General features: G+C 65.4%; 44 protein-coding genes and 2 pseudogenes (2 of these 46 only partly in view). 11 read left to right on the top strand and 35 right to left on the bottom strand.

All coding sequences use genetic code 11. The annotated features are described in order from the left end of the window. On the bottom strand, positions 1 to 1959 hold the 5' portion of the coding sequence (locus ABIC51_RS13990; RefSeq protein WP_404842211.1) for a type VI secretion system Vgr family protein. The gene continues 732 nt to the left of window position 1, outside the view; only the first 1959 of its 2691 coding nucleotides appear in the window; its start codon is at positions 1957 to 1959; the stop codon falls past the left edge of the window. Between the two features lie 1108 nt (positions 1960 to 3067). On the opposite strand from ABIC51_RS13990, the gene ABIC51_RS13985 reads away from it, so the two are divergent. The 3 genes from ABIC51_RS13985 to ABIC51_RS13975 all read left to right on the top strand — a co-directional run bounded on the left by ABIC51_RS13985 (position 3068) and on the right by ABIC51_RS13975 (position 4194). Then, entirely contained in the window at positions 3068 to 3277 is a 210-nt protein-coding gene (locus tag ABIC51_RS13985; RefSeq protein ID WP_175899581.1) for a sigma factor-like helix-turn-helix DNA-binding protein, read from the top strand. Between the two features lie 70 nt (positions 3278 to 3347). Further along, positions 3348 to 3542 (top strand): hypothetical protein, encoded by a 195-nt coding sequence (locus ABIC51_RS13980; RefSeq protein ID WP_226128542.1) that lies wholly within the window; start codon positions 3348 to 3350, stop codon positions 3540 to 3542. A 379-nt stretch (positions 3543 to 3921) separates the two neighbouring features. After that, a complete protein-coding gene (locus ABIC51_RS13975; RefSeq protein ID WP_175899478.1) occupies positions 3922 to 4194 on the top strand; it encodes a hypothetical protein in 273 nt (90 codons plus the stop codon). Here ABIC51_RS13975 and ABIC51_RS13970 read toward each other — a convergent pair. Further along, positions 4087 to 4377: pseudogene (locus tag ABIC51_RS13970) on the bottom strand (transposase); the annotation flags it as partial. The gene ABIC51_RS13975 and the pseudogene ABIC51_RS13970 sit on opposite strands and share 108 nt — an antisense overlap. A gap of 130 nt (positions 4378 to 4507) precedes the next feature. On the opposite strand from ABIC51_RS13970, the gene ABIC51_RS13965 reads away from it, so the two are divergent. After that, complete coding sequence (locus ABIC51_RS13965; RefSeq protein ID WP_027792779.1) at positions 4508 to 5242, top strand: ABC transporter substrate-binding protein; 735 nt, start codon at positions 4508 to 4510, stop codon at positions 5240 to 5242. Between the two features lie 79 nt (positions 5243 to 5321). Here the strand turns inward: ABIC51_RS13965 and ABIC51_RS13960 are convergent, their stop codons facing one another. The 11 genes from ABIC51_RS13960 to uvrA all read right to left on the bottom strand — a co-directional run bounded on the left by ABIC51_RS13960 (position 5322) and on the right by uvrA (position 24946). Continuing rightward, a complete protein-coding gene (locus ABIC51_RS13960; RefSeq protein ID WP_175899583.1) occupies positions 5322 to 8039 on the bottom strand; it encodes a TonB-dependent receptor domain-containing protein in 2718 nt (905 codons plus the stop codon). 362 nt (positions 8040 to 8401) lie between these two features. Continuing rightward, a complete protein-coding gene (locus ABIC51_RS13955; protein WP_175899585.1) occupies positions 8402 to 9760 on the bottom strand; it encodes an MFS transporter in 1359 nt (452 codons plus the stop codon). After that, on the bottom strand, positions 9753 to 10463 hold the full coding sequence (locus tag ABIC51_RS13950; RefSeq protein ID WP_048027334.1) for a hypothetical protein: 711 nt from the start codon (positions 10461 to 10463) through the stop codon (positions 9753 to 9755). Before ABIC51_RS13950 ends, ABIC51_RS13955 begins: the two co-directional genes overlap by 8 nt. A 2-nt stretch (positions 10464 to 10465) precedes the next feature. After that, a complete protein-coding gene (locus tag ABIC51_RS13945; protein WP_049097019.1) occupies positions 10466 to 11269 on the bottom strand; it encodes a 2OG-Fe(II)-dependent halogenase WelO5 family protein in 804 nt (267 codons plus the stop codon). A 46-nt stretch (positions 11270 to 11315) separates the two neighbouring features. After that, on the bottom strand, positions 11316 to 13700 hold the full coding sequence (locus ABIC51_RS13940; protein ID WP_226128536.1) for a TonB-dependent receptor plug domain-containing protein: 2385 nt from the start codon (positions 13698 to 13700) through the stop codon (positions 11316 to 11318). A gap of 752 nt (positions 13701 to 14452) precedes the next feature. Continuing rightward, a complete protein-coding gene (locus tag ABIC51_RS13935) occupies positions 14453 to 14884 on the bottom strand; it encodes an ExbD/TolR family protein (protein ID WP_027792785.1) in 432 nt (143 codons plus the stop codon). A gap of 12 nt (positions 14885 to 14896) precedes the next feature. Continuing rightward, the gene (locus tag ABIC51_RS13930; protein WP_021156566.1) at positions 14897 to 15319 is read right to left on the bottom strand and encodes an ExbD/TolR family protein; all 423 of its coding nucleotides are present in this window, start codon (positions 15317 to 15319) and stop codon (positions 14897 to 14899) included. 12 nt (positions 15320 to 15331) lie between these two features. Then, positions 15332 to 16267 carry a MotA/TolQ/ExbB proton channel family protein gene (locus ABIC51_RS13925; RefSeq protein WP_175899588.1) on the bottom strand — a complete coding sequence of 312 codons (936 nt, stop codon included), beginning with the start codon at positions 16265 to 16267 and terminating at the stop codon, positions 15332 to 15334. A gap of 66 nt (positions 16268 to 16333) precedes the next feature. Next, the gene (locus ABIC51_RS13920; protein WP_060174434.1) at positions 16334 to 17029 is read right to left on the bottom strand and encodes an energy transducer TonB; all 696 of its coding nucleotides are present in this window, start codon (positions 17027 to 17029) and stop codon (positions 16334 to 16336) included. A gap of 108 nt (positions 17030 to 17137) precedes the next feature. After that, a complete protein-coding gene (locus tag ABIC51_RS13915) occupies positions 17138 to 18178 on the bottom strand; it encodes an LLM class flavin-dependent oxidoreductase (protein ID WP_146253086.1) in 1041 nt (346 codons plus the stop codon). A gap of 873 nt (positions 18179 to 19051) precedes the next feature. After that, positions 19052 to 24946: an excinuclease ABC subunit UvrA gene (gene uvrA, locus ABIC51_RS13910; RefSeq protein ID WP_175899590.1), complete on the bottom strand. Its 5895-nt coding sequence runs from the start codon at positions 24944 to 24946 to the stop codon at positions 19052 to 19054. Between the two features lie 255 nt (positions 24947 to 25201). Here uvrA and ABIC51_RS13905 point away from each other — a divergent pair, with 255 nt between their 5' ends. Both ABIC51_RS13905 and ABIC51_RS13900 read left to right on the top strand, forming a co-directional pair. Continuing rightward, positions 25202 to 25585 (top strand): c-type cytochrome, encoded by a 384-nt coding sequence (locus ABIC51_RS13905; RefSeq protein ID WP_175899592.1) that lies wholly within the window; start codon positions 25202 to 25204, stop codon positions 25583 to 25585. Positions 25586 to 25797: 212 nt separating this feature from the next. Further along, a complete protein-coding gene (locus ABIC51_RS13900; protein ID WP_060174437.1) occupies positions 25798 to 26181 on the top strand; it encodes a hypothetical protein in 384 nt (127 codons plus the stop codon). Positions 26182 to 26293: 112 nt separating this feature from the next. Here the strand turns inward: ABIC51_RS13900 and ABIC51_RS13895 are convergent, their stop codons facing one another. The 9 genes from ABIC51_RS13895 to ABIC51_RS13855 form a co-directional block, all read right to left on the bottom strand. Then, positions 26294 to 26614, bottom strand: coding sequence for a high-potential iron-sulfur protein (locus ABIC51_RS13895; RefSeq protein ID WP_027792793.1), 321 nt, complete (start codon positions 26612 to 26614; stop codon positions 26294 to 26296). 128 nt (positions 26615 to 26742) lie between these two features. Continuing rightward, positions 26743 to 27084, bottom strand: coding sequence for a cytochrome C oxidase subunit IV family protein (locus tag ABIC51_RS13890; protein WP_027792794.1), 342 nt, complete (start codon positions 27082 to 27084; stop codon positions 26743 to 26745). Positions 27085 to 27092: 8 nt separating this feature from the next. After that, the gene (locus tag ABIC51_RS13885; RefSeq protein WP_059524071.1) at positions 27093 to 27827 is read right to left on the bottom strand and encodes a heme-copper oxidase subunit III family protein; all 735 of its coding nucleotides are present in this window, start codon (positions 27825 to 27827) and stop codon (positions 27093 to 27095) included. Continuing rightward, positions 27824 to 28435, bottom strand: coding sequence for a cytochrome c oxidase subunit 3 (locus ABIC51_RS13880; protein ID WP_175899594.1), 612 nt, complete (start codon positions 28433 to 28435; stop codon positions 27824 to 27826). The genes ABIC51_RS13885 and ABIC51_RS13880 overlap by 4 nt, the downstream gene beginning before the upstream one ends. Further along, on the bottom strand, positions 28432 to 30186 hold the full coding sequence (ctaD, locus tag ABIC51_RS13875) for a cytochrome c oxidase subunit I (RefSeq protein WP_124544498.1): 1755 nt from the start codon (positions 30184 to 30186) through the stop codon (positions 28432 to 28434). Before ctaD ends, ABIC51_RS13880 begins: the two co-directional genes overlap by 4 nt. A 13-nt stretch (positions 30187 to 30199) precedes the next feature. Further along, positions 30200 to 31351 carry a c-type cytochrome gene (locus ABIC51_RS13870; protein WP_175899596.1) on the bottom strand — a complete coding sequence of 384 codons (1152 nt, stop codon included), beginning with the start codon at positions 31349 to 31351 and terminating at the stop codon, positions 30200 to 30202. Between the two features lie 104 nt (positions 31352 to 31455). Continuing rightward, positions 31456 to 31971: a hypothetical protein gene (locus tag ABIC51_RS13865; protein ID WP_059699485.1), complete on the bottom strand. Its 516-nt coding sequence runs from the start codon at positions 31969 to 31971 to the stop codon at positions 31456 to 31458. A 197-nt stretch (positions 31972 to 32168) separates the two neighbouring features. Continuing rightward, complete coding sequence (locus ABIC51_RS13860; protein ID WP_027792800.1) at positions 32169 to 32678, bottom strand: hypothetical protein; 510 nt, start codon at positions 32676 to 32678, stop codon at positions 32169 to 32171. A 119-nt stretch (positions 32679 to 32797) separates the two neighbouring features. After that, entirely contained in the window at positions 32798 to 33013 is a 216-nt protein-coding gene (locus tag ABIC51_RS13855) for a DUF3820 family protein (RefSeq protein WP_027792801.1), read from the bottom strand. A gap of 165 nt (positions 33014 to 33178) precedes the next feature. On the opposite strand from ABIC51_RS13855, the gene ABIC51_RS13850 reads away from it, so the two are divergent. Beyond that, positions 33179 to 33367, top strand: coding sequence for a hypothetical protein (locus ABIC51_RS13850; RefSeq protein WP_027792802.1), 189 nt, complete (start codon positions 33179 to 33181; stop codon positions 33365 to 33367). Positions 33368 to 33571: 204 nt separating this feature from the next. Here the strand turns inward: ABIC51_RS13850 and cuyB are convergent, their stop codons facing one another. From cuyB to ABIC51_RS13825, 5 genes are all read right to left on the bottom strand, one after another. Then, positions 33572 to 35032, bottom strand: a complete 1461-nt coding sequence (gene cuyB / locus ABIC51_RS13845) for a cysteate racemase (RefSeq protein ID WP_175899598.1) — start codon at positions 35030 to 35032, stop codon at positions 33572 to 33574. Further along, complete coding sequence (locus ABIC51_RS13840; RefSeq protein WP_175899601.1) at positions 35029 to 36303, bottom strand: dicarboxylate/amino acid:cation symporter; 1275 nt, start codon at positions 36301 to 36303, stop codon at positions 35029 to 35031. Before ABIC51_RS13840 ends, cuyB begins: the two co-directional genes overlap by 4 nt. 164 nt (positions 36304 to 36467) lie before the next feature. Beyond that, entirely contained in the window at positions 36468 to 37382 is a 915-nt protein-coding gene (locus tag ABIC51_RS13835) for a LysR substrate-binding domain-containing protein (RefSeq protein WP_060063623.1), read from the bottom strand. A 301-nt stretch (positions 37383 to 37683) separates the two neighbouring features. Then, the gene (locus tag ABIC51_RS13830; RefSeq protein ID WP_175899706.1) at positions 37684 to 38346 is read right to left on the bottom strand and encodes an OmpA family protein; all 663 of its coding nucleotides are present in this window, start codon (positions 38344 to 38346) and stop codon (positions 37684 to 37686) included. Between the two features lie 127 nt (positions 38347 to 38473). Then, a complete protein-coding gene (locus tag ABIC51_RS13825) occupies positions 38474 to 43126 on the bottom strand; it encodes a YadA-like family protein (protein WP_175899603.1) in 4653 nt (1550 codons plus the stop codon). A gap of 1444 nt (positions 43127 to 44570) precedes the next feature. Here ABIC51_RS13825 and ABIC51_RS13820 point away from each other — a divergent pair. The 4 genes from ABIC51_RS13820 to ABIC51_RS13805 all read left to right on the top strand — a co-directional run bounded on the left by ABIC51_RS13820 (position 44571) and on the right by ABIC51_RS13805 (position 51837). Then, a complete protein-coding gene (locus ABIC51_RS13820) occupies positions 44571 to 45404 on the top strand; it encodes a response regulator transcription factor (protein ID WP_027792808.1) in 834 nt (277 codons plus the stop codon). After that, the gene (locus ABIC51_RS13815; RefSeq protein WP_175899605.1) at positions 45397 to 47745 is read left to right on the top strand and encodes a sensor histidine kinase; all 2349 of its coding nucleotides are present in this window, start codon (positions 45397 to 45399) and stop codon (positions 47743 to 47745) included. Before ABIC51_RS13820 ends, ABIC51_RS13815 begins: the two co-directional genes overlap by 8 nt. 276 nt (positions 47746 to 48021) lie before the next feature. Continuing rightward, on the top strand, positions 48022 to 49542 hold the full coding sequence (locus tag ABIC51_RS13810; protein ID WP_175853898.1) for a sensor domain-containing diguanylate cyclase: 1521 nt from the start codon (positions 48022 to 48024) through the stop codon (positions 49540 to 49542). A 336-nt stretch (positions 49543 to 49878) separates the two neighbouring features. Then, complete coding sequence (locus tag ABIC51_RS13805; protein ID WP_354006519.1) at positions 49879 to 51837, top strand: phosphatase PAP2 family protein; 1959 nt, start codon at positions 49879 to 49881, stop codon at positions 51835 to 51837. Positions 51838 to 52064: 227 nt separating this feature from the next. On the opposite strand, the gene ABIC51_RS13800 is transcribed toward ABIC51_RS13805, so the two are convergent. The 8 genes and pseudogenes from ABIC51_RS13800 to ABIC51_RS13765 form a co-directional block, all read right to left on the bottom strand. After that, a complete protein-coding gene (locus ABIC51_RS13800) occupies positions 52065 to 52430 on the bottom strand; it encodes a DUF1493 family protein (protein WP_027792812.1) in 366 nt (121 codons plus the stop codon). Between the two features lie 3 nt (positions 52431 to 52433). Beyond that, positions 52434 to 52865: an STM2901 family protein gene (locus ABIC51_RS13795; protein WP_354006529.1), complete on the bottom strand. Its 432-nt coding sequence runs from the start codon at positions 52863 to 52865 to the stop codon at positions 52434 to 52436. Next, positions 52862 to 53149 carry a DNA methyltransferase gene (locus ABIC51_RS13790; protein ID WP_138143349.1) on the bottom strand — a complete coding sequence of 96 codons (288 nt, stop codon included), beginning with the start codon at positions 53147 to 53149 and terminating at the stop codon, positions 52862 to 52864. The genes ABIC51_RS13795 and ABIC51_RS13790 overlap by 4 nt, the downstream gene beginning before the upstream one ends. Before the next feature lie 218 nt (positions 53150 to 53367). Beyond that, positions 53368 to 55011, bottom strand: coding sequence for a DUF2334 domain-containing protein (locus ABIC51_RS13785; RefSeq protein ID WP_027792814.1), 1644 nt, complete (start codon positions 55009 to 55011; stop codon positions 53368 to 53370). 17 nt (positions 55012 to 55028) lie between these two features. After that, positions 55029 to 55295, bottom strand: a complete 267-nt coding sequence (locus ABIC51_RS13780) for a hypothetical protein (RefSeq protein WP_138143348.1) — start codon at positions 55293 to 55295, stop codon at positions 55029 to 55031. Between the two features lie 809 nt (positions 55296 to 56104). Beyond that, positions 56105 to 56297 (bottom strand): annotated as a pseudogene (locus ABIC51_RS13775) (LysR family transcriptional regulator); the annotation flags it as partial. An 11-nt stretch (positions 56298 to 56308) separates the two neighbouring features. Further along, positions 56309 to 57496, bottom strand: a complete 1188-nt coding sequence (locus tag ABIC51_RS13770; protein ID WP_119336412.1) for a M20 aminoacylase family protein — start codon at positions 57494 to 57496, stop codon at positions 56309 to 56311. A gap of 69 nt (positions 57497 to 57565) precedes the next feature. Continuing rightward, positions 57566 to 57671: the end of an aldehyde dehydrogenase family protein gene (locus ABIC51_RS13765; RefSeq protein WP_354006528.1), read on the bottom strand. Its footprint extends 1364 nt past the window's final position; the window shows 106 of its 1470 coding nt (coding positions 1365–1470); its start codon lies beyond the right edge, outside the window; the stop codon is at positions 57566 to 57568.

Here is a 57671-nt window from a genome sequence, read left to right as displayed (position 1 = left end):
GTCCTTGGCCAGCGCCTTGAGCGCGTCCTGACCGGCTTGCAACGATTCGGCTTGTGCTGTCGTGCTGGCGCTCGACAGCGATTCCGCCAGCATCCCGGCTTTCTGCAATTGCGTACGGGCTTCTCCGACACTCATCTGTTCGTCGTCGTAGGCTTTCCGATGCGTGCTGATCGACAGTCCCTTGCTCGCACGAACCGCGCCGTATTCGTCGGCGTGCAGCACGAACCCCTGCCCCAGATAGCGGCCACGCGTATTGCCGTCCTGCTGGATCAGGTAACCCTGGGTCAGCGCTGCATAGCTCTGCCCCGTGTAGCTGATCAGTCGCGTGCCGCCCTGGTTCGTGGCGTCGTCGTGGATGAATGCGTTATACGCTCCGGTTTTGCCGAAGCCCTGCGACTGAAACCCCGACAGCAGCACATTGGTGTGCCAGGGCGCTGGTGTCGTGCCACCGCTGGCGCGGCCCAAGATGAAGGGCTTGTCACAGTCGTTTCCCCAGTAACCGATGAGCACCCATTCGCCCGCGCGGGGAACATGCACCCCGCCGTAGCCGTTCCCGGTATCCGCCTGCATCGACGAAAGCAGGGGCGAGGCATTGAACGCACCTGGCGGATTCTTCCTGTCCCATGCGAAATGGACACGGACCTGATTGCGTTCGTTTGACCACGCTTCGAATCCTTCCTGCGTGACCACCAGCGCATGCTCGATCGGCATCGCGGGCTTCGGATGCTCGAAGGGGCTGCGATACTCCAGGCGCGCGTCCTGCGCTTCGACCTCAATCACGTAAAAGCCGGTTGTGCCGTCCTCGCCATGACCCGGAGTCGAGAAGCGTGCGCCGTGGGCTGCCTGTTGTTCATCCAGTGTCGCGCGCAGACTCAGCGGAAATTCCGCCAACGGCTGGCCGATCGGCACATTGTTCTCGATGAACCAGCGCGCTTCGACCACCAGAAAGGTCCGGGCATCGCTGTCGTGTTCCGAATGGCGTGGATGGTCGTTCAGGACGAAGCGCGATCCCGCATCGAGCCAACGCAACCCTCCGACCCCGAAGTATCGGCGCGCTCGCGCATCCCAGCCCTGTACACGCCTGCGTGCACGCGCTTCGCCACTGCTCTCATCGGGATAGCCGTAAGCGGTCGGCTCATAGACCGTCATCGGTGCAGCCGGTATCGATTGTTGCTCCGCCTGATGGCGACCGTCGTCGGCCGCGTAGCTGACCGATTGGAGCGCACTGGCCACTTCAAAGCGAGCGGTCGGGCGCTTGTAGTCGAACGAGCTCGATTCGTATCGCAAGCTCTGCATCGTCTGCATGGCCGCCCAATGCGCAAACCCGCTCACTACTTCACCGTCCCCGGCATCGCGAACAAAATCGGCTGCCTTCGGATCCGGTACCGCGGCAACCCGGTCGACGATCACCAGTGTGGTCTTGGGCGTCTCGCCGTTACGGACCGGATCGTGGACCCAGTAGCAATACCAGCCCTCGTCTTCGAGCAGCCGATGGAAAAAGTGCAGATCCGTCTCACTCTGGCGGCACCACGAGCGCACTGCCGGTTCGCGATTCAGGTCGAAGCGGAAGTTGCCATGCAGCTGCGGATAGCGATTCAGGATCTCGGAAACGATTTCCTGCGCACTTTGTTCGATCCAGCCTTCGTCGTTGTGGGTGCCGCCCAGGAATACCAGCGCCGAGGAAAACTCGAGCTGGTACGTCGACAGCCCACCGTCCCCGCCGAGGTAGCCGACTTTGTGTACAAAGCCGTGGATCGGCCGATAGACCGCGTCGGCGAAAGGCGCACCGGGCTGTTGCAACCAAAGCGTCACTGGCTGATGCATCAGCGAGAGCAGCGCCGTATCGTCGCGCAGGGACGCGACATCGATCGTCCAATGGTAGTCGCGGCCAATCCGCGCCGAACCACGCGCGCGCAGCGGGATCAGCGCGTTTTGGCCGAGCGGCGTGTCCAGTCGCAACAGCCGGTTGTTCTGCAATAAGCCCCGATGGATCGCGTTATAAAGCTCGCGATATTTAAACTCCCCCCGGCGCGGATGGTCTAAGTACCATTGTTCTCTCAGGTTCGTTTTAGAGTTTTTCTTCGAAAGTGCGACAACGCTTGCTCGCGCGTGTCTAGTCGCGGCGCATCATCATCGCTCCGTTCTCACGACCGGATAGTGAATTTTTCGTGTCTCGATGTGGCGCGTCGTAATGATCGCCCGTACTACGATTGGTCACACCGCACTCACATACAGCTGCATAAACAAACGTCTGGGAACTGCAGCGCCATAACCCTAACGCTTCGCCATCATAATTGCAAACGATCGCTCTATTGTGATTTTACGATTTTTCACATTTCAATTCATTATCGATACCCTTTGCTTTGCAGGTTGATAATATTAATCTCGTCGACAAGGATAATTTTCCAAATCAGTTAACAAATTCACGGTTCCGATTCGATCTTGTTTCTTCCTGTTTGCCCCGCTTAGTATCGTGACGTCAGCTATTGCCAAGGGTCATCGCTGAGGTTCGGCGAGTCGTTGTCTACCCCCGGCCCGCGACTCGATTCAGCCATCGGCTCCTTGCGCCGACGGTTCTTTCTCGCGAGTTTGCAAACACGATGGCGCACTTCGACCATCACAGGGATGCAACGCCGTGCACCCGGAACACTGTTCGTCAAACCAGGTGAATCGATGCACGATCACCTCGACCTCGTTCCGCATGCGCTTCTCGATGTCATTGGATCGCGAATTTCAGGACGGACGGTTTACGATCGGACAATGTGCCGCTCACCTGCATCATCCAGCAGAGTTGAATCGCATGCACGCGCGGATCCTGAGGGCCGTTCGATTAGGTTTAATCGTCCGGGACGGCCACGGCTTCCGGCTCGCGCCACACGCATGGGAGCTGGTGCGTCGCCGGCTAGAAGAATGTTGAGAATCGTTATCGTGACTTTCGTTTTTTCCCGACGAAGGGATAAGATGCGTGTGACGCGCTTCTTTGCGTTTGGCTCCCTGAACCGGATAGCTTACTTGCGGCAGCAATAGCAAATGGTTCTGGATCGCCCGTCCTGCCCGGCCCCAGTCGATGCGTCCCGACGCCCACCGCCGTCGTCAATTGGCCCAGCTGGCACAAACGCTGGATGGCCTTCCGGCCGTTTGCCGCGAGGCATACTTTCTGTGTCGCGTGCGCGGGTTCAGCATCGAACAGGCGGCACGCTCGCTCGGGCTCGATCCGGCCGTCGTGCGCACCTATCTCGTACAGGCGCAACGCGCCTGCCACGCCGCACTGTCCTGAACTGTGAGCCGCTGCGAAGAAAAGAATCGCAGACCATGCCAAGAGCCCTCGAAAAACCCCGGAGAAAACGATGTCGCTTGCAGAGATTGATCGGGACGGGTGGGAACTGGATGATGCCGAGCCGATCGCTTTGGCGCACCCCGCCACCTTCTGGTTACCCGAGCGTCAGCGACGCGAGTCCCTCGTTCCAGGCGACATCATGAAGCTCATCTTTCGTATCCGGACAGTGGATCGGGAGCGAAACGAAAAGAACGCATGCGGGTAATTACAGAAGGAATCGTGGGAGGGGTGTATGTTGGTCGGTTCGATAACGACCCATTGTGTACTCGCGACATGGTTGCCGGCTTTGAAGTCAAGTTCGAGGCTCGTCACGTGATCGATATATGTGACTCGGACGGGTAGGCAAATAGGAGAGTTGGGACGCCGCGCAGCCTTGGGCCTTTCGCACAAGTCGTTGGGTTGAACTGCTTTCTTTACGCCGCCGCTCGTACAACCATCCTGCAACTCGAAATCCTGCCGTATCAAAAGACGCCGTCCCATCGAACGGCCACGATACAAGCGATAGATAATCGAGAGCACGAAACAGCGCATTGCCGGCCAGAGACGACCGGTCATTGTTCAATCTTTGATCGCGAAATCCGATTATGCGCGCCCTGTTTATCTGCACACAAAATCGACTGCGAAGCCCAACAGTCGGCATGCCCGTTATGCTCGATTTACTGAATGAAACTGCGGGACCAACATGGTTCGCTTATCCGCGCCACTTTGCCAGGGCAGTTGAATTGAATATTCTCAACGTGGAGGCCAGTTCAAAAAGGCTGCTCGATACGCCTGACGATATTCCAACAGACAAGCGAGCAACCGAGTTTCAGGAATGCTTCGTGAATGTCAGTCCGTCGCTCGAAGCAAGTGCGTAGGCGACAAAAACTGTGGAGCCAGGAGTGAGTGCGTTCGACCATCCAACGATACTTGCCGAGTCCGCTGCCGCGTCCGGTCCGGCGCTTCGCGATCACTGGCTGGATACCGCAATTGCGCAGGGCTCGCCGATGCCGCTCGGAGTCGTGGCCGCGATCGGCGTAGACCACGCGAGGCCGTTGAATCGCTCGATGCGGCCCCGTCACGAAAGCAGGGTGATAAGCTCGATGCCGGCGCACTGTCGCGCTTCGACTCGCATCGACACGCCCATCGACACGCCCGGAACCCTGACCCCACGACCGCAACGAGCCACCCATGCCTCTCGCCCCCTCCGTCCTCTCCGCGTTCACGCCAACCGGCAAGCTGCGCGCGTCGATCAATCTCGGCAACCCGATCCTCGCGAACCGCGACCCGGAAACCGGCGAACCGTTCGGCGTGTCGATCGACCTCGCGCGCGCGTTCGCCGAACGCCTGTCGGCCGAACTGGAACTCGTGGTGTTCGACACCGCGGCCAAATCGGTGCAGGCGCTGACCGACGAGCGTGCCGATTTCGGTTTCTTCGCGGTCGACCCGCTGCGCGGCGAAACGGTCGCGTTCACGGCGCCGTACGTGCTGATCGAGGGGTTCTATCTCGTGCGCGATGCGTCGCCGATCCGCACGAACGCGGACGTCGACCAGCCGCACAACCGCGTGACCGTCGGCAAGGGCAGCGCGTACGACCTGTTCCTCACACGCGAGCTGAAGGCCGCGCAGATCGTGCGTGCACCGTCGTCGCAAGCCGTCGTGCAGACCTTCGTCGACCAGCAGCTGGAAGTCGCGGCGGGCGTGAAGCAGCAGCTCGAGGCCGACGCGGCGAAAACGCCCGGCCTGCGCCTGCTCGACGAGCGGTTCATGGTGATCCGGCAGGCAATGGGCGTGCCGAAGAGTCGCGGCGAAGCCGCCGCCGCGGCGCTCAATGCGTTCGTCGAGGAAATGAAGGCGTCGGGCTTCGTCGCGGATGCGCTGCGACGGCATGGCATCACCGGCGCATCCGTCGCGCCGCCGGGTTGATCGAAAGCGGCTCGGCAGCAAGCCGCCGCGCGGCGCGTGACCATCAGCGGTTGCCATTCAACGGCGAAGGCGACGGCCCTCAGAACCGGTGCGTCGCCCCCACCTGCGCAAATCGCCCGACATACGTATAGAGCGACGAATCGTAGCCGGTCGGCCCCGCCATCCATACCGGATCGAACGGCGGCTTGCGATTGAAGAGGTTGTCGATCCCCGCGTACAGCGTCCAGTGCTTGAATCCCGTATAGCCGATCATCAGGTTGAACTGGCTGTACGACGCAACGCCATCCGCCATGCCGGGGTACGTGCCCGGCGCGAGAATGGCCTGCGCGTAAGGGCCGACATAGAGCCAGCTCAGGGTCGCGTTCCACTGGTGATGGTTCCAGCTCAGGTCGGTGTTCCCTTTCCAGCGCGGCGAGCTGCCGCCGAACGGCTGGTGAAGTGCGCCGTTGTTGCCGGCGTAATCCCTTTCCACGCCGCCAACCGGCATCTTGAAGTGCCATATGTACGCCCAATCGCCGGACAACGTGAAGGTACCGATTTTCGTCGCGACCGTCTGGCGGAACGTGGCCTCGAAACCGTCGGTGTCCAGCGACGACAGATTGCGATACGGCAGCGTGACATAGGCGATGCTGCCGTTGGCATTGCGAACCACCTGAGACGGATCGTTCTGATTGACCACGACCTGCACGTCGTCCGTGCCGATCACGTTATCGATGTGAATCTTGTACCAGTCGAAACCGATATCGGTCGTACGTGTCGGCGAAAACTGGAAGCCGACGTTATAGTTCTTCGTGCGCTCGGGCTGCAGGCCGCGATTGCCCGCGCGAATTTCCTCGACGATGTTGTACGAACCCGGATTGTTCGGATCTCGCGTGTCCACCACGCCCTGCGAGCCGAACGTCCGCGACGACGTGTTCTCGATCAGCGTCGGCGCACGGAAGCCGCGGTTGTACGAACCGTACAACGTGAGTTCCCGCACCGGCTGAAAACGCAGCGCGAACCGCGGCGAAAACGCGCCGCCGAAGTCGCTGTAGTGATCGTAGCGGCCCGACTGGCTGAACGTCAGTGTCTTCAGCAGCGGAATGTCGAGCTGATAGTAGACGGCCGCGACGTTGCGCTCGCCGTCGACGGACTGGATCGACGGCGACGTCAGCTGGCCGCTTGCCCAGCCCGCTCCCGTGCCGATGTACTGGCTCTGATGCATGAACTGCGCGCCGAGCCCGAGGCCCACGTTGCCCGTCGGCAGCCTGAACAGGTTCGGGCTCGACAGCGTCGCATCCAGCACGTCGAGCTTCGTGATCGCCTGGTTCGACGTGCTCTGGTAAAGGCCGTTCAGTCCGTTCGGCGTCGCGGACGGATTGGAGAAATCGAACGTGCCGTTCCGGATGATGTTCGTCAGCGCGCTGGCGCTCATCTGGTTCGAATAGTTCTGCGAGACCGTGTCCTGCGAATGCGCATACGACGCGCTCCAGTCCCAGTCGCCCGCGGACGGCACCGCGAACGTTCCCTTCACGCCCGTCGCGGCACGCCAGTAGTTCGAACTGACATGCACCGACTGCGACGCCGGAAACGCATAGCGCAACTGCGTCGGCACGCCGAACGGATTGTAGGGATTACCGGCCGGCACGACGTTCGATACCAGCGCAACGCTGCCCGTCGCCGGATCGTAGGTCTGCGTGCTGGTCGTCAGGCGGCCGACGCCCCGGTTCGCGACCGTCGTGTTGTTGCTCTCCCACAGATCGGCGAACGCCTGCATCGCGTCGTCGATCCTGAACTCGCCGTGCAGCTTCGCGCTCAGGCGCTCGGTCCACGGCGAGAGCGACGACGCGCCTGCCGTGTTGCGCTGGCAGATCGTGCCGCCTGCGCCGAACGATTGAGAATTCGTGTTGCCGGGTGCGACCTTGCCGCCATACGCACAGGGGTCGAGCGGCACGTTGCCGTTCGCCCTCGCCCAGTACGACGTCGACTGGTTGGACAGGCCGCCGGGATAGTTCGAGAAATTCTGGTTCTCCGTCATGTTCCGGTCGGAAGCAAGCACGCCGTTGTTCTTGTAGTAGCTGAGCGCCGCCGTCACGTTGAAGCGATCCGCGTTGATGTCGCCGAAGCCGCCCAGCAAGCCGAACCGGGTCGTGCCCGCGCCGCCGCCTCCGTTCGTCGCACCGCCGTAGCTGCCGGTGAGCTCCAGGCCCCGATAGTTCTTCTTCGTGATGATGTTCACGACACCGGCGACGGCATCGGAGCCGTACTGCGACACCGCGCCCGTCTTGACGATCTCGATCCGGTCGATGATGTTGAGCGGCAGCGTGTTCAGGTCGAAGAACTGATCGGTGCCGTTGGCCGCGTACGCATACGGGGCGGCGCGCTGGCCATCGATGAGTACCAGCGTGTATTTTTCGCTCAGCCCGCGCAACGCGATCCCCGATCCGCCGACCGCGAAGTTGGCCGTCGCGGTCGAGCCGTCCCCCCAGCTGCTCGATGAATTGGCCGTCACGCTGCGCAGATAGTCCGCGACCGTCGTATGGCCGCTGTTCACGATGTCCTTCGCCGTGATCGTCTGGACCTGGTTGAAGCCGACCTTGTCCGCGCTGCGGATCAACGACCCCGTCACTTCGAAACGCTTGACCGTCAGCGCGTCGTGCGCGCCCGATGCCGGCAACGCCGGCGCCGCGGGCACGGCCACTGTCGACGTCGTCGAGCCGGGTGCCGGCTGCGACTGCGCCCATGCGGACGCTCCCGGTACCGCCGTGGACGCGCAGAACAACGCTGCGGCAATCCCCCTCACCACGCTTTGCTTCATCTTTTTTCCCGCCCACAATCGCCGGCCTGGCCGCGCGTATTCTTGAAACGGCATCTGTTTAGAGATCCGAATTCATGTTCGAAATGCAGATCGTTCCGGCTCGACGAGGTGTCTGCGACGTTTCGGGCACCGTGCCCGATTTCACGTCAGCCCGGATCGCATGGACGCCGCACGGGAATCGCCCGCGGCGTCGGGTCGACGCTGCCTGGAAAGCACGCATGCGCGAGCGCGCCCCGCGCGATCGAGGCCGAGCGCCTGTCGGGCAAGACGACGGATGCCCGGCAACCGCCCGGACATCCGCCTGCTATTGATGGGAACCCGTCTGCTCGACGATCCGCGAGCGATGCGTATCCGGCGGCCGGTCAGTCGATGGCCACCGCTACCGACTCACGCGACAGCACGTGATACAGCGCGCCGGCGGCGAGGATGATGGCCGCGAGCGCCAGCATCAGTGTCTGGTAGCCATGCCGGAAATCGTCGACCTGCCGCATCAGGAAGATGGCGAACGCAATGCCGCTCGCGCCGCCCACGTTGTGCACGGTCCACGACGTGCCCATCGCCACGGCCGCCTTTTCGCGCGGCAGCGCACCCAGCGCCACCAGCGTCGAGGGCCCGAGTATCGCGCCCCAGCCGATGCCGAACAGCAGCAGCGGCACGACGAACCAGGCTGCGTCGGGCTGCCCCGCGACGATCGACAGCAGAATCGACGCGACGACGAACAGCGACAGGCCGGTCATGATCACCCGCGACGGGCCGAGCCGTTCGCTGCGGCCGCCGATCCAGGACGACGCGATGGAGAACGTGATGGTCGCCGGCAGCAGATACAGCCCGATGGTGATGTCGCTCTTGTGGAGCTGGGTCGAAAAGAAGATCGGCAGGGTGAGCAGCACGATGCAGTAGAAGAACGCGAGAAAGAACGTCGCGAGCAGCGCGGACAGGAACCTCGGTTCGCGGAAGAAATGAAACTCGACGATCGGGTCGCGCGTGCGCAACTCATGCCAGACGAACAGTGCCAGCGCGACGAGCGACACCGGCAGCAACCAGAGATTGAGCCGGCCGCCGTCGACGGACAGATAGCTGACGAGCGTGGTCAGGCCGACGACCAGCAGCAGGCACCCCGTCACGTCGATGCGCTTGCGCGCCTGCGCCTTGAACTCCGGTATCGCCCAGGCGCAGAGCGCCAGGCTGATCGCGATGAACGGAATGTTGATCAGGAACGCGTCGTGCCAGTCGAGCGCGCCGGCGAACAGGCCGCCGATGATCGGGCCGAGCGCCAGCCCGACGCCGTTGGCGCCGAACAGGATCCCCAGCGCCTTGCCCTGTTCGTTCTCGTCGAACGTGTAGCTGACGATCGCGCCCGATACCGTATACAGGATCGCGCAGCCGATGCCCTGCAGGAAGCGGAACCCGACCAGCAGCCAGAACTGATGCGCGATACCCGCCAGCAACGAAGCCGCGCCGAAGGTCACGAGGCCGACGATCAGCAGCTTCTTGCGGCCCAGGTTGTCGGCCAGCGTCGCAACCGGCACCATGAACGCGGACAGTGCGACCATGAAGATGGACGTGATCCACTGCGTCGTCTGGATCGGGATCGAAAAGTCGCGGCCGATCGCCGGAAGAATCGTGTTGACGACCGTGAGATCGATACATCCCAGGAAGCTCGCGATACAGATGCCGGTCAGCCCGACGTATTTCCGAACCTTGCTCGATGAATTAGTCATGCGCCAGTGCCTCGGTTTCCTCGTCTGCGTGCGACTGCGATTTTTTCTTGAACTTGACCGCCAGCCAGTTGGCGCGGGCATCGCTCCCGTTCTGCACGAAAATCTCTCGGGTCTTGCTCATCGCGGCGGTCATCTGCTTCGGGTAGATGATGAAATCGATGCCGTCCCGCGCCCACATCGGCATGATGATCGGGCATTCCTCGAGAATGTAGAAGAGCGAGCGATAGAACGCGTCCTCGTGTTCGCGGGTTCCCTGCACGAGCCCGTTGCGCTCCGCGAACACGCCGATGGTGTCGTTGATCGCGTAACGGTATTCGGGATTCGAGTAGTACTCGTTCGTGATCAGATGGTAGTACTGCGAATAGTCGTCGCGGCGCAGCAGGTCGTCCCATCGCAGGATCTCGCGCCGCATCGACAGCTTCGCGAGAGTTCCCTCGTGGTCCCGCAGCCACGCGTCGCCACGGTCGCGGCTTTTCTGATAGTTGCTGCGCGCGGAGCCGGTCGCATAGTTGTGGCGCTGCAGCGTATCGGCCACGCCGATCACGCATTGCCCGAACCCCGCCACGTTGATCTTGTCGACGGTCGCCGCCAGCTTTTCGCCTTCGTGATATTCCTTGCCGACGCTGATCAGCAGCAGTGCCGTCTTGCCGACGTACTCATGTGCCTGAAATTTTCCTTGTGCCTGCAGTGAAACCTTGTACATGGTCAGCTCCAGTAAACTAAGGGTTCGGTAACGGATTTGATGCCGACGAAGGCACTCAACGTGACCCGGTCGGTGCCCCGGACGGGGCGAACCGCGTGGATGAAACGCGGATTCAGGAAGATCAGGTCGCCCACCTCCGGCTTGATCACCAGGTCGGGCGCACCCACCTGCTCGCGGCCGATCCCGTAGTGGCGATCGCCCTTGAGCGCTTCGTATTCGCGCGCATCGGGTGCGACGCGCCAGAGTTCCAGCTCGCCGCCGTGCGGCGGCACCTGCAGATAGATGTTGGCCGACAGCTGATACTCCAGCGACCATCCGGTGCCCGCCGGCAGCGTCCATTCCAGGTTGTCGATGTGCGGCTCGAGATCCACGCCGGGCGTCAGGTAGCGGCACACGCCGACGAAGCACTTGCTCCCGTCCACACTCAGCAGCCGTGCCCCTTCGGGCCACGCGTCGTCGAGCAGCGTGCGGAACCGGTCGACCGGCGACGCCAGCTCGCCGAACAACGTCCGAACGCGCTCGATATTGGCACGCGCATGCCGGTGATACGCCTGCCGCACCTCTTCGGATCGCACCTCCGCGTACGCGATGCCGAGCCGCGTAAATTCGGCTGCGTGACCCAGCGCGCCCCGGTCGGGATGAGCGAACAGCTGCTCCTCCGCTCGCCGGACGACCGCCGGCGGCGTGAACGCACGAATGCGTATCGCGAGCGCATGGCCTCTGCACAAATCGAGAATGTGATCGGCGCACAGCGACGTTTCGTCGACGTCGATCACTGCATGGTCAACCTCTGCCGGTCGGTTCATGGCGTGATGGAATGAAGGAGTGAAAGAAGTAAGGGAGCCACGCGCATCAGAGCAGGTAGCGGGCGCGCAGGTAATAGAAGCCGCCGTTGATGCCGATCGGCGACGACACGATGTCGTACTGCGTGCCCAGGAACTGGTTCTCGGACGGCAGCTTGCTCGGGTACACGTTGAACAGGTTGTTCGCGCCCACCGCGATTTCGAACTTGCGTGTCATCGCATAGCGCAGCTCGACGTCGGTGACGTAGCGCGCCGCGTTCGTGAAATGCGCGAAGCGCGTCGTCGAAAATGCATTCGGGCCGCTCCAGTAGCTCTCTTCGCCGGAGGTCGTGCCGTAACGCGTTTCGTGCAGGCTGAGCGCCCATTTGTCACGGTGCCAGGTGCCGCCGACGATGATCTTGTTCTTCGGCGTCGACGACGTGATGTAGCCGACCTGCTGCGCGTTCAACAGCGTGTTGCCGTTGGTGTCGCGGCCCACGCTCGTCACGCTCGTCGTGTTGAAGTTGATGCCGAGATCCCAGTCGACGCTCCCCCACCTCGCGAAGTTGCTGTGATACGTGGCCAGGATGTCGAGGCCGCGCGTGCGCGTATTCACGCCGTTCGTGAAATAGTTCGCCGTCACCGACGGCAAGCCCGCCGGCAACGTGATGCCGGCCTGCGTCAGCGCATCGATCGCGGTCTGTCCGCTATAGGTGCCGCCCTGCACGATCCGGTCGCGGATGTTGATCTGGTACGCGTCGATCGTCACGTTCAGGTTCGGCAGCGGGTTGAGCACGAGCCCGATATCGAAGTTGGTCGACTTCTCGGGCTTGAGCGGCGTCGCGCCGAGGTTGCGTGCAGCCTGCGAGTTCGGGGCCAGTTGCCCGTAGGCGGAAAGCGGCGAGATGTTCAGGTTCGTGAAGTACTGCTGCGCGAGCGACGGCGCGCGAAAGCCGGTGCCGACGCTTCCGCGGACCGCGATGCGCGGCGTGATGTCGTAGCGCGTCGAGACCTTGCCGTTGGTCGTGCTGCCGACGTCGTTGTAATGCTCGAAGCGCCCCGCGAGATCCACCTGCCAGTTCGGCGCGAGCCGGGTGGCGAGATCGATGTAGGTGCCGAGCACCTCGCGCGATTTCGACAGCGCACTGAGCGGCGACAGGCCCGGCAACGCCTGGCTGCCCGCACCGTAGGTCGACGCGGGATCGCCCGCGCCGACCGTGTAGCTTTCGTGGCGATGCTCGGCGCCGACCGACACGTTGAGCGGCGCGGGCAGCAGCGGCAGGTGGAATGCACGCGACAGGTCCAGGTTGTTGGTCCACTGCGTGTTCGTGAAGGTCGACAGGCGGAAGCCGGTCGGCGTCGATCCGGTCGCGGCGAACAGGCTCGTATTCGCCGAATTGACCATGCCGATGCCGATGTTGTCACGGCCGTAGGTCGAACTGATGTCCCATGCCCAGCCGAGCAGCCGGTCGCCTTTCACGCCCGCGGTCAGCGAAAAGTCGTTTTCGTTGATCGTTTCCTGCGGCGTGAAGCCGTTCGGATAGAGCGCGGGCAGGACCGACGGCAACCGGTAATTCTGGTAGCTGCCGCCGCTCCGATGAGCATAGGTGCCGAAGCCGTACAGCTTCGCGCCGCCTTCGAGCAGGTAACCCGCGTTGAAGGCGACCGATTCCCGCGTGCTGGAAGGCGACCCGAGAATCAGGTTGTCGTTCCGGCCGGTTCGTGGATCGGCGTCGGTTCGCACCGTATGATTCTGCCGGTTGTATTCGGCGCTCAGGTCGACATAACCGGCATCGCCGAGCCTCAGCCCGATGGTGGCCGCATTGTTCTGCGCGAGGCCGTCGCCCTGATAGGTCTGGCCGGTCGTGTTCGACACCTCGCCGCCCTGGTAATTCGACTTGAGGATGACGTTGATCACGCCGGCAATTGCATCCGAGCCGTATTGCGCGGATGCGCCGTCACGGAGAATCTCGACATGATCGATCGCCGTGACCGGGATCAGGTCGACGTCGACACCGGTCGATCCTTGCTGCGGCCCGCGGTTCAGCGACACATTCGCGGTCGAATGGCGGCGCTTGCCGTTCACGAGCACCAGCACGTAATCGGGGCTCAGCCCGTGCAGCGTCAGCGCGCTGGTCAGGTTGCCCGCATCGCCGCGCATCGCCTGGCGCGCGATCGACGGCGAAAGCTGGACGAGTGCGTCGCGCAGGTTGCCCTGCCCGGTGCGCCGCAGCGCGTCGCCGCTGATCACTTCCACCGGGGCGGCGGCATCGCGCACCTTCCGCGCGCTTTCACGCGTGCCGGTCGTGACGACGACGTCCTGAACGGTGACGACGACGTCCCGGGTATCGCCGGCAGGCGCCGGTTCCGGCTTCGTGCCCTGTGCCCACGCGGCGCTGCCGGCGGTAATCCAGCAGGCGGCCAGCGCCAGCGAGCGGCAACGGGGGATCCTCACGCGCGCAATGTCGTTTCTCTGATAAACCACTTCAAGGCCCTCATTTCAGCGCGCCGCGAAGTGTCGTTTCATTCTCGCGTCACGCTTCTCGTTTGTTTTGATATCAGTGCGTGACGAATCATCCTCCTGGTGTAATAGTTTGTTAAATAACAAATACGCATTTTCATTTATCGATTCATCCGACAATTAGCGACATTGCGCACGATTACGCAATCACGCAGAAAATGTTGCGATTGCGTGGCGAATGGAAATGGCGTCGGTTAAATCGACTGATATTGACGATGCCAGATTTGAATAATGAAAAGGAATATGCGCACGTTTGTGAAATATCGATTTCGCTCGACAAGCTGCGCATTGCATGTTCGAACCGATGGGCCGGAAAGTATCGTGACGATGTCGACATCATTGCGATGGCGGAACGATCGCAGCCCGGCGGCCCGGCTCCGCTTCGAGCAGTCTTCGCTGATGGGGGTGGCCGGCTTAGGAGGAACGCGTCGGTTTCTTGATGCGAATGGATGGCCGGTCGCCCGGCGTACTAGTTTGCAGCGTGGCAGGTGATCTGCTCGTGCGGGAGCGCCGGGCCTGGACAACACGTTTGCGTCGCCCGGCCGGCGAATGCGATTCACGCGGGGTTGCGCGAAGTTGCGTGACAGTGCGGCGATTGTGCGGGCAGCGGCACCCGAGAGGATCGCGCGATCGCGTGCGACCCGGCGGGATACGACTCGATCCGCGCCATCGTTCTTTCGAGCCGCTCACTCCATGTACTGCTCGTTGCCGATCAGGCCGATCTTCGTCGCGCCTTCGCGCTGGGCCGAGGCCAGCACTTCGGCCACCGCCTTGTAAGGTGCGGACTTGTCCGGGCGCAGCCGGATCTCGTCCTGGTCGGCCTCGGCCGCCACCGCGCGGAACTTCGCGTCCAGCGCGGCCCCGCCGCTCACCGCCGCGCCGTTCCAGTTGACGGCCCCGTCCGCCCCGATGTCGATCTGCACCACCTGGGGCGGATGCGGCGGCGGCGGTGGGTTCCCCACCGGCAGGTTCATCTTCACCGAGTGCATCTGGATCGGGATCGTGATGATCAACATGATCAGCAGCACCAGCATCACGTCGATCAACGGCGTGGTGTTGATGTCCACCATCACGTCCGGATCGTCCTTGCTCCCTCCGGAGCCTGCGTTCATACCCATCGTTCGAACTCCCTAGCCCCCGCGCGCGGGCGGCTGCGTGATGAAGGCGACCTTGACGACCCCGGCCCGCTCGCATGCCGCGACGACCCGGCCGATGTACTGATACGGCGTCGCCTGATCGCCGCGCACGTGGACGTCCGGTTGCGGCGCCTGCGTCGAAATCTCCTTCAGGCGCGACACCAGCGTCGGAAGGTTCACATGCTCGGTTCCCCAGAAAAGGTCGCCCTGCCGGTTCACCGCGATCTCGATGCTTTTCGGCTGGGTCTGCAGCGGCTGTACCCGCTCCGCCGGCAACTGCACCTGGATCGTGTGCGTCACCACCGGGATCGTGATGAGGAAGATGATCAGCAACACCAGCATCACGTCCACGAGCGGCGTCGTGTTGATCGCCGAGATCACCTCGTCGTTGTCGTCACCGCCGACACTGATTGCCATGACGCGCCCCGCCTACGACTGAACCGCCAGCGCCTGCGGCGACTGTGCCGCCGGTGTCGCGATGCGGCCCGCCGCGCGCCTGCCGCCCGCGAGCAATACGGTGTGCAGTTGCGCGCCGAAATCGCGCACGCGTTCCATCACGGACTTGTTGCGGCGCACGAGGAAGTTGTAGCCGAGCACGGCCGGCACAGCCACCGCGAGGCCGATCGCGGTCATGATCAGCGCCTCGCCCACCGGGCCGGCGACCTTGTCGATCGACGCCTGGCCCGCGATGCCGATGGCCGTCAGCGCGTGATAGATGCCCCACACGGTGCCGAACAGGCCGACGAACGGCGCGGTGGAGCCCACCGTGCCGAGAAACGCCAGGCCGTCCTGCAGTCGGTTCGACACGCTGGTGATCGAGCGCTCGATGTTCAGCTCGATCCAGGTGTTGCGGTCGACCGAATCGAGCAATGCGGTGTCGTGGTGTTCGCCCGCCTCGATCGCGTTCTCGGCGATGAAGCGAAACGGCGACGCATCATCGAGCTGGGCGGCACCCTCGGCCAGCGTCGGCGCATTCCAGACCTGCTCGTCGGCCGACTTCGCGCGGCCGTTCGCACGCGCCTGCTCGACGAACTTGGTGACCATGACGTACCAGCTGCCGAGCGACATGACCACGAGCAGCCCCAGTACGAAACGCGCGACGAAGTCGCCGTTCGCCCACAGCGCGCCCAGGCCGTAAGGATTCTCGACGGTGGCCGACGTCGCGGGTTCGGGCGGCGGCACCGGGCGCTCCGATCCGTTCGACGCAGCCGGCGCCGCCACGATCGGCGCTGCACCGGATGCTGTCTCGACCTGTGCAGCCGCCTTCTCCTGGGCAAGCACGGATTGCGGGGCGACCAGCGTGCCGCTCACGCCGGCGGCGATCATCAGGCTTGCCGCCAGCGCGGCCCGAAAATGCTTTCTCATACGCACTCCATATCTATTTCGGATCGATCCGGGAAGCAGGCGGCGTCTGCCGCGTTGCCTTCCCCGTCAGTTCAGGTTGAAGGAAAACGGTACGCGCACACGCACGGATTGCCCCTGGGCGATACAGTTGAAGCGCTTGACCGCATTGAGCGCCGCGCGATTGAGCACCGGATCGGCCGGCTGCGCGACCCGCAGGTTCGTGACACGGCCGTCCGGATCCACCGTAAATTCGACGGTCACGTCACCCGTGATGTTGTTGTCCTGCGCCTCCGCCGGGTAGACGATCGACGACCGGACTTCGTCCGAATTCGGGCAGACCACGCCAATCTCGCGATTCACCGGCTTGGCAACCGGCACCGGCGCCGGCGCGGGTGGCGCTTCGTGCACCGGTGCGCTCTGGACCGGCGCGTCCTGGTGCGTGATGGTGGCGGGCGGCGGGGCCTGCACGTGCACCTCGGGCGGCGGCACGAACGGCGGCGGCGGCGCCGTCACCCGCGGCTTCGACACGACCTTTTCGACCGGCTTCGGTGGCGGCGGTGGAGGCGGCGGCTTCACCGGTGCGATGATGCGTGCCTCGATCGGTTGCTGGACGATCTGGACGACCCGCGTCGCGAGACCGTTCACGAGCGCCCAGATCAGGACGAGATGCAGCGCAATGGCGATCGCGATGCCGCCGAAGCGGCGTACCGGATGCGTCTGCTTGTTGCCGAAGCGGCGCGGACGGCCGATTGCCGCGAGCCGGGATGGAGAAGCGGTTGTCATGTTCGGTCCAGTTGCAACGAGATCGAAGGTGCGGCGTGCCCGGCGGCATCCGGTCCGTCGCCGACTTCAATCACGTGCGCCATTCGATGGAATGTCATGTCGATCGCATCAGGCCGCGGCGGGCTCGCGCCGGTCAACCGGCTGCCACCCGAGTGCCGGGGCGATACGCGTGATGAAGTCCTCGAGAATCTGCCGGTAGTTCTCGAACGGCAGGTCGTAAGGCAATTCGAGGCGCAGCTCCTGCACCTGCCCGACCACCGGGTCGGCCAGCAGCCGCTCCACGATCTCGTCCGAGCTGCCGACGAGATCCGGCGCGAACAGCGTGCGCCGCTCGCCCTGCGGCGCCAGCGTGCGGGCATGACGCGCGTCGGCAAACGCGCGATAGCGTTCGCGCTCCTTCGCGCTCGCGCCGTCGGTCGGGACGATCACGCGCCCCAGCGCGATCCGCGGAGCGTGAGCTTCATGCCAATGGTCGCGATACAGATCCAGTTGCCGCAACTGGGCGTCGATATGGCTATCGGTGCCCTCGCCCGTGGTTATATTGCCGATCAGCAGGTTGAAGCCGTTCCTGGCGGCCCACTCGATCGATCGCCTGGAACCGCCTCCGTACCAGAGTCGCCCCGTCAGGCCGGGCGCAAACGGGCTCACGCGCGGCCGCACCCGGCCCGCGGCCGATTCGACGAACGTGTCGTCGTCGCCGAGCCAGTCGCCGGCGAGATTGCGGCGCAGGCGTGCCACACGCGCGTGCGAGAAGTCGACGAGATCCGGATCGGTGTCGAACAGCCGCTCGCCCAGCAGCGCGCCGTGATTCGGTGCGCCCGCGCTGAGCCCGACATTGAGCCGCCCGCGCGAGAGCACGTCGACGGTGGCGAGATCCTCGGCCAGCCGGAATGGATTCTCGTAGCCCATCTGGATGACCGCGGCGCCCAATCCGATCCGGGTCGTCCGCTGGCTCGCCGCCGCGAGAAACGTGGCGGCTGACGAGACGGCGCGCTCGAGGTGGCGTTGCCGCACCCACGCGCTGTCGTAACCGAGCGCTTCGCCCGCGCCGAACAGTTCGAGCGTCTGCTCGAATCCCGCCGCCGCGTCTTCACCGGCGTAATTGCCCGGTGTCAGGAAGGCAATGTGATCAATGCGGACGTTGCTCACTTTCGTATCCTTCGTCATTGGGTCTGTCTGGTGGTACACGCGCCGCGTGCTGTCGGCCCGGGATCTGCCCAATCTGCCTGTCGGCAGGCATGACGCACGACCAGCACGGCACCATCGACCGGAACGCGCGCGCTCGCCTCTTCGGCGAGCGGGTTTTTATCGGGGATCGAAAGGAAACGCGACATCGAACTCAACCTCGCGAATGGCCGGGCTGACCGGATTCAAACTTTCATGAAAAAGCGTCGAATAGGCAGGTAATCTCGAATGTCGATTATGGAGAACGTGCGACTGCCCCGTTGCGGTCATTTCTTCTATGAATATGACGCACGTATCAAAACCGATAGCGCGCACACACATAATGGAATTCGCGATTGATTCAGGCGTGGCCTCGCAAATCCGGGCAGGTGTGTAAGTGGAACGCTCGATCCGCTGGCCCGCGATAATGCCGGCCCAGGAACCTGGACGATGAAGAAGAGAACCCGACGGTCACACCCGGCGGGGTTCGATGCAAAAGTGCTGCGCTTGCAACGCTAAAGGCGAGCGGACGCTGGCCGGTCTGGCGCAACAGTTCGACGCGCAGCCGAACCCGACCACGGAATGGATGCGACAGCGCGAAAACGCGTGGGGAATGTGTTTTAAGTGACGGGCACGCGATCGAGCGAGCCGCCGACAGACATGACGGCACCGCATGCGGGGATGGCGCCGGTCGACACCAGAAAACGAAGCTCCGATAGCGCGAGGTTTCGCGTATCGGAAGCGGGGTAACGGCGCCACACCGGAGCCATTACCCCACCGCTTGAAAGAAAAGAACCGAGCCCGTTAGCCAGGAGGCAATCCCCCTGGCACCGAGGCTCTCAACACTAAGTGCCGCGCTCACCCTACCCGCGCTTCTCCCTCGCGCTCGGCTTCCCCTTCGCCCGCGCCCGTTCGCGCGAGCACCGGCTTGAGCGCCTGCCCCGTATGGCTCGCGCTCACCTGCACGAGCGCTTCCGGCGGCGCCGCCGCGACGATCGTGCCGCCGCCCACGCCGCCTTCCGGCCCGAGATCGATGATCCAGTCGGCTTCCGCGATCACGTCGAGATCGTGCTCGATCACGACGACGCTATGCCCCGCATCGACGAGCCGGTGCAGCACGCGAATCAGCTTCGCGACGTCCGCCATGTGCAGGCCGACCGTCGGCTCGTCGAGCACGTACAGCGTGTGCGGCGCCTTCTGGCCGCGCCGCGTGATGTCGTCGCGCACCTTCGTCAGCTCGGTGACGAGCTTGATGCGCTGCGCCTCGCCGCCCGACAACGTCGGCGACGGCTGGCCGAGCGTCAGGTAGCCGAGGCCGACATCCTTCATCAGCTGCAACGGATGCGCAATGTTCGAGATCGGCGCAAAAAACTCCACTGCCTCGTCGATCTCCATCGTCAGCACGTCGCCGATGTTCCGGCCGCGCCACGTGACGGCGAGCGTCTCCGGGTTGAAGCGCTGCCCGTGGCACACGTCGCACGGCACCTTCACGTCGGGCAGGAAGCTCATCCCGATCGTGCGCACGCCTTGCCCTTCGCATGCGGGGCAACGCCCATCGCCGGTGTTGAACGAGAAGCGCGACGCCGTGTAGCCGCGCGCACGCGCTTCCAGCGTATCGGCGAACAGCTTGCGGATCGTGTCCCACACGCCGATATAGGTGGCCGGACACGAACGCGGCGTCTTGCCGATCGGCGTCTGGTCGACTTCGAGCACGCGGTCGATCTGCTCCCAGCCGCTCAGCGATTCGCAGCTCTGCCACGCATGCGTGACGTTCAGCGACGGCCGCGGCGCACTGCGCGCGAGCACGCTCGAACGACGGTTGGCGGCCGGTGTGTCCTGCTGCGCGGCCTTGCGCGCGCGGCGCGTGGCCGGCGACGACAGCACCGAGCGGCCGACCGCGTCGAGCAGGTTCGTCATCAGCACGTCGCGCGCGAGCGTCGACTTGCCCGAGCCGCTCACGCCCGTGACCGCGACGAGCCGCGCGAGCGGAATGCCGACCGTGACGTTGCGCAGGTTGTGCAGCCGCGCACCGTGCACGGTCAGCCAGGCTTCCGGCACGGCCGCGCCGCCCTTCTTGCCCGGCAGGCTCACGCTGCGGCGTGGCTGCAGCGGATGCGTCATCGGCTGCGCGAGCAGGCGGCCCGTCACGGAATCCGGCTGCGCGGCCAGATCGGCGACCGCGCCCTCGGCGACCAGCGTGCCGCCGCGCTTGCCCGCGCCCGGGCCGATGTCGATGATGTGATCGGCGCGGCGGATCGTGTCCTCGTCATGTTCGACGACGACGAGCGTGTTGCCCTTGTCGCCGAGCTTGCGCAGCGCATCCAGCAGGATCTGGTTGTCGCGCGGATGCAGGCCGATCGTCGGTTCGTCGAGCACGTAGCACACACCCTGCAGGTTGCTGCCGAGTTGCGCGGCGAGCCGGATGCGCTGCGCTTCACCGCCCGACAGGCTCGGCGCCGCGCGATCGAGGCTCAGGTAGCCGAGCCCGACTTCCTCGAGAAACGCGAGGCGGCTGCCGATCTCGCTGACGATGTCGCGCGCGATCTGCGCGTCGCGCCCCGTCAGTTCCAGCCCGTCGATCCAGCGGCGCGTGTCCGACACCGTCCATTGCGCGACCTCGACGATCGGGTGCGCGTCGAACGTCACTGCCCGCGCGGACGGGTTCAGCCGCGTGCCGTTGCAATCCGGGCACGGCTCGTTGCCGACGCCTTCCGGTTCCTGTTCGTCCGACGGCAGCGTCTGCTCGCGGCCGCGATCGTCCCCGGCGAGCACCGTGTCGTCGTACGCGGCGCGCTGTTCGCGCGTGAGCGTGACGCCGGTGCCGACGCAGGTCGTGCACCAGCCGTGCTTGCTGTTGTACGAGAACATCCGCGGGTCCAGTTCCGGGTAGCTCGTGCCGCACACCGGGCACGCACGCTTGACCGACAGCACCTTGACCGTGCCGACCCGCGCGGTCGAATGATCGTTCTGCATCGCGTCGTGCAGCCCGTCGAGCGGCGCGAGCAGATGCATCACGCCCTTGCCGAGCTCGAGCGTCTCGTCGAGCACGCGTCGCAGTTCGGCTTCGTTGTCGGGGGACACGACGATATCGGCGACCGGCAGCTCGATCGTATGCTCGCGGAAGCGGTCGAGCTTCGGCCACGGATCGACCGGCACGAACTCGCCGTCGACGCGCAGATGCGTGCTGCCGCGCGCCTTCGCCCACTTCGCGAGATCCGTATACACGCCCTTGCGGTTCACGACGAGCGGCGCGAGCAGCCCGACGTGTTCGCCGCGATGATCGCGCAGCAACTGCGCGGCGATCGATTCGACGGATTGCGACGTGACCGGCGTGCCGTCGTGGATGCAATGCTGCAGGCCGAGCTTCACGTACAGCAGCCGCAGGAAGTGCCACACCTCGGACGTGGTCGCGACCGTGCTCTTGCGCCCACCGCGCGACAGCCGCTGCTCGATCGCGACGGTCGGCGGAATGCCGTAGACCGCGTCGACTTCGGGGCGGCCGGCCGGCTGCACGATCGAGCGCGCATACGCGTTCAGCGATTCGAGGTAACGGCGCTGGCCTTCGTGGAACAGGATGTCGAACGCGAGCGTCGACTTGCCGGAACCCGACACGCCGGTGATCACGTTGAACTTGCCGTGCGGGATGTCGACGTCGAGCGCCTTCAGGTTGTGCTCGCGCGCGTTGACGATCCGCACGACGTCCTCGCCTTCGATCGCACGCCGCTCGCGCGCCGCGTTCAGCACGGCCTGCAGCGGCTTGCCTTCGTCGGCGAGCGCCATGTCGGCATCCATCGCGCGTTCGTACTGCAGCAGCGCCACGCCGGTATGCGATTCGGCGCAGGCTTTCACGTCGTCGGGCGTGCCCGCGCACAGCACGAGGCCGCCGCCGTCGCCGCCTTCCGGGCCGAGATCGATCAGCCAGTCGGCCGCGCGGATCACGTCGAGGTTGTGCTCGATCACGATCAGCGAATGGCCGGCCGCGAGCAGCTTGCCGAACGCCCGCATCAGCTTCGCGATGTCGTCGAAGTGCAGCCCGGTGGTCGGCTCGTCGAACATGAACAGCTTCGCCCGCGCGATGCGCGCCTCTTCCGTGACGACCCGGCGGCCGTTCACGGCCGCCGCCGATTCGGCGAGGAAGCCGGCCAGCTTCAGGCGCTGCGCTTCGCCGCCCGACAGCGTCGGCACCGGCTGGCCGAGCTTCACGTATTCGAGGCCGACGTCGACGATCGGCTGCAGCACGCGCAGCACCTCGGCATCGGTCGCGAAGAACGCGGCTGCTTCGCTGACGGTGAGATCGAGCACGTCGGCGATATTCAGCGCGCGGCCGTCGCGCTCGATGCGCACTTCGAGAATCTCCGCGCGGTAGCGGCTGCCGTCGCAGTCCGGGCAGCGCAGGTAGACGTCGCTCAGGAACTGCATCTCGATGTGCTCGAAGCCCGAGCCGCCGCAGGTCGGGCAACGGCCGTCGCCCGAGTTGAAGCTGAACGTGCCGGCGCCGTAGCCGCGTTGCAGCGCGAGCGGCGCCTTCGCGAACAGCTTGCGGATCTCGTCGAACGCGCCGACGTAGCTCGCCGGGTTCGAACGGGTGGTCTTGCCGATCGGCGACTGGTCGACGAACACGACGTCGCCCACCTGGTCGGCGCCCGTGAGGCTGCGGTACGCGCCCGGCGACTCGGTCGCCTTGCCGTGGTGCCGCGCCATCGCCGGATAGAGCACGTCCTGCAGCAGCGTGGACTTGCCGGACCCCGACACGCCCGTCACGCAGACGAGCCGCTGCAGCGGAATCTCGACCGTCACGTCGCGCAGGTTGTGTTCGCTCGCGCCTTCGAGCACGATGCGCGGCGTATTCGCGTCGACCACCCGGCGCGCCCAGTTCGACGCATGCGCGACATGCTTGCGGCCGCCGAGATACTCGCCCGTCAGCGTGTGCGCGGAGCGGATGTCGCCCGGCGTGCCGTCGTAGACGATCGTGCCGCCGCGCTCGCCGGGGCCGGGCCCCATGTCGATCAGGCGATCGGCAGCGAGCATCACCGACGGATCGTGTTCGACCACCACCAGCGTATTGCCCGCATCGCGCAGCCGCTGCATCGCCTCGACGATCCGCGTGAGATCGCGCGGATGCAGCCCGATGCTCGGTTCGTCGAGCACGAACAGGGTTTTCGTGAGCGATGTGCCGAGCGCCGTCGTCAGGTTGATCCGCTGCACCTCGCCGCCCGACAGCGTGCGGCTCTGCCGGTCGAGCGTCAGGTAGCCGAGCCCGACGTCGCACAGGTATTTCAGGCGCGTGCGCACCTCGGCGAGCAGCAGCTTCAATGCATCGTCGAGCAGCGCGCTCGGCAGGCTGATGTCGTCGAAGAAGCGGCGGATGCGCTCGATCGGCAACAGCATCAGGTCGTGCACGGTCAGGCCCGGCAGCGCCTCGAGCTGCGCGCGGCTCCAGTCGACGCCGCGCGGCATGAAGCGGCCGGCCGGCGCGAGCACGCCGTCGGCGTTCTCTTTCGAGCCGAGCCGCCACTGCAGCGACTCCGTCTTCAGGCGCGCGCCGCCGCACACGTCGCACGGCGTGTAGCTGCGGTATTTCGACAGCAGCACGCGGATATGCATCTTGTACGCTTTCGACTCGAGATAGCCGAAGAAGCGCTTCACGCCGTACCACTGGCTCTGCCACTTGCCGTTCCAGTCCGGCGAACCGTTGACGACCCAGTCGCGCTCGGCGTCCGACAGCTCGGCCCACGGCGTGTCGCGCGGGATGCCGGCTTTCGCCGCGTAGCGCATCAGGTCGTCCTGACACTCCTTCCACGCGGGCGTCTGCATCGGCTTGATCGCGCCGCCGCGCAGCGTCTTGCGCGCGTCGGGAATCACGAGGCCGAGATCGACGCCGATCACGCGGCCGAAGCCGCGGCAGGTTTCGCACGCGCCGTACGCCGAATTGAACGAGAACAGCGCCGCCTGCGGCTCCGCGTAGCGCAGATCGCTGTCGGGATCGTGAAGCCCGGTGGAGAAGCGCCACACCTGCGGCTCGGCGATCGCGTTTTCCGCTTCCGGCGCCAGCACGTACACGTTCACGCGCCCGCCGCCGCGTTTCAGCGACGCCTCGATCGCCTCGACCACGCGCACCTTGTCGGCCTGCTGCACGCGGAAGCGGTCGGCCACCACGTCGAGCACCTTGCGCGGCCCGGTGGGCGACGCGACCTCGCGCTGCGCCTGCACGCGCGTGTAACCGCTCGCGGACAGCCACTGCGCGACTTCTTCATCGGACGCCGTTTCGGGCAGCTCGACCGGGAACGTGACGACGACGCGCGGATCGTCCGCCTGCGTGCGCGCGACGAGTTCCGCGTAGATCGTCTCCGGCGTGTCGTGCCGCACCTGCCGCGCGGTCTTGCGGTCGAACAGCTCGGCCGCGCGCGCGTACAGCAGCTTCAGGTGATCGTTCAGCTCGGTCATCGTGCCGACGGTCGAGCGCGAACTGCGCACCGGGTTGGTCTGGTCGATCGCGATCGCGGGCGGCACGCCGTCGACCCGCTCGACCTGCGGGCGGTCCATCCGGTCGAGGAACTGCCGCGCGTACGCGCTGAACGTCTCGACGTAGCGCCGCTGGCCTTCCGCGTACAGCGTGTCGAACACGAGACTCGACTTGCCGGAGCCCGACGGGCCGGTGACGACCGTCATCTCGCCGGTGCGCAGGTCGAGATCGAGGTTCTTGAGGTTGTGCTGACGTGCTCCGCGAATGCGGATCAGATTGCTGGATGACAATTTGCCTGCCCGTCTGAATGAGTTAACCAGAGTGCCCGGTGCCGGAACGCTGCGGCGGATGCCCGCAGGCGCGGCGCACGCGCCGCAAGGGTTGCACCTGTGCGGCCCGATTTCGACGGACACTATACTGTATATTCATACAGTTTTCCATGACGACCCTGAGGGCGGCATGGGATGGGGGTGGGAGGCGCGGCCATTCCGCGATGACGCATTTATACTCCCCGACCCGGCAATCCGCGTGATACGACAAGGAAAATGAAAGCAAGAGCATTGCTCATCACTTCGCTGGGAGCGTGGGTGTTGACTCAGCCTTCACTCGCCTTCTCGCAAAACATCAACGGAAAAAATCTCTTCATACAGAGATGCGTGATGTGCCATGGCGCAGATATCAAGGGCACCGGGCCATTGGCCAGGAAAAGCAATCCCCCCACGCCCGACCTCACCACTGCCGCGTTCAAAAAGCGACTCCACGATTATCCAGGCGTCATCGTTTCGTCGGTAATACTTCGCCCGAACGGGGACCTGATTCCGAGAACCTTGAGGGAGAACGGCGTCAAGCTGGCGCCGCACGCCTGGACCGTTCAGGATTTTCGCGACCTGAATCAATACATGAGCGACGTGATTTACAACAGCCGATGATTCCGTGTTGACCGGCTGACCGCTCAGGGTCGTTTCGAGCCGGTAACATACCGCCGATGCGATATCCGGCGGATGCATCAACCTTCCGAAAATGGTGCCGTTGTTCGGGTCGGACTTCGGCACGCAAGCCGTGTGTTGCGCCGTCCGGATTCGACGCACCTGCCCGGGCGCAGCCCATGCGATGATGCGCGCTGATCAACATGAGAAATGGAATGACGACTACCTTCGACGAGGCGACAACGGCGGCGATCGCCGCGTTTGCCCAACTGGATTTCCACACGGCCGTGCAAGCGATGCGCGCCGAAGCCGACTACGACCGCGAAATAGACCAGTGGATCTCGCACTACATCGACGAGCACGGCGGCGGCGCGGACGATGCGGAATACGACGCGTTGCACGCGCAGGCCCAGGCAACCCCGGAATTCGCGCAGTTCGTCGATGCGGCTCGCCGCGAGATCCTGGAATACTTCGACGTGACCGACGATCAACTGGACTGGATGGTCCTGCTGCGCAACGACGACAGCGACGAGCTTTGGGCGGAAGTCAACCGGCAGCGGACCGCGCTGGGAACCGGTGAAGTGCGCGGCGATCTCTGACCCTTGCCTGCCATCCGGATTTCGCGTCGCGCCGGGTGCGTGGCTCGAGTCCGATCAGTCATGAGATGGGCCGGGCATCACGTATCCCGGCCACCCGCTCGCCGCTGCCCTGCTACGCCTTTTTCGCGTAAGCGCCGCACCAGCCTTTCGCATTGACCTGCTTGCCGCCGAAAATGGTGCACGGCGCCGTCGCCGCACCGGTCTTGCCCTGGAAGAACTGGCAGTTCGCGCAGGCCTCGCCCGCCTGAAATTTCGGGAATTTCGCATGGTCGACCCGGCTTGCATCCGTCTTGTAGCCGAGGGCCTGGGCGTTTGCATCGGTCTCCTGCACGGCACCGGCCCCGGCATCTGCCGCGGCCGCGCGGCGCCCAACGGCCAGCGCGGATGCCAGAACGGTGGTGGCAGCAATAAAACGTCGGCGTGAAAACTTCATCTTGCCCTCCTCGATGTTTGCGTGGCCGGATGACCGGCATCCTCCGATGCCGCGACGCCGCCCGGCTCACAACCGCGGCCCGTCACCGTGCCCGTCGCACTGCGAGACCTTCATCCCCTGCGAAGGAATCACCGAAAAAACAATTCCCGCATCCCGAACGTGTGATGCGCCTCGGCCGCCATCAGCACCATGAGCACCAGCAGGCACAGCGGCGGCACGAGAATCGCGTACACCAGCGCCAGCCGCTCCCACATCATGTGCATGAAGATCGACACGATCAGCCCGGCCTTCGCGATCATCAGCACGACGATCAGTACCCAGCGCAACAGGCCCTGCACGTTGAAATAGTCGACCAGGTACGACAACGTGCTCAGCACGAACAGCAGGCCCCAGATCTTCAGGTAGAGGCCGATCGGATGCTGCTGGCCGTGCGCGGCGTCGGGTCGATCGGCGGGATCGGTATGGTCCATGGCCTGCCTCACCACAAGTAGAACAGCGCGAAGATGAACACCCACACCAGGTCGACGAAGTGCCAGTACAGGCCGGCGATCTCGACGATCTGGAAGTTGCCGTGTTCGGTGAACCCCGGTTGCAGGATCTTGCGCGCGATCAGCAGCAGGTAGATCACGCCGCAGGTCACGTGAAAGCCGTGGAACCCGGTGATCGTGAAGAAGCACGCGCCGAACTGCGCCGCGCCCAGCGGATTGCCCCACGGGCGGATGCCTTCCCGGAAGATCAGGTTGCTCCATTCGAACGCCTGCAGCGACACGAAGGTGGCGCCCAGCAGCGCGGTCGCCAGCAGCAGCGCGGCGGCGGGCCTCGCGTTGCGCCGGTAGCCGAAGTTGACGGCCATCGCCATGGTGCCGCTGCTGCTGATCAGCGTGAACGTCATGATCGCAATCAGCAGCAACGGCACCTCCACGCCGCCCACGCTGAGCCCGAACACCTTCGCGGTATCGGGCCACGGCGCCGTGGTCGACATGCGCACCGTCATGTAGCCGATCAGGAAACTGCTGAAGACGAACGTGTCCGACAGCAGGAAGATCCACATCATCGCCTTGCCCCACGGCACCTTGAAGGCTTCGCGATCGGCCGACCAGTCCGTGACGATGCCGCGCCAGCCGTCGGGTCGGGCGTCGGCGGACGGCGCATCGGCAGGCGGGGCCGCGGGCGAATCGGCGGCGGATCCGGTGGGGGCCGTGGGCGCGGTCATGGCGCGGCTCCATACAGCGGCCCGCAGACGGCGGCGACGATCCCGGGGGTCAGCCACCACATCGCCGCCAGCAGCACGAGCCACACCGCGAGCAGGAAATGCCAGTAGAGCGCGCACAGATCGATGACGCGCCGGGCCCGGAACGGGTCCGCGCGCCGGAGCTGCGCGATCGTCACCGCCCACGCCGCCAGCCCGCCCAGCACATGCAATCCGTGCAGGCCGGTGAGCAGATAGAGGAAGCTATTCGACGGATTGACCGCAACGGTCTGCCCGCCAGCCGACAGCAGGTGCCAGGCGGTCAGTTGCCCGGCCACGAACACGGCCGCCAGCACGCCGCCGCACACGAGCCACGCGGTGCGGTGCAAGGTCAGTTGCCGGGCTCGCTGCATGGCGACGCTGGCCAGCGCCAGCGCGCCGGTGTTCCACCACAGCAGCGCCGGATGCGGGATCGGCTGCCAGTCGGGCTCGCGCATGCGCATCGCATAGGCGAGCAGCAGCAGCGAGAACAACGTCGTCGCGACCGCCATGAAGACGATCAGGCCGGTGCGGCCCGCATTCGGCAAGCCGGGTCGCGCGTCGTGAACGAAGGGGCGCGGCAGCGTGGTCATTCGTGGGCCTCGCCGGGGTGAAGCGCCGGGTGGGCCGGTTCGGGCACCGTCGCGGGCGGCTGGTTTTGCGGCACGAAATCTTCCTCTTGCCCCGGCGGACTGTATTCGTATGCCCAGCGGTAGACGACGGGAAGCGCCGCGCCCCAGTTGCCGTGCGCGGGCGGCGTTTGCGGCGTCTGCCATTCCAGCGTGGTGGCCCGCCACGGGTTGCCGTCGGCGCGCCGGCCGTGCACGAGGCTCCACGCCAGGTTGAACAGGAACAGCAACTGCGCGGCCGCGACGATCAGCGCGACGACGGTGATGAACGTGTTGAGCGTCTGCGCCGAATGCGGGATGAAGCTGTAGCCCTGGTACGCGTAATACCGCCGCGGCATGCCGAGGATGCCGAGATAGTGCATCGGGAAGTAGATCGCATAGGTGCCGACGAAGGTGATCCAGAAGTGCGCGCGCCCGAGCGTGTCGTCGAGCATGCGGCCCGTCACCTTCGGGTACCAGTGGTAGAGGCCGCCGAACACCACCAGGATCGGCGACACGGCCATCACCATATGGAAATGCGCGACCACGAAATACGTGTTCGACAGCGGGATGTCCACGCTCACGTTGCCGAGGTAGAGCCCGGTCAGCCCGCCCAGCACGAAGGTGCTGATGAAGCCGATGGCGAACAGCATCGGCACGGTCAGGTGGATATCGCCGCGCCACAGCGTCAGCACCCAGTTGTAGACCTTGAGGGCGGTCGGCACGGCGATGATGAGCGTGGTGGTGGCGAAGAAGAAGCCGAAGTACGGATTCATGCCGGCGATGAACATGTGGTGCGCCCAGACCACGAAGCTCAGCGCGCCGATGATGACGATGGCCCACACCATCATCCGGTAGCCGAAGATGCTCTTGCGCGCGTGCGTGCTGATCAGGTCCGACGCGATGCCGAAGGCCGGCAGCGCGACGATGTAGACCTCCGGATGCCCGAAGAACCAGAACAGGTGCTGGAACAGCAGCGGGCTGCCGCCGGCATGCCTGAGCGTCTGCCCCATCGACACCACGGCCGGCACGAAGAAGCTGGTGCCGAGCGTCCTGTCGAACAGCATCATCACCGCTGACACAAACAGCGCCGGAAATGCCAGCAGCGCCATGATGGTCGCGATGAAGATGCCCCACACCGTGAGCGGCATGCGCATCAGCGTCATGCCGCGCGTGCGTGCCTGCAGCGTGGTGGTCACGTAATTCAGGCCGCCCATCGTCGCCGCGACGATGAAGATCGCCAGCGACACGAGCATCAGCACGATGCCCCATTCGACGCCCGGCGTGCCCGGCAGGATGGCCTGCGGCGGATACAGCGTCCAGCCCGCGCCGGTCGGCCCGCCCGGCACGAAGAAGCTCGCCGCCAGCACCAGCACGGCCAGCAGGTAGACCCAGTAGCTCAGCATGTTGAGAAACGGGAACACCATGTCGCGCGCGCCGAGCATCAGCGGGATCAGGTAGTTGCCGAAGCCGCCCAGGAACAGCGCCGTCAGCAGGTAGATCACCATGATCATCCCGTGCATCGTGACGAACTGGTAGTAGTGGTTCGCGTCGATGAAGGCGAACTTGCCCGGAAAACCGAGCTGCAGCCGCATCAGGTCGGACAATACGAGGCCGACCAGCCCGATCGCGATGGCCGTCATCGCATACTGCACCGCGATGACCTTGTGGTCCTGGCTCCAGACATAGCGGGTCCAGAAGCTCTGCGGGGCGTGGTCGGTGTGCGCATAGGTCATGGTTTCTGCTCCGCTATTGCCTGGCCGCGGTACCGGCCGGAGGCGGCCCGCCTTGCGCCTCGATATACGCTACCAGTGCGGACAGTTCCTGGTCGCTCAGGTCGAAGTGCGGCATGATCGGCGAGAACCCCTTCACGACCCGCGCCGCCGGATCGCGGATGAACGCGCGCAGATAGGCTTCGTCCACCTTCGCGGTGCTGCCGTCGGCCATCGTTTCGGTCTTGCCGTACAGGCCCTTCCAGGTCGGGCCCACGAGCGGGCTGCCGTCCACGGTATGGCAGGCGACGCAGCCCTTGGCCGCCGCGAGCGTCTTGCCCAGTTCGACGAGCGCGTGCGCGCTGCCGCCGGCAGCGGCGGGGGCTGCCTGCACGCGGGCGAGTTGCTGCCGCGCGAAGGTGGTCTGCTGCGCCAGCCAGCGCGAGAACGCGGCTTCGTCTTCCACGACCACCACGCCGCGCATGCCGGAGTGCCCGATCCCGCAGAGCTGCGCGCACAGGATGTCGTAGCGCCCCGCCTTGGTCGGCGTGAACCAGAAGGTGGTCACCATGCCCGGCACCATGTTCATCCGCGCCCGGAACGGCGGAACGTAGAAATCGTGCAGCACGTCGCGCGAGCGCGTCAGCACCTGGACCGGCCGGTTGAGCGGCAGGTGCACCTCGGGCGTCTCGATCAGGTAATTGTCGCGGCCGTTGGGGTCGGCGGGGTTCAGGCCGAACGGGTTGTCGTTGCTGATGTAGCGCACGTCCGTCGTGCCCAGCTTGCCGCCGGGGCCCGCGAAGCGGAAGCGCCATTGCCATTGCTGGCCGAGCACTTCCATCTGCAGCACGTTGCGCGGCGGCCGGATGTAGTCCGCGTAGACGAACAGCCCCGGCGCCAGCAACGCCGCCACGCCGACGGCGGTCAGGCCGATCAGCCACCATTCCAGCCGGCGGTTGTGCGGCTCGTAGGCCGCGCGATGCCCGCTGCTGTGGCGATAGCGCACCAGCGCGACGACGATGAACAGGTTGATGGCGATGAAGAATGCACCGGTGATGACGAGCGTGATCGTCAGCATGTCGTCCATGCGCACCCAGTTCGACGCGATCGGCGTGATCCACCACGGACTGGCAAAGTGAAACCCCACCGCCAACAGGATGATCAGGACCAGGGCAATCGCAAGGGCCATAGGCCGCCTCGCTGCGTATCACTCGCCGGCGCCGCCGACACCGGGTTCCGTGTCTCCCGCGAACGCCGGGTGGTCAGGCTCGGCGCGGCGGGAAACGCGATGTATCAGTCGTCCACGTTCTGCTTGCGCAATCGCTCCAGCCTGCCGTAGGTGATGGCCGCAACCACGCCGAACAACAGGTTGGCCAGCAACGGCCCGGCACCCCGCTCGGAGACGAACCACGGGAACACGGCCGTCATGACGTAGAAGTTCCACCCATACGCGACGATCCCGAACGCCAGCCCGATGGCGGCTTCCATGCCCACGCTCGAATCGAGGCGGAAAGGCGCCATGATCGCGGCGAGCATCACCCCCATGATCGCGCCGAGCACGTAGTGCAGCAGCAGCGCCATCGCGACGATTTCAAGGTTGAATTGCGTCATCTGGCCGAGCGCGCTGCGGCCCATCACCATCGCCGCGATCTTGTGTGTCGGTTGCCACGGGCTCGAGCCGAGCACGAGTGTCGACCAGACGAATTCCAGCGCGATCACCAGCGCACCGCCTGCGAGACCGGCCACGGCGGCGGCGACCCAGTCCGGCGTCCGACGCGCCCAATGGTGCGATTGCATGTGCAGTTCCATACGACCTCCTTGCCGACGCTTCGTCGTCGGCGCTTCGGTTCCGAGGGCGTCACGCGCGTCGGGCCTGCGTCACTCGAGCGATTCGGAAGCAGGGTTGCCTGCGCAACGTGCGAACGCCCTTCTCCGCGCGCGGCCTTGCGCTCGACGAAATGCGTCGATGAACCCGGGTATCGGGCAGGCCGGCTTGCTGTCGCGCGTCAGGGGAAGATCGGTGTCGTGGGCTCGGCGCCTTCCAGGTCCGCCGTCGGAAAGTGCCTGGCGACCATCTCCTCGATTTCCTGCTCTCGCAATGCCGGCACATCGGCCATGATCAGGATCTGGCCTTCCTGTATGGCCTCGCGAAATCGCTGGAGTCGCGCGTTCGGCTCGGCAATGCCGATCATCGCGGCGGTCCACGCCCCGAAACCCGCTCCCGCCAGCGTCAACCCGACAACGGCGCCGCCTGCGATCACGAGTTCCGCCGGGGGAAATACCAGCGCGACGAGGCCGATCAGTGCGCCCGCCGCGCCGCCAAGCGCGACGCCGCGCTCGAGCGCATGCACGACATCGCTGCTTTGCAGCAACGATGCTTCGGGTAACTGATCGAGTGTGACGCTGTGATCGGCGAGGACGTGGATATGGCGCCAGATGATACGTGCGCGCAATAGATCGTCGACGATGGCCTTGGCCATCTGCGTATCGGGTACGAGGAAATAAAGGCGTCTCATGTTGGCACCCCTTTGTGCCGTCAACTACTCTTTCCATTCTATGTCAGCAATGGCAACGCAGTAGGTGCGCGTGGGCCAGCGACGGTGCCGCATGCGCAGCCGTTCGGCCCCGAGCGACGCTATCCGCGTTTGCGCAACGGCTCCAGCAAGTCCCGCAGGCCGTTGTGGTCGATTTCATGCATCAGCGCAAGCTGCCGGCCGATTTCGCCGCGCGGGAATCCTTCGCGGGCCAGCCAGTTGAGGTAAGGCCCGGGCAGGTCGGCAATGAGTCGGCCCTTGTACTTTCCAAAGGGCATGGTGACGGTGACGAGGTGTTCGAGATCTGGGGTCTGCATGCCGGTATTGTGCACGGCTTTCCGCTCATGTCGCAGGTCTAGCTGACACGCGACGCGGCAAACCCTCCGGCGACAGCCTCGCGGAAACGGGGCGCCGCAAACCGCCCGCGCCCCTTTTCTGGCCTGCTAGACTGAAATTTCCCCCTGCAAACGATGGAGGGAATCATGTTGTCCGTCTATGTCGTGAAGACCGGCGAGCAGTTCCTGTGCACCGCCGAGGATGGCGATATCGGCATGGCACCGGCGGTTGAAGATGCCACGTCGTTTCGTTCGTATGAGGAAGCGGAAATGGCGGCACACATGCATGCCGACCCCGGATACGAAATCGTCGCTGTTTGCGTGCTCAGACACTGACATGGCGCCCGCTGCCGGGCGCCCGGTTTGTCTGCCTCCGGAAACTGCTTCGTCACGCGCGCGGTCGTCGTGGAATCGCACAAGACCGGCACCGGCTGATCCACGCCTGCGCCGCCCGAACCACGCGGCACATCCGATACCCGCCGGCCGCCGCGTCGAAGGCGGCGCGGCCGCTTAATCTCAAGCTCAAGCCCAATCTCAAGCTCAAGCACCGGCAGCCGTCGCGTACGCGACGCATTGGCGCGCGAGCACGTCGGTCGGATCGACCAGCGTCGCACGCATACCGTTCGGCGCGACATATTCGCGGCCCGGCAGCAGGATCGGCAGCTCGGTACAGCCGAGAACGATCACGTCGACGCCGTCGGCAATCAGCGCGTCGACGGCGGCGCCGATGTCCGCTTTGCACTGGCCGGTCGTAAAGCCGGCCTTGACACCCCGCTCTCCGTAGATTGCTTCCATCACGCGCGCCTGCAGTGCCGGCGCCGGCGCGACCTGTCGGAATCCATGCGATTCGAGCGCCTTTTCGTATACGCCGCTTTCGATCGTGCCTGACGTTGCCAGCACGCCGACCTCGCGCAGCCCCGGATACGCATCGCGCAGATGGGCGGCCGTCACGGTCAGCATGTTCACGATCGGAATGCCGAGGTGCGGTTGAACCCGCTCGACAAACGCATGCGCGGTATTGCACGGAATCGCGATGAGATCCGCCTCCCCGTCCTCGAGCCGCCTGCACGTCGCATACAGCGAGATCGTGGGGTCGGTACCGTCGCCGACGAGGTTCGCCGTGCGGTCCGGGATCTGCGGATTCTGTTCGACCAGCAGCTTGATGTGCTCCTGGTCGCGCGAAGCCGGCGTGTTTCGAACGATCTTGTCCAGGAAGTCCACCGTCGCGGCCGGCCCGACGCCACCGACGACCCCGATCTTGAATACCGGTGCACGGGCCGCGCATCGGGTCGAAACCGCGTACTGCGCATACGCGAGATTCGAATCGATCAGCGGTATCCGCAGCGGCCCGATTTCGTCCGCCACGAGCGCGATCTCCGTCAGCCCCGGAACGATGACCTGCGCGCCCTGGTCCGCCAGATCCTCGCATGCGTCGCGCAGCAGCTCGACCGGCCGGCCGCGAAGATTGCCGCGCTTGATGCCGTCCGCCCCGTAGATCGCCTCGGTGACGGGATCGACATCGCCGCGCGGCCGCGGATGGACGATCTCGAACTGCGGCGCCGGGAAATACCGTTCGAACAGCCCGTCGGCCCGCACATGGTCCGAAGCCAGCACGCCGATGCGTATGGCGCCGGGATACGTGCGCTGCACGTGGCTGCGAACGGCTTCGACGATGTCCACGATCGGCAGGCGCGTATTGGCCTTCAGTTCGTCGATGAAGGTGTGGCTCAGGAAGCACGGCAGCACCACGGTCGTCACGCCGCGTTTCTCGAACGCGCGGATCATGTCGAACACGTACAGCTTGCGCGCCGTCGTCGCCGCGCTGCCCGAACCCGAACCCCTGAACGGGTGCTGCTCGAAGATCAGGTCGACGTGATCCTCGTCGGACGACGCAGGTGTCGCCCTCACCAGCTTGAAGAACACGTCGGCGCTTCCCAGCGGCCCGAGGCCGCCGACCACGCCGAACGTCCGCCCCGTGCCTGCGATGTCCCGGTGCGTCATGCGTTCAGCTCCCGCGAATCGAACGCGGCGCTGTCCGGCTGCGCGGCGCGCGCGCCCTCCCACTTCGCGATCACGGCCGTCGCCACGCTGTTGCCGATCACGTTCGTCATCGTGCGGCCCATGTCGAGCACCTGGTCGATCGCCAGGATCATGGCCACGCCGGCGGCCGGCAAATGGAACATCGGCGCGACGGCCGCGACGACGACCACCGATCCGCGCGGCACGCTCGCCATGCCCTTGCTGCTCAACATCAGGATCAGCAGCATGAACACCTGCTGCGAAAGCGGCATGTGCACGCCGAACGCCTGTGCGATGAAGAGGGCCGCAAACGCCTGATACATCATCGAGCCGTCCAGGTTGAATGCATAACCGAGCGGCAGCGTGAAACCGACGACCTTCTTGTCGACACCGAACTTCTCGAGCTGCTCGGTCAGGCGCGGATACGCCGCTTCGCTGCTGGCGGTCGAGAACGCGATCAACGCGGGTTCGCGCACGGCCCTCAGCAACGCGCCGACGCGCCGCCCGAGAAACAGGTATCCGGCGCCGACCAGGATCGTCCAGAGGACGAGCAGCCCGAGATAAAACGCGCCGATCAGCTTGCCGTACGTGTAGATCACGTCGAGCCCGCGCAGCGCGACGGACGACGCAATCGCACCGAAGACACCCAGCGGCGCCGCGCGCATCACGTAGTTCGTCAGGCGCAACATCACCGGCACCATGCCGTCGATCGACCGGATGACGATGCCGACACGCGGATCGTGCTTCAGCGCGCCCAGCGCGATGCCGAGAAAGACGGAGAAAACGAGAATCTGCAGGATGTCGTTGCGCGCCATCGCGTCGAGCAGGCTGGTCGGAAACGCGTGCGTGATCACGTCCCTGGCGTTCAGTGCCGCGGTATTCAGGCCGAGGTTGGCCTCGCCCGCAGGTTCCGCCAGGTTCAGGCCGGCGCCGGGCTGCAACGCGTTGGCCATGACGAGGCCGAGGCCCAGCGAAACCAGCGATGCGCAGACGAACCACGCAACCGAGCGCAGGCCGATGCGTCCGACGTCTTCGCCGCTGTCCATTCCGGCCAGGCCGGAAACGAGCGTCACGAACACCAGCGGCGCAATGATCATCTTGATCAGCCGAAGAAAGATGTCCGTCACGATCGAGAAATACCCTGCGACCGTCTTGAGCGTGCCCGGGTCCGCGATGCTCGTGTGACACGCATAGCCGGCGGCGACGCCGAGGACCATGCCGATTGCGATGCTTGAGGTAAGCCGATTTTTCATGTCCATCCGTCCTTGGGTGACGCCCGACCGCCGGCAGGCGACGGGCCGCGCGACGCGGGCCACGCGTCACATTTGTCGTTGGAACGAATGGTAGGGATGGCAGAACAGACCATGATGCCGGTGCATCATGGCGGTATGCGAGACTCGCATAAGGCGGGAAAACCCTAGCCGCGCCGCGACGGTTCGGCGCGCAGATGCTGCCAGAGCGTCTCCAGGAACTCGCTGCGATTGGACGCGTCGCGATAGACGCGCAGCTCGATTTCGAGGTTCCATGCCGCCGGCCCGGCCGGCACGAGTTCGCCGGCCGCCAGCTCGGCGGCGATCGCACTCCGCGGCAGCCAAGCCACGCCTTCGCCTTCCATCACGAGCTTTTTCAGCACTTCGGCCATGTCGGATTCATAGTGCAGCTGCAACGCCGGCGCATCCGGAGCGCGATCGAGCAGCAACGCGAGGCAGCGCCCGAAGTAGCTGGTGTCCGTATAGGAGATCAGCGGCAGCGGGTGCTGCTTCGTCCCGGGAAGGCGAAATGCGGGCGCCGACCGGCGGTTGGGCCGGCAGGCCGGCATCAACGTGTCGAGGCCGACCGTCACGTGTTCGTACCTGACCGGATCCAGATGGAGCGGCAGCTCCGGATGGTGATAGGCGAACATCAGCTCGCAGTTGCCGTTGACGAGCATCAGGATCGAATCGTGGACATTCGTCGGAACGACGCGTGCCCGCACCTCGCCGAAATGCGGCGCAAGCGCCTTGAGCCACGACGGCAGGAAATTCAGCGCGATCGTATGGCCCGCCGCGATCTGCAGGCTCTTGCCCGCGATGCGCTGCTCGGTGCGGATGATCGCGCGTGTGTCGAACAGGCGGCTGAGGACGTCTTCCGCCGTCTCGCGAAACAGCCGCCCTGCCGGCGTCAGGACCGGCGGAAAACTGCTGCGGTCGATCAGTTCGGCGCCGATCCATTGCTCGAGCGACTGGATGCGACGGCTGAAGCCCGACTGCGTGACGTTGCGAAACTCCGCCGCCCGGGAAAAGCTTTGATATTGAGCGAGGGCGATGAAATCCTCGATCCACTTGATTTCCATGTTTGCCTTGGAGGTCTGCAACCGGATCGACTTGCTGCCGACCGGGGGCACGGCGGTCGTCATGCCGACGACCGCCGCGGAACGCACGAAAGACATGGACAGGGTACAGGATCGGGAAACCCGGCGGTCGTACGCTCCGCGTTCGGTCCGGCGCCGGCTGTCCCGGTTCGCCATGATCGACGCGGAGCGCGACGGCAGCGGAGCCGGCATCGGCTGCCGCGCGCGACCAACCTTGATCATCATGGCGACGATGCGGCCGCGAGCCGGCCGCCTTCGCCGGTCCGCTCGCGGCCCCCACCCGCTACTTCTGCAGCAGGATCTCCACGCGTCGATTGCTCGCCCGCCCTTCGGCGGTCTCGTTGGAGCCCACCGGATCGGCCTCCCCCTTTCCGGTGGCCGTCACGGAATCCGCGTTCACGCCATGCTCGCGCAAATACGTCCCGACCGCCTCCGCGCGGCGCTGCGACAGCGCCAGATTGTGCGCATCCGAGCCGACCGAGTCGGTATAGCCGGTCACCTTCACCAACGAGAAATGCCGGTCCGCCTGACGGCTCAGCAGTGCGTCGAGAGAAGCGCGGGCGGCGGGCGTCAGCGTTGCGGAGTCGGTCGCGAAATACGTATCGCCGGTCAGGCTGACCTTTTCCGCGGCGGCCGGTGCCGCCGCCACCGGCGCCGGAAGCGGCGCGGGTGCCGCGCCGCACTGGAACTCGATCGACCGCGGATCCGCGCCGTCGCGGAACGGCGCCTCCGCATCGAGCAGCCGGACCGGCTGCGTGTCGCACATGCGCGTCGCGACCTTCATGCAGGTCTTTTCGCTCGACAGGATGCCGTGACAATCGACGCGAAACGTCCGCACGCCGTTTCTCGGCTGCAGTTCGTATGCATTGAACGTCGGCCCGGACGCGCTCGAGCAGGCGGCCAGGGAGACCACGGACACGAGCAGGGCAAGAGAAGTTTTCTTCACTGATTCACTCCCGAAAATCGGTTCGATATCGCGCATGCGGCGCGGCAGTGCGGCCGCATGCGGATGCGTTCTCGTTCAGCGCGAACCGTTCCGGCGCTGCACGCCGAAACGGTTCGCTGCGCACGGATCACTTCCACTGATACAACATACCGGCGCCGACCACGCGCTGACTGCCGGCGAAACCGCCGTTCAGCGTCGCCTTCAGGTTCTCCGTCAGGCGCGCCTGCATGCCGACGGCCATCGCCTTCTGGCCGAGGAAGCTCGCCGTACCGACCCCCATCGCGAAGTTCGAGTCGCGGTCCATGTGCGGGATCGACGCCATCGCGGCCGTCGCGGCAATCCCGTCGCGCGCCATCGAATCGGTCTGCTGGATCTGCTGCTGCATCTGCGTGAGCTGGTTGTTGACCGTGTTCAGCGATTGCGTGAACTGGTTCGATACCGCGTTCAGCTGGTTCACGTTCACCGCGTCGGTGCCCTGCGTGCCGGCTGCGACGTTGACGACCTGGCGCGCCGACTCCGCCGAGCCGACCGCGACGACGTTCGAGCGCCCGCCGTCGTTGCTGCCCGTGCCGATCGCGGTCGACCCGTTGCCCGTTGCGGTCGAGCCGACGCCGATCGCGGTCGATCCGTTGCCGGACGCCAGCGACCCGTTGCCGACCGCCGTGCTGTTCGAGCCCGATGCGACCGCGCCCGAGCCGCCCGCCGACGAATTCGGCCCCGTCGAGCCCGGCGGCACGTTCGTGCCGGTCGGGTTCGTCGTGTACGACCCGCCGAGGTTGGACGTGCGCTGGGTGATCAGCGTCGTCAACTGGTTGGCGACCGAGTCGAGCTGCGACACGTTGACCGCGTCGGTGCCGCTCTTGCCGGCCGCGAGGCCGGTGATCTGCCGGTTGCCGATGTTGATTTCGCCGGCCGACGACTGCGGACTGCTCAGGCCGTACGCGATGTAGTTCGTCTGCGCGCCGACGGTGGTCAGCGAACCCGAACCGAGCGCGATGCTGTTCGCGAGCGTCGCCGACGCACCGGCCCCGAATGCGAGCGCATCGGTTGCCGTGGCGTGCGCGCCCGAACCGAGGGCGACGCTGCCGACGCTCGCCGCGACCGCGTTGGCGCCCTGCGCGACCGACTGCGCGCCGGTGGCCGTCGCGCCGCTGCCGAGCGCCATCGCATCGGCCTGCGCGGCGCTTGCCGCCTGGCCGATCGCGACGCCGCCCGGCGCAGTGGCATCGACGATCGCCCCGTTGCCGATCCCCACGCCGTTATCGCCGTTGACCACCGTCGTCGGGCCGACCGCGACCGACTCCGCGCCGACCGCGAGCGAATCGACGGCCGTCGAGTTCGCGTGGAAATACTTCGTGGTCGTGACCGCGAACGATTGCAGCGCGCCGGCCAGTTGCCGCACGGTCACCGCATCCTGCTGGCCGGTGCCGTCCGCGACGTTGGTGATCTGGCGATACGTCTTGCTCGTCGCGTCGCCGACCGATACCGCGCCCAGCAGCGTCTGGTCGGTCGTGTTGAACGGAATCGACGCGCTGCCGTTGCGGATGGTCCCCGACGCCGGCACCGTCGCGCGATCGGACACCGACCCGGCGCCGAGCGCGATACTGCCGTCCACCTTCGCGACCGCGTTCGGGCCGATCGCGACACTGTCGAGCCCGAGCGCCTGGCTGTCCGGCGCCGTGGAGTTCGCGTGGAAATACTTGATGCCGTGCGCGTTGATGTTGTCGATCGCCGAGCCGACGTTGTTGTTGACCGTCGTCGAACCGTCGCTGTTGTACGTCACGTACGAAGGCGCGGAGATCGTGCCGGTCGTCGGGTCGTAGGTGGCCCCGCCGCCGATCGCGCCGGCCGTGCTGTTGCCGAGATTGCCGTTGTTCGACGCGATCGAGCTGAGGCCGGTCGACAGCGAACCGATGCCCGTCGACGTCGCGGTGGACAGCGACGTCAGGTTGCTGTTCGTGCTCGACAGGCCGGTGGACAACGAGCCGACGGTCGTCGAGGTCGACGTCGACAGCGACGAAATCGAGCTGGTCGTCGAGCTGAGGCCGGTGGACAACGAGCCGATGCTCGTCGACGTCGCGGTGGACAGCGATGTCACGGTGCTGTTGGTCGTGCTCAGGCCGGTGGACAGCGAAGCGACGCCGGTCGAGGTCGACGTCGACAACGACGTGACCGCGCTGTTCGTCGAACTCAGGCCGGTGGACAGCGAGCTGATGCCCGTCGACGTCGAAGTCGACAGCGACGTGACCGTGCTGTTCGTCGAACTCAGGCCGGTGGACAGCGAGCTGATGCCGGTCGACGTCGACGTGGACAGCGACGTGACCGTGCTGTTCGTCGAACTCAGGCCGGTGGACAACGAGCTGATACCCGTCGACGTCGAAGTCGACAGCGAAGCCACCGAGCTGTTGGTCGAACTCAGGCCGGTCGACGTCGACGTGGACAGTGAAGAAATCGCGCTGTTGGCCGACGACAACCCGGTCGACGTGGACGTCGACAATGACGTCACGGTGCTGTTGGTCGAACTCAACCCCGTCGACAACGAGCCGATCCCGGTCGACGTCGACGTGGACAGCGACGAAATCGCGCTGTTGGCCGACGACAGGCCGGTCGACGTGGAGGTCGACAATGACGTCACCGAGCTATTGGTCGAACTCAAGCCCGTGGACAGCGAGGTAATGCCGGTCGACGTCGACGTGGACAGCGACGTGATCGCGCTGTTGGCCGACGACAAGCCGGTCGACGTGGACGTCGACAACGAAGTCACCGAGCTGTTGGTCGAACTCAAGCCAGTCGACAACGAGGTAATGCCGGTCGACGTCGACGTGGACAACGACGAAATCGCACTATTGGCCGACGACAAGCCGGTCGACGTGGACGTCGACAACGAAGTCACCGAGCTGTTGGTCGAACTCAAGCCCGTCGACAACGAGGTAATGCCGGTCGACGTCGACGTGGACAACGACGTGATCGCGCTATTGGTCGACGACAGCCCGGTCGACAATGACGACACCCCCGTCGACAACGAACTGACGCTCGACGCGGTCGACGTCGACAGCGAATTCACCGCCTGGTTCGTCGCATCGAGCTGCGACCCGTTGATCGCATCCGTGCTCGCCGAATTGATGCGTCCGGCCGCGACGTTGGTGATCTGGCGCTCGGTGCCCGCCGCACCGACGCTGACGACGCTGGTCGGGTTGGTGCCGTTGAAGTTGTAGGTGACGCCGCCGATCACCGCGCTCGCCGTCGGATTCGGCGCGGCCGTCGTCGACCCGGAACCGAGCGCGACGTCGTTTGCATTGTTCGCCACGGCCGACGCGCCGAACGCCACCGCACCGGCTGCCGCTGCCGTCGACGTATTGCCGAGCGCGAGCGAGCCCGTGCCCTGCGCGAGGTTCGAATTGCCGATCGCAACCGCGCCGTCGCCGTTCGCGGTGTTGTTCGAACCCATCGTGACCGCGCCGGTGCCGATCGCGGTGCTCGGGTCGCCGATCGCCACCGCGCCGTTGCCGCTGACCGTCTGCCCCAGGCCGAGCGCGACCGCCCCGACGCCGCTCAACACCTTCGAGCTGTTGCCGCCTGCGATCGACCCCGCGCCTGCCGCGGCCGCGACCGAATTGCTGTCGCCGATCGCCACGGTGGACGCCGCAGCCGCGACACTGTTGATGCCGATGGCCGTCGCATTCGTGGCCGACGCCGTCGCACCGGGCCCCAGGGCGGTGGCCGAGATGCCGCTGCCGAGCGCGAGATTGCCGAGCGCGACCGCAAACTGCTGCGTCGCGGTCGACTGCACACCCATCGCGATCGAACTGACGCCCGACGCATTTGCGCTCAGGCCGTACGCCATTGCCTGATCGGCACCGGCCGTCGTCTTCGAACCCAGCGCGATCGAACTCACGCCAAGCGACTGCGTGCCCGATCCCGGTACGCCGGCCGTCCCGCCCCAGCCGATCGCGATCGACGAACCGCCCTTCGCGCCGCTGTTGACGCCCATCGCGATACCCGAATTGCCGCTCGCCAGCGCACCGCTGCCGACGGCCACGGCGGCCGCGCCGGAACCCGTCGACTGGTTGCCGAGCGCGACGGCGCCCGTGTCGGTAGCATGCGACGCATAGCCGAGCGAAACGCTCTGGGCCCCGACCGCGCTCGCACCGAGACCCACCGCAGCCGCATACTGGCCGGACGCCAGCGCATTGTTGCCGAGGCCGACGGCGGACACGCCGGTCGCCGCCGCGCCGCTGCCCATCGCCACCGCACCGCTTTGGGTCGCGCTCGACAGATTGCCGACCGCCACCGAATATGCGCCCGAACCAATCGCCTGCACGCCGAGCGATGCGCTGTTGACGCCGGTCGCCTGCGCGTTGATGCCGACGGCCGTCGAACCGTCCGCCATCGCATGCGCGCCCGGCCCCAGCGCCGTGGCGGAAACGCCTGCTGCCGTCGACAGGTTGCCCAGCGCGGTCGAGTTCTGCTGCGCGGCACTCGACCCGACGCCGATCGAGATCGACGTCACGCCGCCGGTCGCGGAACCGCCGTCCGGCGCGTATTGCGCGTGCGCCCCCGCATGGAACAACGCAAGATACGTGGACGCCATCAGCACGGCCAGCCGTCGCGGCGACGGCGCCGAAAGCAGCCCCGCGCGTCGCGCGTCGCCCTCGTTCGCCGCATGCTCGCGCGGGCCGCTCGCCGACGCGACACGCTTGCCGCGCGCACGGTCAAGCTCGGAAGCCGCAACCCAGGCCCCCAGTGCTTCGTTCCAGATCGACTTGAACGACTTGTTCATCTTGTGTTCCCTCGGTTCTCATGTGCTGGATGACGCGGCAGCGAACGCGACGACAGGCGATGACGCATCGGTCTGCCCCTCGTCCGTGCCGCGACGCTTCGCGCTTCACTTTGGATGGCTAACTAAACGATCGAACAACACTGCTCGGTAATCGCGATCGCGCGGGCGATCGCACGACCGCACGACCGCACGCCGCACGCGTGCATCGGCACGCGGCACGGCGGCACTCGCCGGTTATCGGTTCATCGAAGCCGATGTCGCGCGGAAAACGGCGACGCGCGACCCCGCGCATCGCGAATCCGCATGCGCGCGCCGTCGCGCCGAGCCGGCGGCGACCTCGAATTTCATGGGAAGGCGTCGTTCAGACGCCGGATGGACGGATGCCGACCCGAACCCCGGGGCGGCCCGTCACGATTCATTCAGGAGGAGGATGACGCCGAGTAGTCCCCGGGTATGAAGCATGCGCACCCGGTTCGCTCGAACCGGTGCGTTGACCTGCCATGCCTGTCGCGTTCATGTTTTTCGTGCCCGCCTGATTCGAGAACGCGCTGCGCGATCGCACCCGGACGGATCAGACCGCCGGGCTGCGCGCGCAGCCGCTCACCTTCTCCGCCGGCAGTCAAACGCTTTTCCGGATTTCCGGAAATAGCGCCTGACTTGCCGAACGCCCCCGCATCGATTTAATCGGTCGAATTTTCTTGACGATTTTTTTGGTCGATGCGTCACACCCTGACCAACCTCACAATCTTTCCGCTTATCTTGTATACGCACTCATTCGGAAAATTATGAAATTTGTATTACCCTCGTGCCAATTTTCTTGTCCGTCATCGCATTCCCACATCCTGAGAATTGCCATCATTCGATGTCACATTGAATATCGCGTCATCTGAATAGGGCAGCGGCAGGAATCCTTGCAAAACCGTTCCCCTCGAAGAACCGATTCCAGCCGCGCCGGGGCTAGTGTGCGGTCATCCGTTCAAACGCATCTTTTCTGGAGCGGAAAAAAACTTTTCCCGAGCGGACGGCATTTACATTCATACATTCCCGCTCGAAATCCGGTTTTCATCCGGATAAATCTTGACCGTCCCGCAAAAAGAAATTAATCAGGCGAGCGTCGATTCAGCGCATCAACTTCACACTGGAAGGCATCGTCTCTCGACATAACTCGTTCGAATTCATTCTGCGGGCCAATTCGATTCGTCAACCGATAAAATCCGGAAATAAAGACCGATATTAAAAATGCACTTCGGCATGTTTTTCCACTCCGATTCCATTCGGCGGAACGCCGGTGCCGAAACTGCGCGGCGCCCCGCCGAATATGCCCACACGGGCCGCACGGAATCCTCACAATCGGTACTGTTGTCGACATATAATTTTTCGCAACAATCGCGCTGAAAGCGAAGCTTTCAATCCGACCGACCACCCTTCCACCGCGTCCGCCACCATGTCATCCCGCTCGTCCAGCCCGGCGTCGCTTCGCTCCACGCCGGATCTCGCCGACGCCCATATTCTTGTCGTCGACGATCGCCCGAACGACCTGCGGCTCCTGACCGAAATCCTGCGGGCCGCGCGGTGCCGGATCAGCGTCGCGTTCGACGGGCTGCAGGCGTATCACCGCGCCCAGGCGATCGCGCCCGACCTGATCCTGATGGATGTCCGCATGCCGCGCATGGACGGCTTCGCCGCGTGCCGGCTGCTGGCGTCGACGCCGTCGACGCAGTCCATCCCGGTCATCATCCTCACGGCCGCGGGCGATCTCGAGGATCGCATCGCGGGGCTCGAAACCGGCGCGATCGACTACATCGTCAAGCCGTTCGAGCCGACCGAAGTGCTGGCCCGGATCCGCAACCACCTGAAGCGCGCGCGGCGCAGCCAGCCGTTCGCGCACCTGCCCGAGATGCCCGACAACCCGGAGGCGGCCCTCGTGCGCGCGGCGGCCGAGGTCCTGCTGCGCGACCTGCGCCATCCGCCGGCGCTCGAGGATCTCGCCCGGCAGGTCGGCACCCACGAAAAACGGCTGTCGCGCGTGTTCCGCGACCAGCTCGGCCTGACCGTGTTCGAGTACCTGCGCGACACGCGCCTGCGCGCCGCGATGCATTTCCTCGCGGAGACGTCGATGGGGATCGGCGACATCGCCGAGGAAATCGGCTTTTCCACGCCCGGCAATTTCGCGACGGCGTTCCGCGAACGCTTCGGCATCACGCCGTCCGACTGGCGGCGCCAGCGCCATGCGGTCAACGCGCCGCCCACACCCGGCGGGCATCATCCCGATGTGTAGTCGCGACGCGGCTTGGGCAGCCGGATGGCGCGCGGTGCTGCTGCTTCTGATCGCACTGGCCGTCACCTGCGCGACGGCCCGCGCGGCAGCGACGCCGAACCCCGCGCAACTGGAAGCCGTGTCGGTGTTCGAGGACACGAGCACGACGATGACCGCCGAACAGGTCGCCGCGCGCGTTGCCGATCAGCCGCACGATGCGTCCACGACGACCGCGCCCTCGTTCAACATCGCCTTTTCGCGGTCGGCATGGTGGGTCAGCGCGACGCTGACCAACCGTGACAGCGCCGCTCGGCCGCTGGTGCTGGCGCTTCGCGATGCGCGCGTCGACCATGCCGACTTCTATGTCGGCCGGAACGGCCGGTGGACGCTCGACGGCCGCTTCCCGGCCGCCGATGCCGGCGGCGATGCGGCCGGGCCGCCGTCGCGCTACCCGACGCTCGACGTCACGCTGCCCGCCGGCGCAAGCATCCCCGTGCTGATCCGCGTCACGTCGCGCAAGGAGATGCGGCTCGCGCCGGCGGCATTCACCCGTGCGGCATGGGATGCGCTGGAACGGCGCGCGACGATGTGGGACTTCGGTTTCTTCGGCGGGCTGCTCGCGCTCGTGTGGTGCGCGCTGCTGATCGGGTTCTTTTCGCGCAGCGGCGTGTTCTACGTACTGGCCGGGATTGCACTGGGCACGACGCTGTTCGAGGCGGCCTACCGCGGTTATACGGCGATGGCGCTGCCGCCCGCGCTGCGCGAGTGGTCGGCACGCGGCGAAATCATCTTCGTGTACCTCGCGATCGCCTGCTTCATCGTCTTCATCCTGACGGTCGCCCGACGCGAACAGGCCAGGCTGCCGTTGCGCGCGGTCTACATGGCATTCCTCGCGCTCGAGTTCGTCGGCGTGGCCGGCGCCGCCTGCGGCGACCTGCTGACCTTCACGTGGTTCTGCCTGCGGCTGAACGCGGCGCTGGGGATCGTCAACATCAGCCTCGCGCTGTGGCTCGCCGTCCGCCGCACGCCGACCGGCCGCGTGATGCTGATCGCGATCGCGTTCGCCACCTTCAACATGCTGATCCGCGTGCTCGACGGCATCGACGCGTTGCCGCCGGTGCTGTCCTGGCTCAAGTCCGACATCTATCCGAACCCCGTCATCGCGATCGTCGGGCTTGCCACGCACCTGCTGGTGCTGGCCGCGTGGATCCACCACGTGGGCCGTCAGCGCACCGAGGCGCGCAAGCGGCTCGAACACTGGCAGCTCACCGAACAGGATCGTCTGCGCGACGAAGTCGCACGGCGCACGCTCGCGCTCAACGACGCGCTCCAGCAGGTCACGACGCACATGCAGCAGAAGATCGAGACGCTCGGCTACGTCAGCCACGACCTGCGCGCGCCGCTGTCGACGATCAACGGTTACGCGAAGCTGCTGCTGCAAGGCGCGACGCGCGGCCAGGCACGGCTGATCCGCTCGATCGACCGCAGCATCCGCTACCAGCTCACGCTGATCGACGAACTCCTTGCGTTCACGAAAGCCGAGCTGCAGCCGCTCGGCGTGTCGCCGGACGCGACCGACCTGCCCGGCCTGCTCGACGACATCGGCCACTATGCACTCGCGCTGTGCGCGCAGCAGGACAACCGGTTCGTGTACCGGCCGGCCAGCCCGCTGCCGCGCACGATGTCGGTCGACGGGATGCGGCTGCAGCAGGTGCTGCTGAACCTGCTGTCCAACGCATCGAAGTTCACGCGCGACGGCACGGTCACGCTGTCGGTGCATGCGTCGCGCGAAGGCGACGCATGGCGCCTGCTGTTCGAGGTCGCCGATACGGGCATCGGCATCGACATCAGCGGCACTCGCGACATCTTCCGCGCGTACCAGCAGGTACAGGCCGTCAACGGCGGCACCGGGCTCGGCCTGTTCATCGCGCAGCGCATCGTCGGCGCGATGGGCGGCGAGCTGGCCGTCGCAAGCCAGCCCGGCATCGGCACGTCGTTCTCGTTCGCGATCGTCGCGCCGGCCGTCGGGCACGTGCTCGTGCCGGCATCGGAGCTCGTGCGGCGGTTTCATGCGGCGGACGAGGTCGTGCCGGGCGGCACCGCGCCCGCGATGGGCTGCCCGCCCGACGATGCACTCGACGCGCTGATCCGGCTCGCCGGCAACGGGCAGCTCACCGATATCGAGGAATGGCTCGGCCAGTACGCGGACGAACAGGATTACGCGGCCTTCGTGCAGGAGGTGCGCGAGCATCTCGATACGCTGGACCTGCATGCGATCGAGAAGCTGGCCGGTACGCTGAAACGCGCGCGCCACGCGGCGGCGACGGATGACGCGGAGACGGACGCGGCCGGGCCGGCTTGATCGCGTGGACGGGACGTCGCCGGCACCGCGTCAGGCCCGCGTTCCGGATTCCGCCGCGCCGATCGTCCGGCCCGCAACGCGATCGCTTCACCGGCCGCGCCCCCGCTCGCGCTTTCCGATACGCGCCCCGTCGAGCACCCGGCACGCACACGTTTGCGTGCCGCACCGCGCCCACTTGCATTGCATCCGGGCCTCGATTTCTTCGACGACCTGCCGTTAACCCGGGTTTCAGCGCAGCCCGGTTCATCGCGCCGGGCCTCCCCTGCGAGCGCCAGCATGTCCGCATCCACCTCCATCGAGAAAATCGCCGACTGGGCGGGACGAAACCATCTTGTCGTCGGCGCGCTGGGCACCCTGATGTCGCTCGCGGCGATCGGCATCAGCGCGGCCACGCTCTGGGCCACGAGAAGCGAAGTCGTCGAGCACGCGCACGAAACCTCGCGCAACGTCGCCGCCGTGCTGGTCAGCGAGATCGCGCGGACCGTCGAAACGTCCAACAACGCGCTGATCGCGCTCTCCGCCGATCTCGGCAAGCCGGAGGTGCGACGCATGGACGCCGGGCTGCGGCACGACCTGCTGTTCCAGCGCGCGGCCGCGCAATACGTGACGGGGATGGGCGTGACGGACCGCGAAGGCCGGCTGATCGACGCGTGCTGCGGCCCGTCCCATCACTGGAACTTCGGCGATCGCGACTATTTCAAGGTCCATCGCGACTCGCCGAACGTCGGCCTTTACGTGTCGGAGGCCTATCGCGCGCGCTCGCGCGGCGGCACGGAATCGATCGCGCTCTCCCGGCGCATCGAACGACCGGACCACACGTTCAACGGCATCGCGGTGGTCGCGATCGACCTCGCCTATTTCGACCAGCTGCTGTCGCGGCTGGACGTCGGGCCGCACGGCATCAGCGCGATCGTGCGCGCGGACGGCACCATCCTCGCCCGCAACCCGTCGCTGAACGATCACCAGATGGTTCGCCTGCGCCACTCGAAAGCCTTCGATCGCATGCTGAACCAGGATTCGGGCTTTTATGCGGCGTATTCGCGCATCGACGGAACGCTGCGGCTCTATACGTTCCAGCGGGTGCCCGGCACACCGCTGATCGCCGTCGTCGCGCCCGCCGAAGCCGACGTGCTGGCCGGCTTCATCCGGATGTCGTGGTCGGTCGGCGTGTCGGCGTCGCTCCTCTGCGCGCTCTTCTGCGCGGTCGTCTGGCTGCTCGCGTTCGCGTTGCGGGACAACCTTCGCAAGCAGACGCTGCTCACCGACCTCACGCGCACCGATCCACTGACCGGCCTGCACAACCGCCGCGCGCTCGACGTCGCGCTGGCCGACGAATGGGAACGGCTCCAGCGCGGCCACGACGGCAGCCTGTCGGTGCTGTTCATCGATGCCGACCACTTCAAGCAGTACAACGACCGATACGGGCATGCACGCGGCGACACGGCGCTCCGGTTCCTCGCCGCATGCATCCGTGCCCATACGCAGCGGCGCGGCGACCTCGCCGCGCGTTACGGCGGCGAAGAGTTCGTCGCGGTGCTGCCCGACACCGACGAACGCGGCGCCGCGAAGGTCGCGGAGGCGATTCGCCGCGAGGTTGAACGCAACCGGCTCGACGGGTTCGCGGAACCCGTTCCGCCCTTCACCGTCAGCATCGGCTGCGCGACCGGCCATCGCGCACGCCCCGCCTCCGTGCACGCGCTGTCGCATCAGGCGGACATGGCGCTTTACCGCGCGAAGCGCGAAGGCCGAAACCGGGTGTGTTGCGCGGAAACGGAGCCGATCGCGCGCTCGGCATGACGGCCACGGGTCGAGTCGCGGCTCCGGGCCGCGGGTTGCACACCAACGATTGCCCCGGGCCACTGTTCCGTCATGGGTCGTTGCGGCAACAGGGATCGTTGTTCGATATCGAGGCCGCCGGACTTTCCATCCACACGCATGGCCGGCGCGTAGCGGCACGCCGCCACATATCCGTCTCGGGTGCGTAAAAATGGCATCCGAGATGTTCAGTATCGGGAATTAACCAGATAGTGGGAATTTTCGCGCACGGAGTACGACACGCAACAAATCCTTAACGGCCGCGTAACGAATCGTCACCACAATTCGCCATCTTTGACCATCAGGATGGAGTCTTGCATGTTTGCGTCACGAAGCCGTTTCCCGCTGCATGTCGCCGCGCTGTCGAGCGCGATCGTTCTCGCCGCGTGCGGCGGCGGCGACGATGTCGCCTCGACCACCCCGACCAGCGCGGCCATGCCGGCGCCGCCGGCCGATCCCGGTTTCGTCGACAGCGCGCCGGTTCCGAGCGTGCCCGCCTTCGTCGACAACGTCGCGACCAACCAGCGCGGCGATGCGCGCTACGCCACGCTGTCGACGAACGCCGCGGTGCGCGTGGTCAGCCGCTTCCTCGACCTGTGGCAGCCGTCGACGATGCTCGTCGATGCGGGCGTGAGCGCGCCGGCCAACGGCGCGTTTCCGGCCATTTCGCCGTCGACCTGCACGGGGCTGCCCGGCAACGGCACGCCGTGCGGCACGATCCTGAACGACACGGTGCTGCGGGCGAACGTGCAATACGTGGTCAACGCGACGACCGCGCGCACGCCGCAGCAAGCCGACGCCGCGTACTACGACGACCGGCGCGGCAAGGGCTACAGCGTGACCGACGGCATGGGGCCGCTCACTTCCGCATGGCGTACCGCCGCGCAGCAGACGACCAGCATCACCAGCGTGCCGGCCGACGCGACGACCGTCCTGTACAACGACACGGGCAACAACGTGGGCGTGGGCGGCAGCGCGAACGCGAGCTTCGGGAAAGTCGTCGACCTGCTCAACGAGATGGGCAACAACGCGTCGACCGAACCCGCGAAACGCTTCTACAAGTATGCGCGGCCGTACCGCTGGAGCACGGGTGTCGTCGTCGCCCCCACGCTCGTGCCGGCGGAAAGCACGACGCCCGCGACCGACGGCGGGTTCATCAGCGGCCACCAGGCGGAAGCGATGCGCGACGCCGTGACGATGGCGTGGCTCGTGCCGGAGCGCTACCAGGAAATGGTCAGCCGCGGCCTCGAACTCGGCGAGAACCGCATCCTCGCCGGCATGCACTCGCCGCTCGACGTGATCGGCGGGCGCATGCTCGCGCTGGCGATCAGCGCGGCCAATCTCGCGGCGTACGCGAACGACGCGCAGGCCGCCTACGGGCAGGCGCACCAGACGCTGCAGCAGCTCACCGGCACGACCGGTTCGACGTTCGCGGCATTCGCACGCTCGGGCACGACGGCGACCGACCGCTTCGCCGACTACGCGACGAACAAGGCGGCCTTCGCGCGCCGCATGACCTACGGGTTCGGCGCGCTCGACGCGACCGGCGCGCCGCCGGTCGTGCCGAAGGGGGCGGAGATCCTGCTGCAGACGCGTTTTCCGTACCTGGGCGCGGATCAGCGGCGCGTCGTGCTGAAGACCACCGAACTGCCGTCCGGCTACCCGGTGATGGACGATGCGGAAGGCTGGGGCCGGCTGAACCTGTTCGCGGCCGCCGACGGTTACGGCGCATTCAACGGCAACGTGATCGTCGCGATGGATGCGTCGAAGGGCGGCCTCAACGCCGCCGACCTGTGGCGCAACGACATCACGGGCACCGGCAAGCTGACGCTGCAAGGCAGCGGCGCGCTGACGCTCGCGGGCAACAACAGCTATACGGGCGGCACGCAGGTCAGCGGCGGCACGCTCGCCGCGGCGTCCGCGACGGCGTTCGGCAACGGCGACGTGTATGTCGGCGCCGGCGGCGGCATCCGGATCGCGGCGGGTGCGCCCGTCACGATCGCGACGCGCTATACGCAGCTCGACAACACGACGCTCGAACTCGACATCGACGGCAACGGCGGCGGCCGCCTGCGCGTGGGCGGCGCGTTCACCGTCGCGGGCGGCACGCTGCACGTGAAGTTCGTGAACGGTTATGCGCCGAAGGCCGGCGACACCATCGCGCTGATCGACGCGGCAGCGGGCGCCGCGAAATTCGCGACGGTGACCGTCGACGGCTTCAAGGCGACGCCGGTCTATACGGCGACGGGGGTGTCGATCGTGCTGTCGGCGGCGTAACCGGCACAGCGATCGATCCGTGCGACGTCGCCTCCTACCGGCGGCGACGTCCATGCGAAACGTCCGTGCGCCGCGTCCCGCTCGTTCCGACGAATGAAGCCGCGCGCGATAAATGCACCGGCTGAAGCGCGATAAATGGGTGGATGGAAAAATTTCACGTGGCTCAACTATATTTCCGCCAATGAAAAAGACCGGTCGGCTATGCCGACCGGTCCTCTCAAATACGATCACTCCCCTGCAGCAGCCTCGATCGCGTCCGTATCCCACTTCCCACGTCGCGTTGCCTCCGCCAGCATGCCGAGCGTCAGCGGGTGGCGCTTCGGCGGCCGCAGCCGCTTCACGAACAACCCAATGAGCGACGACAGCAGTTCCTGGCCTTCCGGGCCGAAATAGCGCCGGTACGGGAACCCTTGGGCGTCGACGCCGAACGTCTCGGCCCACTTGTCGATGAACTCAACCCCATCCAGGCCAGTCACGCCGAGATCCTCCTCAAGCCGCGATTCCGGCTGAAGGTTCAACTGGCCACCGAACAATGGCCGGCCGAGTTCCTTCCGGGTGAAGGCTTCAAAACGTTCCCAGGTATCGTCTTTCATGGCTCAGAGCACCCGATCCTCGGGCTTCACGAGTCGGTTGTAGGTCGTCACGGTATTGCGCATGAGCAGGAACGCATCGCGAGCCAGGAACACCTCGCCTACGACCGGAATCGTCCGGCCGACCCACGCGCCGAGGCGGTGGGTGAAGGAGATTCGAATACCGGACAACCCGACGCCCGTGATCATCGGCAGGCGAAACGGCAGTATTTGGGGAAACAGTTTCCGGGCGGCAAGCGAGGCGACGGAAGTCCCCGGCGTAGCACCAGCGAACTTGCCCGGAACAGGAACGTCGCCCTCACCGAGCAACATTGCCGACGCGGCGGCCAGATCGTCCAGGCCGAGTTGCTTGCGTGTCTCGTCGAGCGCCACCAGGGCAAAGACGTCGACGGGCCGCAGATTGTGCCAGGTGCCGTAGGTGTAGCGGTTATCGGCTATTCAATTTTTCTCCTGGTCCAGCAAGGGCGCTGCTCTCTCAGCGTGGCCCCCTGCGAAGGCGATACTTTACCGCATTGCCTCTGGAACAGCCCGGCCGGCGCGGCCGCCCGATCCCAGCTGTACACGATCAGCTCGCCGCGCGCGGCATCGCGGCCGCTCTTGCCTACCGTGTAGTTGAGGCTGGCCTTCTCCATCTCGAACCCCTCGAACACCCGCCGGATATCCGGATGGTCGTTGATGCTGACCATGATCTTGCCGGCGCGGGTCCGCATGGTGGCCGCCATCTGCTCGTACTCCTCGAACGGAAATGCAACGCCGTAGCCCTCGGTCTGCCAGAACGGCGGGGCGCAATAGAAAAACGTGTGCGGCCGCGAGCAGATTTTCCGGCCCGATCCCCTTGGATTTATCTCACTCCCCATCAGGCGATGCGAAACGTGGCGCCATCGAACCCGGCGAGGGAGTCGAGCCCGGCTCCCCGGCTCCCTCCCGATTCCGGAATCATCTACTTGACGCCATTCCCGGCGACCCACTGAAAGCCGAGACCGGTGATCCCGTTCACCAGGCTCTGGAAATCCTGGAACCCGGGCGTGCCGAGATCGGGCTCGAGCCAGAACGGATGGAAGAAGAATGATGCGAAACCATCCCGAACCGTCAGCGCGTACTGTGCATTCGTGTAGAGATCCTGCCACGTATAGGACAGACACGAGAACGGATCGATACCGCAGATGTTGTATTCGATGTTCCCGAGGTTCTCGGGCAGCACCCGTTGCCCGTAATAGTCGGTATTGATGATGTACGGGAAGAACTGCCCGACCGAAAAATCGTGATTCGGCGCGGTCGAATTCAGGTTCGGCTGATCCGACGTGTAGTAGACGACCCGCTGGTACGTCGTCTTGAACAGCGGCGGAACGGCCTTGATCGAAAGAGGCGACGACTGGTAGTGCGGCGCTTCCCACGCAAAGGGAACATAGCCGTTCGTCGACAGCTCCAGCAGGCCCGCTTTCAGACGGTTCGATGCCCACTGTGTCGAATCTTCGTCCACCGGACGGTTCTGCGTCGCCAGCCAGAACTCGTAGTCATTGCCGCTGACCGCGTTGTCGATATTCGGCGTCGAATTGTATTGATGCGTGTAACCGTGCATCACGATACTGCCGCCCCGGATCAGCGCGTAATTGAGCGCCTGCTTCAGGCTGCTCGCCTGCGCGAGGTGTACGGTCAGCGGCACGCCGCCGTTATAGGCGCCGAGCGGATCCTGGTACAGCGGGATGGTCGCAATCGAAAACGGAATCTTCTTGGAATACATGTAGTCGGTCAGCGTCTTCATCGACGACGAGGTCGTGAACGCGTTGACGTCCTCCAGACGCACCATCGCGCGATGCAGCACCGGCTGGTTGGTCCCGAGAATGTCGTGCAGCAGATCGCAGATCACCAGGTACCGGTCGCGCGGCCCGATGTACGAGAACGGCATGTCGGCGAAGTACCAGAAATTGCCCGCGCGCATGACATACGGCGCCTGCGCACCGGTCTGACTGTCCTTGATGGTGACGAGTACACTGGCCTTCGTCGCGTCGGACACAGCGGTGATGCCGATGTCCGGGTCCGCGCTGACGACGCCGGTGCTCGCGTTGAACGCATAGTATTTGACCATGCTCATGTTCTTGTAGAGCACCGTGTCAAAGAAGTCCGGGTTCGGGTTGCTGCTGGTCGGCGCGTAGGCCAGCCCGCTGATCCCGCTAAAGGTGAATCCGTAGCGGGCCGTGAAGTTGTACGACGGATCCCACGCGACTTCCCACAGGTTGTCCTTGAACCAGACGACCGTCTTCGACGTCTTGACGACGTCCGACAGAAATGCGGCAGGAAGGGTGTTGTTGTAATAGTTCCCCAGGTAGAAAGTCGCCTGGTACTTTTCGACGGTTCCGGCCGTATAGCTGTCGACGGGCGCAAGCGTGACATTGGTGTTGAAATGGCCAAGCAGATTGCGCAGCATGATCGCGTAAGCCATGCCGAGTTTCGTGTACGGGTCGTTCGGTGGGGCGTCATAGAGCACGAGGACGTTCGCCGTGGTGGTCTGGGCGAGCACGGTGGACGGCATCTGGCCGAATGCGAATCCGAGCACCAGCACCCATGCGAGGATGAGCTTCTTCATTGTGATCTCCTTCGTGCTTAGTCGCGCTGAAAGTCGCCGTTGGCCCGACGATGTTTGCCTTCGTTGAAGGTCGGTCCCCTGCCATGCTCGCGCTCGGCATTCCGTTTCTCGTCTTCCGCCACGCCTGGCACGATCTCCGTCGCGACGGCCGCGCGCGGTGGCGGCTCGACGCGTTTGTGTGAGGCGGAAGCACCGGACGCTCCCGCGTTGCAAACGGGGCTCATCAATGCCGTCGCGAACAAGATCGCTGCACATGCCACGGCAAGCTTGAGTGGGGATTTCATTGGAGAACTCCTTTCACTGGTCTCTGCGTGAAAACCGGAGGTATGTCATCGGAACAACGCCTGGCCTGAGCATTGAGTGTCTGGCGACCGCGAACCCTGGGGGACGTCGATGCCTGAAACAACCTCATACGAATTGCGCCACGCATCGTCACTCGCGTGACGACGTGACCGCCACCGGCGTCGGTCACGTCGCCCTGTGATGACCGCGACTGCACCCGCAAACGGCAGACACCCGATGCGTGTGTCGAGCGTGCAGCTGCGGCCCTCGTTTGCTCATCACACCGACCACACATGCATTAACGATGCCAGGCACCGTTCCACCGAAGCGGGCCGGCAACAGACGAAGGAGGAGGACATCGCAACGCAAAAAAAACGTAACGCCAAAGAAACGCGGGGCGGCGATGCACCGTGGTACCGGCTCCAGGGATCATCGATGCCGGCAGGGGGAGAGGAAATGCATTTCGACTCTGCGCCTGGTTTGCGGCCGATCCGATGGGGTGAAAAATGCTATGGATCACGAATCGTGTGGGCTCGACGGCCTGCATGTCGGAACGTTTCGATCCTGAGAATTTGCGCGGTTCCGTGAAGACGGTCCTGCCTTGGCGCAATTCGCCTGTGGACAGGCGAACTTGTCGGAGAGCGTGAAACCTTTGTCGTATGACAAAAGACGATCTTCCTGCAATCGTCAATCAGCTACCAGGATGGCTTTCATCGCATGCGGTCATTTGGCGACGCGCCTCGGCAGCGTGGCCTGACGATACGACGGCCGTGACACGGCGGAGGTTGGCACTGAACACGGCCGGCCAGGCCATGCGGCCGAATACGTCCGCCGGAAAGTCGACGCACGCCTGCACCTTCGCCGACGCAGCCAGCCGAGCCGGATACACCGCCCGCACGTTCGCGGGCTGCGCGACGCCGGGCAACACCTGCACGAGTGCGCACGCTGTCGAGTAGCGTGCGCACGTCCCATATCTAACGCAGCACGATGCCGCGCCCCGATATCAGGCACAGGTTCACGACGATCGCCTGTAGTAATGCTGCGCCAGCGCGACCCAATACCGGACACCGGCCGGGATGATTTCGTCGTTGAAATCGTACTTCGGGTGATGCAGCGACGGTGCCGCCGCGCCCTCCGGCGCATTGCCGATCAGCACGTAAGCGCCGGGCCGCTCCTCCAGCATGAAGCCGAAATCCTCCGACGTCATGTTCGGCGGCACGTCGCGGTACAGGCGTTCGCCACCGAACGTGTCGCCGATCACCGCTTCGCACAGCGCCGTCTCGGCCGGCGTGTTGACCGTTGCCGGGTAATACTGGAAAAACTCGACGTCGACCTGCGCGCCATACGCGCGCGCCAGCCCCTCGCACGTGAGCTGCACATCTGTCTGGAGTTTCTGCTGCAACGCGGACGACAGCGTGCGGATCGTCCCGCGCAGCTCGACGCTGTCCGGAATGACGTTGTCCGTCGTGCCCGCGTGGATCATGCAGACGGAAATGACCGCAGGGTCCACGGGATCCTTGTGCCGCGCGGCGATGGTCTGACACTGCAGCACCATCGAACACGCGAGCGGAACGGGATCGATGCCCAGATGCGGCTGCGCCGCGTGCGCGCCCTTGCCGGTCACCTTGATCCTGAAGCGCGAGCCCGCGGCCATGATCGGGCCGGTACGCAATCCGAAATGCCCGGCGGGCAAGCCGGGCCAGTTGTGCATGCCGAACACCGCTTCGGTCGGGTATTGCTCGAACAGCCCGTCGTCGATCATCTTGCGCGCGCCCGCGCCGCCCTCTTCTCCCGGCTGAAACACGAAATGAACGGCACCCGGCAATGGCGGCAGTTCCTTCAGGATGCGCGCGGCGCCGAGCAACATGACGGTATGGCCGTCATGCCCGCATGCGTGCATGATCCCGTGCGTGCACGATGCGTGCGCGAAGTCGTTGGCTTCCTGGATCGGCAGTGCATCCAGATCCGCACGCAGCACGATGCCGCGCGCCGGGTCCACACCGGGCAGGCTCGCGACGACGCCCGTGCCGCCCAGCCCACGCGATACCGCATAGCCGAGCGCGTCGAGCTCGCGGGCAACGACGTCGGCGGTCCGGTGTTCTTCGAATCGCAGCTCGGGATGCGCATGCAGATCGCGCCGCAGCCTTGCCCAATGCGCGTGATGCGCTTGCAGCGACGTATCGGGAATGACAGGTTTTTCCAATTTCGGCACCTTCCGAAAGTAAGCGGCTTCCAGTCCGTGCTGCCGCCGCGTTCGCACGCAGCGGCTGCGTCAGTCGTAAAAGCCGATGATCGACTTGATTTCCATGTAGTCCTCCATCCCTTCGATCCCGTACTCGCGGCCATTGCCCGACTGCTTGTAGCCGCCGAACGGCGCC

Origin of the sequence: Burkholderia sp. 572 (assembly GCF_040545135.1) — a bacterium.
Lineage (GTDB): Bacteria > Pseudomonadota > Gammaproteobacteria > Burkholderiales > Burkholderiaceae > Burkholderia > Burkholderia cepacia.
This window is presented reverse-complemented; position numbering and strand designations above follow the sequence as displayed.

Excerpts from the sequence above, each read along its gene's own strand:
- ABIC51_RS13985 (WP_175899581.1), top strand. The coding sequence starts at position 3,068 with ATGCGTCCCGACGCCCACCGCCGTCGTCAATTGGCCCAGCTGGCACAA.
- ABIC51_RS13980 (WP_226128542.1), top strand. The coding sequence starts at position 3,348 with ATGTCGCTTGCAGAGATTGATCGGGACGGGTGGGAACTGGATGATGCC.
- ABIC51_RS13975 (WP_175899478.1), top strand. The coding sequence starts at position 3,922 with ATGCGCGCCCTGTTTATCTGCACACAAAATCGACTGCGAAGCCCAACA.
- ABIC51_RS13965 (WP_027792779.1), top strand. The coding sequence starts at position 4,508 with ATGCCTCTCGCCCCCTCCGTCCTCTCCGCGTTCACGCCAACCGGCAAG.
- ABIC51_RS13960 (WP_175899583.1), bottom strand. The coding sequence starts at position 8,039 with ATGAAGCAAAGCGTGGTGAGGGGGATTGCCGCAGCGTTGTTCTGCGCG.
- ABIC51_RS13955 (WP_175899585.1), bottom strand. The coding sequence starts at position 9,760 with ATGACTAATTCATCGAGCAAGGTTCGGAAATACGTCGGGCTGACCGGC.
- ABIC51_RS13950 (WP_048027334.1), bottom strand. The coding sequence starts at position 10,463 with ATGTACAAGGTTTCACTGCAGGCACAAGGAAAATTTCAGGCACATGAG.
- ABIC51_RS13945 (WP_049097019.1), bottom strand. The coding sequence starts at position 11,269 with ATGAACCGACCGGCAGAGGTTGACCATGCAGTGATCGACGTCGACGAA.
- ABIC51_RS13935 (WP_027792785.1), bottom strand. The coding sequence starts at position 14,884 with ATGGGTATGAACGCAGGCTCCGGAGGGAGCAAGGACGATCCGGACGTG.
- ABIC51_RS13930 (WP_021156566.1), bottom strand. The coding sequence starts at position 15,319 with ATGGCAATCAGTGTCGGCGGTGACGACAACGACGAGGTGATCTCGGCG.
- ABIC51_RS13925 (WP_175899588.1), bottom strand. The coding sequence starts at position 16,267 with ATGAGAAAGCATTTTCGGGCCGCGCTGGCGGCAAGCCTGATGATCGCC.
- ABIC51_RS13920 (WP_060174434.1), bottom strand. The coding sequence starts at position 17,029 with ATGACAACCGCTTCTCCATCCCGGCTCGCGGCAATCGGCCGTCCGCGC.
- ABIC51_RS13905 (WP_175899592.1), top strand. The coding sequence starts at position 25,202 with ATGAAAGCAAGAGCATTGCTCATCACTTCGCTGGGAGCGTGGGTGTTG.
- ABIC51_RS13900 (WP_060174437.1), top strand. The coding sequence starts at position 25,798 with ATGACGACTACCTTCGACGAGGCGACAACGGCGGCGATCGCCGCGTTT.
- ABIC51_RS13895 (WP_027792793.1), bottom strand. The coding sequence starts at position 26,614 with ATGAAGTTTTCACGCCGACGTTTTATTGCTGCCACCACCGTTCTGGCA.
- ABIC51_RS13890 (WP_027792794.1), bottom strand. The coding sequence starts at position 27,084 with ATGGACCATACCGATCCCGCCGATCGACCCGACGCCGCGCACGGCCAG.
- ABIC51_RS13885 (WP_059524071.1), bottom strand. The coding sequence starts at position 27,827 with ATGACCGCGCCCACGGCCCCCACCGGATCCGCCGCCGATTCGCCCGCG.
- ABIC51_RS13880 (WP_175899594.1), bottom strand. The coding sequence starts at position 28,435 with ATGACCACGCTGCCGCGCCCCTTCGTTCACGACGCGCGACCCGGCTTG.
- ctaD (WP_124544498.1), bottom strand. The coding sequence starts at position 30,186 with ATGACCTATGCGCACACCGACCACGCCCCGCAGAGCTTCTGGACCCGC.
- ABIC51_RS13870 (WP_175899596.1), bottom strand. The coding sequence starts at position 31,351 with ATGGCCCTTGCGATTGCCCTGGTCCTGATCATCCTGTTGGCGGTGGGG.
- ABIC51_RS13865 (WP_059699485.1), bottom strand. The coding sequence starts at position 31,971 with ATGGAACTGCACATGCAATCGCACCATTGGGCGCGTCGGACGCCGGAC.
- ABIC51_RS13860 (WP_027792800.1), bottom strand. The coding sequence starts at position 32,678 with ATGAGACGCCTTTATTTCCTCGTACCCGATACGCAGATGGCCAAGGCC.
- ABIC51_RS13855 (WP_027792801.1), bottom strand. The coding sequence starts at position 33,013 with ATGCAGACCCCAGATCTCGAACACCTCGTCACCGTCACCATGCCCTTT.
- ABIC51_RS13850 (WP_027792802.1), top strand. The coding sequence starts at position 33,179 with ATGTTGTCCGTCTATGTCGTGAAGACCGGCGAGCAGTTCCTGTGCACC.
- cuyB (WP_175899598.1), bottom strand. The coding sequence starts at position 35,032 with ATGACGCACCGGGACATCGCAGGCACGGGGCGGACGTTCGGCGTGGTC.
- ABIC51_RS13840 (WP_175899601.1), bottom strand. The coding sequence starts at position 36,303 with ATGAAAAATCGGCTTACCTCAAGCATCGCAATCGGCATGGTCCTCGGC.
- ABIC51_RS13835 (WP_060063623.1), bottom strand. The coding sequence starts at position 37,382 with ATGGAAATCAAGTGGATCGAGGATTTCATCGCCCTCGCTCAATATCAA.
- ABIC51_RS13825 (WP_175899603.1), bottom strand. The coding sequence starts at position 43,126 with ATGAACAAGTCGTTCAAGTCGATCTGGAACGAAGCACTGGGGGCCTGG.
- ABIC51_RS13820 (WP_027792808.1), top strand. The coding sequence starts at position 44,571 with ATGTCATCCCGCTCGTCCAGCCCGGCGTCGCTTCGCTCCACGCCGGAT.
- ABIC51_RS13815 (WP_175899605.1), top strand. The coding sequence starts at position 45,397 with ATGTGTAGTCGCGACGCGGCTTGGGCAGCCGGATGGCGCGCGGTGCTG.
- ABIC51_RS13810 (WP_175853898.1), top strand. The coding sequence starts at position 48,022 with ATGTCCGCATCCACCTCCATCGAGAAAATCGCCGACTGGGCGGGACGA.
- ABIC51_RS13805 (WP_354006519.1), top strand. The coding sequence starts at position 49,879 with ATGTTTGCGTCACGAAGCCGTTTCCCGCTGCATGTCGCCGCGCTGTCG.
- ABIC51_RS13800 (WP_027792812.1), bottom strand. The coding sequence starts at position 52,430 with ATGAAAGACGATACCTGGGAACGTTTTGAAGCCTTCACCCGGAAGGAA.
- ABIC51_RS13790 (WP_138143349.1), bottom strand. The coding sequence starts at position 53,149 with ATGGCGGCCACCATGCGGACCCGCGCCGGCAAGATCATGGTCAGCATC.
- ABIC51_RS13785 (WP_027792814.1), bottom strand. The coding sequence starts at position 55,011 with ATGAAGAAGCTCATCCTCGCATGGGTGCTGGTGCTCGGATTCGCATTC.
- ABIC51_RS13780 (WP_138143348.1), bottom strand. The coding sequence starts at position 55,295 with ATGAAATCCCCACTCAAGCTTGCCGTGGCATGTGCAGCGATCTTGTTC.